Raw genomic sequence first — 47,676 nt, 5'->3', positions numbered from 1 at the left:
CCCGTCATCCTCCACCATTATGCCGGTGTAGCTCAATTGGTAGAGCAACTGACTTGTAATCAGTAGGTTGGGGGTTCAAGTCCTCTCGCCGGCACCATTTTTTACTAGCTGGAGGGGTAGCGAAGTGGCTAAACGCGGCGGACTGTAAATCCGCTCCCTGAGGGTTCGGCGGTTCGAATCCGTCCCCCTCCACCATTTAAATTAGGATGGGCTATAGCCAAGCGGTAAGGCACCGGACTTTGACTCCGCCATGCGCAGGTTCGAATCCTGCTAGCCCAGCCATTCGAGCCATTAGCTCAGTTGGTAGAGCATCTGACTTTTAATCAGAGGGTCGAAGGTTCGAGTCCTTCATGGCTCACCATTTTGCGGAAGTAGTTCAGTGGTAGAACATCACCTTGCCAAGGTGAGGGTCGCGGGTTCGAGTCCCGTCTTCCGCTCCAAAGGTGCATCTATTCATCGGCTACCTTTGGACAAAATAGGTGTTTTAAAGTGAATAATCTGCGGGTGTAGTTTAATGGTAAAACCTCAGCCTTCCAAGCTGATGTCGTGAGTTCGATTCTCATCACCCGCTCCATTATGGGGCCTTAGCTCAGCTGGGAGAGCGCCTGCCTTGCACGCAGGAGGTCAGCGGTTCGATCCCGCTAGGCTCCACCAAAGATAATAAATGTAACCTTAGATACTATGTCTAAGGATTTTTTGTTTTTTAAAGAAAATAAACTATTATTCTATATTTCCTTCTATTCCCAAATAAAAGTGGTAAAATAGGTAGTATATTTTAAGAAGAGTTTTTAACAAAGTGAAACCTTTTCTTAGGTGGTTCGTATATACACTAACCGCACTTATAAGCGGAGGGAATAGAAATGGATAGAATAGTACAACAACTTATTAAAGAAGTTAAAAAAGGGGATCAACAGGCTTTTGGGGAATTAGTAGAATTGTTTAAAGATAGAGTCTATCAACTATCCTATCGAATGGTAGGTAACGTGCATGAAGCACAAGATATTGCGCAAGAAGCTTTTTTACGTGCTTATACGAATATTGATAGTTATGATTCGTCACGGAAATTCTCCACATGGCTCTTTAGAATTACGACCAATCTTTCAATTGACCGTTTACGAAAGAAAAAACCAGATTATTTTTTAAGTGATCCTATTTCTGGAAGTGAAGGGTTGACGGTTCAATCTCAAATTGCTGCAGATCAAGATTTGCCTGAGGACCAAGTAGTAACGATAGAAATGCAAGAGTGGATACAGGATGAGATCAATCAACTTCCTCCGAAGTATCGTTCGGCGATCATACTCAAATACATCGAAGACCTTTCCCTAAAAGAAATTAGTGACATTTTGGATTTACCAGTTTCAACGGTAAAGACTCGTATACATAGAGGGAGAGAAGCATTAAGAAAGAGAATGCGAAATAAATAAAGGGGGATTTAGGATGGCTTGTGAGCGCCAATATGTACTCTTAATGCATAAGTATTTTGACGGTGAAGCTTCTGAAAAAGAACGAGCTGAACTATATGAACATATAAACAAGTGTGAAGATTGTAGTGAACATTATAATGAGTTAAAGCGTACTATTGCATTTGTCCAAAGTTCTTCACATATTTCTGCACCCAATGATTTTACAGCTAATGTATTAAAGCAATTGCCGGAAAATAAAAAGTCAACATCACGAACTTGGAAAAAGTGGATTAGACGTCATCCTTTTTTGGTGGCTGCTGCTCTATTTTTAGTATTTATGTCATCTAGTATTGTTTCCATCTGGAATCATCAAGATGGACAATTAATGGTTTCGGGTGCTGGAAATATTCAAATTGATAAAGAAACTGGGACAGTTATTGTGCCAGAAGGTGAAGTGGTTGAAGGCGACCTAACGATTCGTAATGGAAAACTTGAAGTAGCAGGTGAGGTAAATGGCAGTATATTGTTGATTAATAGTGAGCAATATTTAGCATCTGCTGGGTCTGTAAGCGGAGAAATAAAGGAAATTAACCAAGTGTTAGAATGGACTTGGTATCATATAAAAGAGTTTCTGTTAGAAGTAATAAATGTATTTGATGGAGAAAAAGAAAGCTAATGAATTTTATAGAAAACTTTATAGTTTTAATATAAAACTAAAAATATGAAAGGTATTTCTTTATGATATAATGAAAAAGATACTTATATAGTATAGTTTTGTTTTACTAATGTTTGGAGGATACAAGCATGTTTCCTGACGGTGAAATTCAATTTCTTAGACATCTAGGCAGTATCGTTGATATATTATTGGTCACCTATGTTATCTATAAGCTGATTATGGTTATTCGAGGCACACGAGCTGTACAGTTATTAAAGGGAATTACGGTCATCTTGGCTGTTTGGTTCTTAAGTAATATCCTTGGCTTACGTACGCTTCATTGGCTGATGACACAGACGGTGACTTACGGTTTACTAGCAATTATTATTATATTTCAGCCCGAATTGAGAAGAGCGCTGGAGCAGTTAGGTAGGGGACGGTTTTTCTCAAGAACGAATGCCCCACAAGAAGAGATAGCTTCAAAATCTATTGAAGCTATCTTAAAAGCTGCTAGTTATATGGCTAAGCGTCGTATTGGTGCTCTTATTTCAGTCGAAAGAGAAACGGGAATGAACGACTATGTGGAAACGGGAATTGGTATGAATGCTAAATTAACTTCTGAGCTATTAATAAATGTATTCATACCTAACACTCCTTTACACGATGGAGCAGTCATTATTAAAGAAAATGCAATTTTAGCTGCAGGATGTTATTTACCTTTATCTGAAAATCCATTTATATCAAAGGAGTTAGGTACACGACATCGTGCTGCGCTTGGAATTAGTGAAGTTACAGATAGTATAACGATTGTCGTATCAGAAGAAACGGGGAATGTATCTCTGACGAAAAATGGAGAACTCCACCGAGATTTAAATGAAGAACAGTTACGACATCTTTTAGAAAAAGAATTAATTATAGAAACGAAAACAACTTCGGCCTCTCGCTGGCAATGGGGAGGTAAGAAAAATGGATAAGTTTATTAATAGTCCATGGTTTGTAAAAATAATCTCATTCTTCATCGCCCTAATGCTTTTTATGATGGTGAATTATGACAATATATACAATCAACCAGCAGGGGTCTTGCCTCCTGTTAGTCCTGGTACATACACATTAGAAGAAGTTGACGTTACACCTATTTATGATACAGAACGATTTGCAGTGACTGAGATGACAGAAAGTGTTCAAGTTAATTTAAAAGGACCACAAAGTTCAATTACACTTTTTCAGTTTACTCGCCCTTCGTATGAGGTGTTTGTTGATTTAACCGACTTAGAGGCCGGTGTGCATAATGTAAGTGTTGAACATCGAGGTTTTCCAAATGATGTTACGGTTTCAATAGTTCCGAAGTTTGTTCGGGTTGTATTACAAGAAAAGAAAACCGTCTCCTTACCAGTTGAAGTCGAGTTAGTGAATAGAGACGAAGTTGAAGAAGGGTATTCCATTGGAACACCGATTGTAACACCAGTTAACGTTGAAGTTACTGCAGCTGAAGAGTTTATTGACCAGGTTGCTATCGCTAAAGTATATATTGATGTAAAAGGCGCGGATCAAACGTTTGAAAAAAGCGGTCCTGTAAAGTTATATGATCACTTTGGAAATGAACTGCATCTTGATGTTGACCCATCTGTTGTTGATGTCCGTATACCAGTTACAAGTCCATATAAAGAAGTTCCTATAAAGGTATCTAGGCAAGGAGAACTTCCTGAAGGTTTAAGCATAAATTCGTTGACTGTAGATCCAAAAGTCGTTACAATTTTTGGACCACAAGATGTTCTTAACAACATTTCCTTAATTGAAGGGATTAACTTAGACTTAAGTGAAATTACACAAAGCCAAACTGTTCAATTAACTGTGCCAAAGCCACGCGGGGTAGAGAAGGTAGATCCTGAGGTCGTTAATGTAACCATTGAGTTAAGCGTAGAAGAGACATTAATCTTAGAAGAAATACCAATCGAGATTACTGGATTAACCGAAGGATATACAGCTGAATTTGTTACACCTGAAAATCAATTTACAGATGTTATTCTAAAAGGCTCACGTATCCTTTTAGATAAAGTAAGCAGAGGAGATATACAGGTGTTTGTTGATATTAATCAGCTTTCTCCAGGAGAACATGAAGTCGACCTACAAGTAGTGGGACCCCAAAACTTGTTATTACTAACAGCAACTGAAAAAGCGTTAATTATAGTCGAGGAAAATGAACAAGATGATCAATAAGGGATTTATTGAAGGAGAGATTATTGATGGGTAAATATTTTGGAACTGATGGAGTGCGCGGTGTGGCCAATACGGAATTAACACCAGAGTTAGCATTCAAATTAGGCCGTGTGGGTGGATATATTTTAACTAAAAATACTCAGAAACCGAAAGTACTAATTGGCCGTGACACACGCATATCGGGCGAAATGCTTGAAGGTGCACTCGTTGCAGGGTTACTTTCCATCGGTGCGGAGGTTATGCGTCTAGGCGTTATCTCAACACCAGGAGTTGCATTCTTAACTAAAGCATTAAGTGCTCAAGCAGGAATTATGATATCAGCATCTCATAATCCGGTTGCTGATAATGGAATTAAATTTTTTGGACCGGACGGGTTTAAATTATTAGATACCCAAGAACAAGAAATTGAAACACTCTTAGATCAAGAAGATACGCTACCTCGACCAGTAGGGGCTGAATTAGGCCAGGTCAATGATTATTTTGAAGGAGGCCAAAAATATCTTCAGTTCTTAAAGCAAACTGTACAAGAGGACTTCGCTGGTTTAAGAGTTGCGTTGGATTGTGCCCACGGAGCAGCATCTTCGTTAGCACCGCATCTATTTGCAGATTTAGAGGCAGATATTTATACGATGGGGACATCTCCTAACGGTACTAATATTAATGACGGCGTTGGCTCTACGCATCCAGAAGCACTAGCATCTCTAGTAGTCGAGAAGGGAGCCCATCTAGGTTTAGCTTTTGATGGGGATGCAGACCGATTGATTGCTGTAGATGAAAAAGGAAATATCGTGGATGGCGACCAAATTATGTATATTTGTGCAAAGTATATGAAAGAACAAGGTTGGTTAAAACATAATACAGTTGTCTCAACAGTTATGAGTAACCTAGGGTTCTATAAAGGAATTGAGGAAATTGGTGTCGAGACGAAACAAACCGGTGTAGGCGACCGCTATGTTATGGAAGAAATGAGAAAAGGCGGATATAACCTTGGCGGCGAACAGTCTGGTCATATCATATTCCTCGACCATATTACAACTGGAGATGGTATGCTATCAGCTTTACAATTAGTGAATATTGTTAAAGTAACGGGTAAACCTTTATCTCAATTAGCAGGTGAGATGAAGAAATTCCCTCAAGTTCTTGTTAATATTCGCGTAACCGATAAAAACGCAGTTCAGGAAAACGAAAAAGTCGCACAAGTGATTGCAAAAGTCGAAGGAGAAATGGCTGGCAACGGACGTGTGCTTGTGCGACCGTCGGGTACCGAACCATTAGTTCGTGTAATGGTAGAAGCGAAAACGGAAGAACTTTGTGGACAATTCGTGAATGAAATTGCGGATGTCGTTCGAGCTGAAATGGGATTACCCGAATAAGAAAAAGCGGCACAAGACGTGCCGCTTTTGCATATTTTTAATACTACAGGACTTGAAACTGGGAAATGTTTGAGTGGAATTGCTATGTAAATATTTAACATCTTTACATTTCATTTAGGAAATAGATTGACCATTTTCAATGTCATATTGTATTATTATCTTTGACTTTGAAAAAGACAGGAGGTCAGACAACTAGTTTCATAATTTAAAGCGCCTGAACTATTCTGGGACGATGAATAGTTGACGAGGAAGGGGTTTATCGAAGATCGGCGGATGCCCCTCGGTTGAACATCACAACCGAAAGTTTTTGTAAAAAACGGAGAGGTGACTTTCTGTACAAAATCAAAAGCACTGGTGTTAATAATTGACTATCAGAAGAGTGGGGGCAAGAAAATGCCCTTGGATAAGTGAAATAAACATGGGTGTTTCTTGCCTCCCGATTGGAGGAAATTAACCATGTGTGGAATTGTTGGATATATTGGAACGCAGGATGCTAAAGAGATTTTATTAAAAGGGTTAGAAAAGCTAGAGTATCGTGGCTATGACTCTGCCGGAATTGCAATTGTAAACGATGAAGGTGTTCACCTTTTTAAAGAAAAGGGACGTATTGCAATACTTCGTGAGGCTGTTGATGAGAATGTGACTGGAACGGTTGGAATTGGTCATACTCGTTGGGCGACACACGGTGAACCAAGTAGGGTAAATGCTCATCCTCATCAAAGTACTTCACATCGCTTTACGATTGTTCATAATGGGGTTATTGAAAACTATTCTCAGCTTAAACGTGACTTTTTACAAGATGTAACGTTTGAAAGTGATACTGATACGGAAGTCATCGTTCAACTTGTAGAAAAATCTCTTAACGAAGGTCAGACTGTTGAAAAAGCATTTCGTCAAACATTATCGTTACTAAAAGGATCATACGCTGCGGCGTTAATCGACGAGAAGGATCCGGAAAAAATCTATGTCGGTAAAAATAAAAGTCCGCTTTTAGTAGGGATTGGTGAAGATGTAAATGTTGTTGCAAGTGATGCGATGGCTATGTTGCAAGTGACAGATACGTTTGTTGAATTAATGGATCAAGAAATTGTAATTGTTACTCGTGAGGAAATAGAGATTAAGAATTTAGCAGGTGTAACGATCTCAAGAGAACCATTTAAAGCTGAATTAGATGCAAGTGACATTGAAAAAGGAACATACCCTCATTTCATGTTAAAAGAAATCGATGAGCAGCCTGTTGTTATTCGTAACATTATCTCTAAATATAAAGATAGTGATGACAAAATTCAATTAGATGATAATATTCGAGAAGCGATGAAGGAAGCAGACCGCATTTACATTATTGCTGCCGGAACGAGTTATCATGCAGGATTAGTTGGAAAGCAGCTCATTGAACGACTTGCAAATATGCCGGTAGAAGTTCACATTGCAAGTGAATTCTTATATAACATGCCGTTGTTATCAGAAAACCCACTCTTTATTTTTATCTCACAAAGTGGTGAGACAGCCGATAGTCGAGGCGTATTAGTGAACGTCAGAAAACTTGGCTATCGTGCTTTAACGATTACGAATGTACCCGGCTCTACGTTATCGCGTGAAGCCAATTATACGCTTCATACGTATGCAGGGCCGGAAATTGCAGTAGCTTCAACAAAAGCATATACAGCACAAATGGCTGTTCTAGCAATTCTTGCTGTAGATACAGCTAAAGCTCAAGGCTTTGACATTGACTTCGATCCAATTTATGAATTGAGTCTTGTGGCAACATCTATTGAAGCTTTATGTGATCAAAAGGAAACGCTCGAAAAATTAGCTAGAGATTTCTTATCAACGACTCGAAATTGTTTCTTTATCGGTCGCGGTCTTGACTTTTATGTAGGCCTAGAGGGAGCACTTAAATTAAAAGAGATTTCTTATATTCAAGCTGAAGGCTTTGCTGGTGGTGAGTTAAAGCACGGAACGATTGCATTAATTGAAGAAGGAACACCTGTCATTGCTTTAGCTACTCAAGAACATGTTAATTTAAGTATTCGAGGAAACGTGAAAGAAGTTGCAGCACGTGGGGCAAATCCATGCATTATTAGTATGGAAGGTTTAGAGGATGTAGATGATGCATTTGTTATCCCGAGTGTACATGAGTATTTAACACCAATCGTGAGTGTAATCCCATTACAGCTTATTTCGTACTATGCTGCGTTACACCGTGGTTGTGATGTTGATAAGCCACGTAACCTAGCAAAATCTGTAACTGTTGAATAATAAAAATGGACTTGTAATCGACATACAAGTTGATCGATTTCAAAAAACGAGGCCAATTAGGTCTCGTTTTTGTTCGAACTAAATTATTTATACCCTGTCTAACACCAGTTCAAGCGCTGTTAACCGGGGGTTTTCAATTTTTTCATAAAACGTTACTAAAATTTGAGGAATAAATTACCATGTTTAGGATCTCAACTCTAGAAAATAATATAATTAAATCTTATTAAGGAGTTGATTTCTAGTGGCAAACAATAATTCTTCAAACCAACTAGTAGCACCAAATGCACAACAAGCAATTGATCAAATGAAAATGGAAATTGCACAAGAATTCGGTGTACAACTCGGAGCTGACACTACTGCTCGCTCAAACGGTTCTGTAGGTGGAGAAATCACGAAGCGTTTAGTACAAATGGCTGAGCAACAACTTGGCGGTTATCAAAGATAATATGTATGGTTTGGAGGAAGAGTAGATACTCTTCCTCCCTTTCATTTATTTGGTTTTCTTTAATAAGTATTTACAGGTCATATAGTGAAGACCTTCATGAAAAGATATAAATGTTAGAGCGTCTGAAACATTATCAAAAGTAGTACCAAATAAAACAAATGGTTTGGCAAAAGTAGTGTCCCCATGCTCACTATTTAACTTCTGTACCGCTTTTAATTGTTTCTGAGACATTTCCATGATTTCAGCAACAGATGGAGGTTCTTCTGTCCATTCAGATGGTCTTGTCTCCATATCAAACAACCTCTTATATAAGCTTGGTAAAACAGGTTCGTAATGCTCAGAATGTCTTAATACCGTTTCAGCGATAACGAGAACATGTCCGACATTCCAGCGGACTGAATTGTTAAACCCTTCAGGAACTGCGTCGAGTTGATGTTCCTTTGCCGCATTTAAAACTTGAATGTTGGCAGATCGAGCAAATGCAAATGCAGTAACAGCCATAGTAAACCCCCTAAATATTTTTAGATAATTCCGATAATAATTGTATACGAAAAAGCTACAAAAGGAAACTGTTTTGCATTTGAAGTAAAAAAGGCGACGTTTAGTCACCCTAATAAAATTAATTCGTTCTTACACGGTTTTGAGAAGAGATGGACTCTATAATCGAGTGAATTAAGTGCTTAGGTGCCATTTCGCCGCCAGAGAACAGTTGGATAGCGGATTGTCGAGAAAGCAGTTTTCTTGTTATTTTTTCTTCGCTCCAGCCCCTTTTGTACAAGGAGGTCGTTTCAGATATGAGTGTTTCTAGAAAATGCTTCTTTGCTTCAAGTGCTTCGTGTCCGTGTCCGACAATTCCTGCGTGTCCACAAAATACAGTATCAAATTGGTAATCTAATATATGACTAACCGATTTGTATAATTGAGGAATCGACTCACCCTTCATACCATACAAAAGGCGCTTGCCTAAGAATAAATCGCCAGAAAATAACCAGCCTTTCGTTTCATTAACTAAACAAATATGGTCGATGGAGTGGCCTGGTGTTTCAGCAATCATAAACAGATGATTTTCAGTAGTAATTGAGTTTTGAACAATATCTCCATGAACGTTTTTGATTTCTTTTCCCCAAATTAAGCGTCTATAGAATGGAATGTTAGGAGGAGCTTGAAGAATTTTAGCTGTAAGAGCACTCATTTTTATTGGTAAATCAAACAGTTTCGATAAGGTAGCTGCATTTCCAGCATGATCTTCATGATGATGGGTAAGTAAGACCTGTTTTGGTTTTACTATCTTCACAAAATCAATAACGATTTCTTTGGCGCACACAGGACCTGTGTCAATGAGCAGACCGTCTATATAATAAACATTGAATGTAAATGTTCTTCCGAATTTCTTAATTGTGCCATGTAGACATGTGACTTCGTCGTGTGTTGAGATTGTCTTTGATAGTTTCATTTTGACCACCTAGTCTATTATGTGAATAAAAATCCAGTTATTATCATACCACAGATCATTATAAATCATTTAAGAGCGTTTAAATCGTTTGTGTAAAAAGGATAGCCAATGATATATTTAGGGTGACGAAATTCATAAGGGGGAATACTAAATGCAAGAGTATTTAATTGTTTTGAATAAAGATGAGGATACAATTTCAATAGTTAATCTACAAACGAATGAAATTGAAAAGACGATTGAGACAGACTACAATCCACATGAAGTTGTAGTTACGCCCAACGGTAAAAAAACGTACGTTACATGCTCGTTAGGTAATAAAATAAATATCATAAACAATGAAACATTTGAAATTGAAAAAACGCTGGAACATCCAGACTTTAACTTCCCACACGGGTTAGGAGTAACGACTGACGGGAAAAAGATTTACATGGCTTCTACATATAGTGAAAAAGTATTTATCATCAATAGTGAAACTGATGAAATTGAAAAAGTATTTCCTACATATCAAAAACTATCGCATATGATTTCGTTCTCACCAGACGGGAAAACTGTATATGTTCCAAACATTGGTTCAGATAATATGACGGTAGTCGACACTGAAAAAGAGGAGATCGTTAATCATTTTCCGGTTGGAAAAGCACCAGAAGGAGTAGCAGTACACCCAAATGGTGAACATTTATATGTCGCTAATCAAGGAGATAATAATTTATATGTCATTAATACACAGACCCTTGAAGTAGAGCATAAACGTCGTGTTGGAAGTGTGCCTATTCGTATCGTCTTTTCACCTGATGGCAAATATGCATTAATTCCAAACCGAGAGTCTGGCGATTTATCCATTATTGAAACAGCCCATGAACTAAAAGGAAATGTTCGACCTTGGGAAGTGAAACGGATCCGTGTCGGTGTATGGCCTGGAGGAACAGTATTTAATGAACAAGGTACACTAGCATTCGTAGCTAATAATAAAACAAACGACATTTCGGTCATTAATATGGAGACCTTAAAAGAAGAACAAAAAATTGAAGTCGGTATTCATCCGGATGGAATTGCCTACTTAAAAAAATAATTTTAAATGCTAAGCCGATTCCTACTGTGTAATTATAAAACATGGTAGGATCTTTTTATGAACAAATTGGAGGTCATATTAAATGAAACAATCGATAAATTGGGGTGTATTAGGGGATGCTGGAATAGCGAAAAAAGCCGTAATCCCTGCGATAAAACGAGCAAACAATGCTGATATTCTAGCAATCAGCAGTCAAAAAGGAGCACCAAAACATACTGCAGAAGAATTCAATATTCCGAAAGCCTACTCGTCTTATGAAGAACTGTTAACAGACCCGGATATTGATGCAATATATATTCCGTTACCAAATGCTCTGCATAAAAAGTGGGTGATCGAAGCTGCTTTAAACGGCAAGCACATTCTTTGTGAGAAACCAGCAGCGTTAAACAGTAAAGAAGTAGAAGAAATGCTTGCAGTATGCAAACAGCAGGGAGTTAAGTTTATGGAAGCGTTCATGTATCAGTTTCACCCTCAACACAAAAGAGTGAAGGAAATTATAAAATCAGGGGAGATCGGTACAGTTAAGCAGATGAATGCAGCGTTCACCTATTTATTAGACTTAACAGCAAAGAATATTCGGTTAAACGCTCAACTTGGCGGCGGCAGCCTATACGATGTCGGCTGTTATTGTATTCATTCCATTCTTTCTATTTTAGAGGCGGAGCCCCTTTCTGTGGATTGTAAAGGAAATGTAGATGAAAAAAGTCAAGTTGACCTAACCGTACAAGGGGTGATGGCTTTTCCAAATCAGGTGCTTGCAACGTTTACCAGCAGTTTTGAGCAATTTTCAATCAATCAATACGAAGTCATCGGAACAAATGGGAGAATTATTGTTCCTCAAGCATTTCGTCCCGATAAGCAAGGCGGGGCAGGAAAGCTAACTGTTATAACTAAGGATGGAACCCGCGAAGAGAATTTAGTAGCCGATCAATATCGTGCTCAAATTGAACATCTTTCCAATGCAATCTTAAAAGAAGAGGACCTAAACGATAATAATCATCGTACTTTAAAAAATATGCATGTCATGGATGCTTGCTTTAGGTCTTTGTCTCAAAAGAAGAGTGTTGAAGTTCTTTAAATGGTAGAAAAATTAGTTTGTATGTCGAGTAAACTTTCATTATACTATTGGGATAAGAGCAAGACAGGAAGGAAGCAATCGTATGAGTAAACAAGAAACATTACCAAGAAAAACATTTGCTATTATCTCTCACCCCGATGCAGGGAAAACGACATTAACAGAAAAAGTGTTACTACTCGGTGGGGGAATAAGAAAAGCAGGAACCGTAAAAGGAAAAAAATCTGGTGTGTATGCAACATCTGACTGGATGGAGATTGAAAAGCAGCGTGGAATATCTGTTACTTCAAGTGTGATGCAGCTAGAGTACGACGGAGTTCAAATAAATATTTTAGACACCCCAGGTCACCAAGACTTTAGTGAGGATACGTATCGTACATTAACAGCTGTTGACACTGCAGTCATGGTTATTGACGGGACCAAAGGGATAGAGGCACAGACGCTTAAACTGTTTAAGGTTTGTAAAATGAGAGGAATTCCTATTCTAACCTTTATTAATAAGCTAGACCGTGAAGGAAAAGAACCGTTAGACTTATTAGCTGAAATTGAAGAAGTGTTAGAAATGGAAACGTATGCGATGAACTGGCCCATCGGTATGGGAAAAACCTTAAAAGGTATTTATAACCGGTCGGATCAATCGGTTGAAGTATTCATTGAAGGTCAAGAGCATCAAGTCGTGAGTCTTGAAGAAGCGGGTCTTCGTGATTATGAAACGGAAAAATTAGATGAAGATATTATGCTTCTCGATGAAGCAGGAAACTCTTTTTCAATGGAAAAAGTAAGAGACGGAAAGATGACTCCTGTTTTCTTTGGCAGTGCTTTGAGCAACTTTGGGGTTCAAGGATTCCTTGAGCAATTTGTTCAATTAGCTGCACCCCCGCAACCTAGGCAATCATCAAAAGGGGAAGTTCAACCGAATGCTCCTCAGTTTTCTGGATTTATTTTCAAAATTCAAGCGAACATGAATCCGAAGCACCGGGATAGAATCGCATTTTTACGTATTTGCTCTGGATCATTTGAGAGAGGGATGGATGTAACCCTTGCCCGAACGGGGAAACGAATAAAGCTCGCACAGTCTCATCAATTTTTTGCTTCAGAACGTGAAACGGTCGATACGGCTTATGCTGGAGACATTATCGGAATTTACGATTCTGGCAATTATCAAGTGGGAGATACATTATTAACGGGAAATGACGTTTTTCAATATGAAGAACTCCCACAGTTCCCGCCTGAGCGATTTGCTAAAGTAATAGCTAAAAATGCTTTAAAACATAAGCATTTTCATAAAGGCCTTCACCAGCTTGTTCAAGAAGGAACGATTCAGCTATACCGTACCCCTTATTTTGATGATTATATTTTAGGTGCAGTCGGTGAATTACAGTATCAAGTCTTTGAATACCGAATGAAGAATGAATATAACGTTGATATTGAATTAACATATCTTCCGCATTCCCTAGCAAGATGGGTCGTGGAAGGGGAAGTGACAGACCGAATGACAGACAGCCGTAAGCTTCTCGTTAAGGATCTTCACGAACGTACGGTGATCTTATTTGAGAATGACTTTACGTACAATTGGTTTAAGGATAAGTACCCTGAGGTGAAATTATCTTCGGGTTGGGATATGTTGTTTTAGGATTTGAAAAAGCTAGACGGTGCTGTTATCGCACGTCTAGCTTTTACTATTTTATATAATATTGGCTTCACTTTTAGTATCAATACGTGCTACCCATTCAAACGTAGCATCAAATAAATGTTGTTCATATAGATAACTAGAAAAGGTGTGATCAGCATCTTGAATAAAAGAATATTGAGTCGCTCCCGCTCTATTTTCTTTCAATGCTTCATAGTAATCAATAGCATTTTCAGCAGGAACATCTTGATCGTCTGCAGCATGAATGATGCAGGCTGGCCCTCGGTAATTGCGTAAAGCCTTTAAAGGATGGTGAAGCTTTAAATCTTCAAAAAAGAAATGGCTTAAGTTAAATCCTTTGTAATCAAAGACTCCATATTGGTGAGTATGAGTAACGGCCTCGTCACTCGTAATCCGAACGATATCTGTGTACGGTCTAGCAACAGGTGACCATAAGATAAGCCGCTTAATTCGGTCATCCCTGCTAGCAGTTAAGGAAGAAACAGCTCCTCCTAAGCTATGACCGACAACTGTTAATAGATCGGGGTCGACTTGATCAATAGATAATACATAATTAATGGCAGATTGAAGCTCTTTAACTTGTTTTGTTAAGGTTACGTGACTATAATCGCCTTCACTTTCACCGCACCCGCCAAAATCAAAGCGGAAAACAAGGAATCCACGTTCAGAAAAGTAGTTTGCAGCTTTTACAAACAGACGATGTTCACCGACCTTACTCCCCACAAAACCGTGGACAAAGATCACTGCAGGAACTTGCTTGTTTAGCATTTGTTTTGGATAGTGGATCATAGCGGACAAAAGTACATCTCCTGCTGGAAAATAAACGGGCTTAATCATAGACAACGCCTCCAATTACAATAAAACATATTTGTTTACTTGGAATTAAGTATAAAGCGACTTTAATTATTTTACAAGAAGTAATTTTCTTCTCCGCAGAATTGTGTTCGTGCTTTGTCTAGTTTGGGTTTACTGGTTACGGATTTATAATGGATTATGTTCAAGAAATTCATTAAAGAAAAAAACCGAGATTAGAGCTTTAATGCTCTAACTTCGGTTTTGTTTTGGTCGATTTGGTGATCCCATTTTTGTAGTGAAGCAATAGCTTCTTCATACATTTGTTTGTCTACATGTTTTGTCCCGTTTTGATCATAATGAATATAATAAGCTAATCCTTCTCCCGTTGTGTGTATGCTTACACCACGCACTTTATCTTTTTTCATACTATCGACTCCTAAGAATTTCTTTTATGTAAATTATTTAATAAAAAAATGATGAAGTAATAACCATACAATTGTATATAATACATGATTATCTAGAATAAATAAATATGGATTATTAAAATATAATCGGCAAAATATTGAAGTCAATATATAGACGAGACTTCACGTAAATTTGGTGTTTATTGAGCTGTTCGTTAGCATGGTTAAAGGTCTCAATAGGTATAAAAGTAAATTTACTTTCAGAAAAGTTAAATTTTGGTGAAAATTTAAACTTTACAAAAGTAAAAACTTTCTACTTTATCTTAAAATTCTTTTTGTTATATAATAGCCCATGAGAGAAAAATAGATATAGGGGTTGAGAAGATATGAAAAAGTTTTTAATGGTTATGGCAGCTGGTATGTTATTAGTTGGCTGTGGAACAGCAGACACTGAGCCTGCAGAAGAGACAGAACAAGCAGGAGGAGCAACTGAAACGGAAGAAGTAGTTGAGGTTGAAGAGACAGGTTACTTAACAGCTGACGAATTCAAAGAGAGAGCACATGAAGGAAAAACGTACAGCTCTTATGCAGCAGAGTTATTACTATGGGGTTCTGCACAAGAAATCCGTTATATTGATACAATTGATACTGAAAAAGAAGAATATGGTGCTTATAAAGTAGATATCATCCAAGTAGAAGAGGGCTTTGTAGCAGTTGCTTTTGATGGTGAAGAGTTAACTGGTACGTGGTTATTTGATACAGTAGATGAGCTTAAAGAAGAAATCGAACTGAAATCAGCTGAATAATAACGATACTAAAAAAGTGAGGGACATCTCCCTCACTTTTTGTAGTTATTTTATTTCTTTTTAGCATAATTATATCTAAGTATAAGAAAAATGCTGATGAGTACGATTAGAACAAATAATAGTAACCCAACCTTTAAAAAGTAGCGTTCAACAATGTACCACTTATTCCCGAGCTCCTGTCCTAGTGTGATAAAGAGGAAGACCCATGTAAAAGCACCCGTATAGGCAAAGAGAGAAAACTTCATAAAGTTGTATTTGGATATTCCAGATAGATAGCCGGTAATATGACGCAGTCCTGGAATGAAATAACCGATAAAAAGAAGGATAGGACCATACTTATAAAAGAGCTGTTGGGTATAGGCTACTTTTTTATGTGTAATGTGAAAACGTGGTCCATACTTTAATAAGAAAGGTAACCCGAGTTTTGCACCTAAAAAATAACTGATTGATATACCGATAGCTGAGCCCAGAAAGGCAGAGAGTAAAGCTAATGTATACGACATTTTACCAGCATATGTATAGTACCCAATCAATGTAAGTAATACTTCATCTGGTATAGGAAGACCTACAATTCCTCCTATAAGTATAATAATAATGGCAATATAGCCATACTTCATGATTAAAAACTCAAATAACTCCATAATGTCCCTCAATCGCTTCTTTCAGGTTTCGCCTACAATGATAATTCATTATAAACTTAATAATTCGTGTACGTAAATGAGAATTTGCCTCTCTATGATATGTGCACAGTGAAAGTCGAATGACCGTCTGGCTGTTTTAAGTTATAATAAAATAAAGAGAAAATAATGGCAGTCGTTTATTTTACTAGCTTAGACGAATTCAACTTAAACAAAACGTGTGTTTACTGACTTTCGAAAGGGGAATATGTATGTTTAAACGTATATTACTTCCTGCTGATGGGTCTGAGCATTCCATTAGGGCAGCAGAGAAAGCTATAGCCATCGCTAAAACGAGTAAAGATACATCTGTAACGGTTTTGTATGTAGTCGACGGGAGCACGTCAAAAGCAGACGTTTTAAAAAATTGGGATGCTTTAGGGATTGCTTCACAAAGAAAACAGAAGTTGAGTGCAATTGAGCAACAAGCAAAAAATGAAAATATTAATTATGAAGTGAAAATTGTAAGGGGCGAACCCGGGCCTGCGATTGTAAAGTACGCAAATGAGAAACATTTTGATTTGATCGTCATCGGTAGTAGAGGTTTAAATGTACTTCAAGAACTGGTATTGGGTAGTGTAAGTCATAAAGTCGCAAAGCGTGCCAATTGTCCAGTCATGATTGTTAAGTGATATATTTTACGTAGATGTAATGGTTTTTAATGTAATTGTAATGTTAGATACCTTGACAAATTATCGATATTTTTTTAAAATTCAGACATATACATTAGTAAGAACTGAAAACAACCCTAAGCTAGTGGTTGTTTTTTTATAACAAGTTTAATGAAAGCGTTTACAAAAAAGATGTTGGAATGGGGGATGAGTGTTGAAACGAGCTAGCTACTCTAAGGAATTTAAAATGAAGGTGGTGAAAGAAGCAATTGACACAGGAAATAAATCGTTGATTGCCAGAAGGTATGTGTTAAGTGTAGGTTTAGTCCATCGTTGGGTGGTTGAATACGAATCAGGAAAGTTCCAAAAGCGGCGTATAAGAGGTAGTGTTGCTTTTGAGAAAAGTTAATGAATGAGTCCACATTCATTTCTAATCCGTCTAATGATCTTCTATTAGTCATCCTACATTTCTATGAATAATAGGGTTAATCCTTTATAGTTTGTACTATTTGAGCGCTTAGTCAGTTCTTTAAGCGTTCATTCTTTTTGTCCACTTCCTATGCTATAATTTAAATAATCATAATTAGGGTGGTGGATGGAGTTTGAAATTATCCAATAAAGCACTATTTCTTTTAATCGCAGGAATTGCACTCCTTTATGGGTTTTTATATTGGATTATTGGGAGTAGGTTTGTCGAATAATTTAAGTTGTCAATTTCCAAACTTTCACATATCGTTATCTCTAAGGAGATAAACAAAAAAGTTGTGTAACGTGTAACGATGCTCACAAGGATTCTCCCTTCTGGGCTTTTTTTGCGTTGATTTTTGTAACTTACACAGTTGTTTATCGTCTTAAATAAGGGAGGTGTCCTTTTTGGAGAGCACATTCGATCGTTTATATGAAACGTATCATCAGCCATTATTTCAATTTATATTTTATATGGTTAGAAGTCGTGAAACGGCAGAAGAGTTAGTTCAAGAAGTATATATTAAAGTTCTTCAGTCTTATGTATCTTTTGAAGGAAAAAGCAGTGAAAAGACATGGCTATATTCTATTGCCAGGAATATTACGATTGATTGGATCCGAAAACAAAACCGCCAGAAAAGAAAGTGGTTAGGATTGCTTGGACCGATTGAAAAAGTAGAAGTTCGGGATCCAGCACCTTTACCTGAAGAAATTGTAACTCAATCCGATGAATTACGTCTAATTTATAAAGGGCTAGCCGAATGCTCATCAGATCAGCAACAGGTAATTATTCTAAGGTATGTCCAGTCACTAACAATTACTGAAACAGCCCAAGTGCTCGGATGGTCTGAAAGTAAAGTGAAAACTACAACGCACCGAGCCATTAAAGCTTTAAAGGAATACGTTGGCCAGACTAACATTGGGGCTGTAAAGGAGGGATAATGTGGACAACAAAGATAACTTTGACTTAGAAGAGTTTGAGAATAAAATGAAACAACTCCCTAAGGTAGAAGATCATCGTTCAAAAGATGAGATATTTCAACATATAAAGAAGCAGATGAATGCTGCTGAACTTCAGAAAAAAAGAAGATCATGGGTGATGCCTGCTCTTGCCGGTGCAACAGCTGCATTTCTTTTATTGGCACTCATCCCTATGATACTAAGTAATGGAAGTGAAGAAGCCTTACCATATGCAGAAGAAGCAGAAGCGGGTGAAATGTTCATGGTGGACATGGACGAAGCTTTAGAGGAAACAACAGAAACAACAATGGAACATACCAACTATATTTCAGCCATAGTTGAGGGTAACCTCCAAGATGATCAACGAGTAGTAACCATACCATTTCTAGATGAGCAAGCCATGTTTATCGTTCCTTTGAGTTTTATTGTGAGAGACGATGATACTGTCTTTAATCAAATCTCTATGATCTTAGAAGAGTATAACCCTTCAACTGTAGGGTTACTAGCCTCGCCTCTTAAAGGAGTGACTATGGAAGAAGAATCCAAGTCGACAGTTTCAGTTAATATCCCCCAGGTTTCTGCAGGATCTGTAAATGAAATCATGTTAATGGAGTCCATTAAATCTGTAATTGAACCGTTAGGCTATCAAAAATTTAATATTTTAATTGATGGACAAAGAGGAGTAGATATTGGAAATTACGGACCGATAGAAGAATGGCCAGTTACGAGTTCTCCTACGGGATACACAGCTTATGAGAATTCTACAGGCAGAACGTTTTTAGTGGTTGGAGGACTTGGAGAAGTAACAGGACTTAACTTTGAAGATATCGTTCATTTAATGGTTTCTATGACTCCGGGAATTGTTATTGACACGTTAGAATCGTCAGACCAAGCTGCAACTATTACATTTGGTCAAGGCACTAATCTGGCCATATATGAAGATGCATTAATGTTTGTGGAAGCCATATTACTAACTGCTAAGGACTTCAAGATGGAAGAAGTGGAATTTAAAAATGCAGGGGTAGAGGAGCTTGGCCCGTATCAGTTAAATGATAAAATATCAACAGAAATATCACCAAACGGAATAGCTTTTCGTTAAGGTGCTAAGAAAGGGCAGTTCCCTAGAGGACTGCCCTTTTTGTTAGCAAGTATAGCATATCAGGGATGCTTAGCTTCAGCACCTAAAGACTAGAAAGTCCCTCACCATCGTACGATAAGGTCAAATTGATTCACTCATGTTCATCGTGTAGCCTTTCTCTCCTCTAGCAAGGCTAGTCCGTACGGTGTTACTAAACGGCATTTGTGCCTTCTTATTTTGACAATACGGGAAATAAAAAAAGTCGAATATTGCTTTCCCGGGAAATGAGTTGTCGAATTAAAAGGAGGAATGGGGTGAGCCGTGCGTATCTAAAGTGAGTAACATAGTAGAGAAACCAGTTGCAGTAACGGCAATAACCGATAACAGTACTTCAGTAGGGGAAATAACAAAGATCCCACCTATAACAACAAGGAAATCAATAATAAAGATCATTATCCCAATGTTTACTTTAGAGTAATCAGCAATCATTTGGGCAAGAAGATCAAGTCCGCCTGTGCTTATGTCGACTCGAAACATGATACCAACGCCGGCCCCTAATATAAGTCCACCTAAGATCGCGCTCAGCAGTGGATTAAATTCATAGGGTAAAGTGAGGAAGTGAAACCAATCAATAAATAAGGACGATACGAGAAACCCTGGTATACTGTAATAAAAAAAGGCACGATAGTATTTCCAAGCTAACATATAAATAGGTATGCTTAGTAAAATAATGGACAGCCCAACGTCCAGTTGCCATACGTAATGAACGATTAATCCGACACCAATCATTCCACCATCAAGAATATGGTGAGGAATGAAGAATTGGTTAATCCCGTAACTTATCAAAAGACTACCAATTAGAACTGCTAACACTCTTTTAATCATGAGAAGCACCCTTCGCTTTCTGAGTTTAGAGCTCGGCCCTCTAATTATAAGGTATATGCATGTCTAGTTAGGATAGAACAGAAATTAAAAAAGCCTGGCTCTAATAAGGGCCAGGCTTGATATCTATTGTTATGAACCGAGGTGTACTATTAGGTTCCATTTTTTAAATTCTTTTATTCTTGACGCAGGTAATAAAAACTAGTAAATGACTGATTAGATTAAATAAGAGAGCAGTGCACTCGCAATTCCAAAATAAATGAGAAGTGAAAAGATATCATTTAATGTTGTAATTAATGGACCGGAGGCTACAGCTGGATCAACCCCAAGCCGATAGAGGGTAAGGGGAATAATTGTTCCAGCCATTGTTCCAACGATAAGGGTAATTAATAATGAAATGCCGACGACAATACCTAATACAAAACTGCCTTGCCAAATAAACGCAATAAGTAGAATAAGAATTCCACAAACAATTCCAATTGTAATACCGACTCGAAGTTCCCGGAGTATTAATTTAATAACGGTTTTCCGATCTACAGTCGTTGTCACAATACCTCTTACAACAACTGCAAGTGATTGAGTGCCTGTATTTCCAGTCATTCCGGCAATCATCGGCATAAAGAAAATGAGTGCAAGGACTTGTTCTAATGTTTCCTCAAAGCTATTAAGTATTTGCCCAGAAACAAGGCCAATAAATAAAAGTAAAATAAGCCAAGGCAGTCGCCTCGCTGAAGCTGTCATAGCCTTAGTGTTAAAGTCTATGTCTTTACCTGAAGCCGATAACTTTTCAATATCTTCATTTGCCTCTCGAATAACGATATCAATTGCATCGTCAACTGTGATAATACCTAATAACGTATCATTACTATCAACAACAGGTACGGCAATAAAATCATAGCGCTCGATGATTTGTGCTACGTCTTCTTGATCTGCATCTACAGGTACGGCGATAACACGGCTAAACATAATTTCTGATATTTTCTCATCAATATGAGCCATTAATAGATCACGATAAGAAACAACACCAACAAGCTTTTTCTCTTCATTTATAACATATAGATAATAAATATTTTCTGAGATCCCGGCATATACTTTGAGCTTGTCGACTGCTTCTCGTACCGTATAATTTTCCTTAATCCATATAAACTGATCGGTCATAAGGCCACCCGCAGAGTCTGGGGGGTAATTCATTAAATCCCGAACCGTTTCTGATTCTTCTTGTTTCATCGCATCAAGAAATTCTTGAATTTTATCACCAGAGAGGTCAGTTAATAAGTCAGCAACATCATCATTATCCATTAAATTCATGACTTTTGAAGAACGTTCTATGCCGAGTTTGTGCAACATTTCAATTTGTAGATCCCGTTCTAATTCAGCAATTAATGCTGCAATTTGATTAGGCGTTAAGAAGGTAAGAAATTTATGGTGATGTTTATCGGGTAAACCTCTGTACAGTTGTGCAAAGTCGTAAGGGTGAAGCTCATCTAGTAGTTGTTGAAGGGCATGACGTTTGGATTCTTTTAAATATTTTATGACCAAAACTAGCATTTGGTCTTCTGACATATTAGCAATCATCGTATCACCCACTATCGTTTGTTTTAGTTTATGCAAGGTTCTCCGTGTTGGACTGGATAAAACCCTATTAAAATGTACTCTAATATTGTTAGTTAGTAAATAATTATTGTATGGATTAAAAATATAGGTTTATGTAAGACTTTATAGAGAGAACCTTGAATTAGATGTTAAACAAATAGGAATAGTGTATAATGAAAAAAATGTTAATTGGGGGCGTAAGAGATGGGCATGAAATACGATGATAAAGTGAAGAATAGATTGAAGCGTATTGAAGGTCAAGTCCGAGGCATCCTTAAAATGATGGAAGAAGAAAAAGAATGTCAAGATATCGTTGGACAAATGGCTGCGGTACGTAATGCGCTTGACCGTGCAATTGGAGTAGTCGTAAGTACGAATTTAGAGGCATGTATTCGAGAACAAATTGAAAACGGGGAAAACACAGAGGAAACGATTAAAGAAGCGGTAAATTTATTAGTGAAAAGCAGATAAAAAATTGTAAGGCTAGACTGACTTCATAGTAAGTCAGTCTTTTTTTGTTTTATAACTATAAATATGAAAGAAGTATACGAAATTGTAATACTCGCATAATAAAGGGAGAACAAGTAAGAAATGGAGCGTTTAGTATGTTCTTCTTAAATAAACTGAAAAAACAGCCTAAATTTAATACGTATGATTACAATGATTTCCTTACAAGAAAAATCGGCCTAGAAGATATAAATTACATTACAACTGATATTAGTAGTGTGAAAGATATAGTTACAAAGGTTTTTGAGAATATGGACGATTTCTTTATTCGGGAAATTCATATTACGGAAGATCACGTAGTGAATTTCTATTTTTTTATTGGACTCATTGACACGGGTCTGTTTCAAGAAAGTATTGTTAGGCCCATCACGGATCGAAGCAAAAGTGACCAGAACATCAATGTTGACTCACTAGGGGATCTAATGAATATGGTTCAATACTTTGAGCCGAAGGATTGGCATGAATTGTTAGAACGTTGCATGCGTGGAGAAGTAATATGTCACTTTTCTGGAAATAAACCTGTGACGATCGCACTCGGTGATGTGGAAACACGAAGTCTTCAAAATCCATCGACGGAACAGCAGGTGTACGGACCAAAGATTGGTTTTATTGAAGATGTTCATAAAAATATGGCACTGATGAGAAAGTACTTTCCTGACCCTAGATTGAAAATACAAAAATATCAGGCGGGGTCAGTTACTCATACCCAATTGGCATTGGTGTACCTTGAAGAATATGCGGACCCAGCTGTCGTCCGGAAGCTTCAAGAGCGGCTTACGAAAATAAAGACTGACCAAATTTTGACTTCTAAAATGTTAAGTCAGTATTTAGTAGACTTTCCAAAGACGCCATTCCCGCTCGCGATGAAAACTGAGCGGCCGGATCGGGTTGCTTTTGCCTTAACTCAAGGGAAAGTGGCAATTCTTATAAATAATTCAACCTTTTCATTAATTTTGCCTATTTCATTAATAAACTTTTATGAAACAGGGGATGACAACGACGAGTCTTCAACATGGAGTCATAGCTTTATTATGTTCCTTCGTATCGCCTGTGTTATTGTTGCGGCGATGTTTCCGTCGGTGTATGTCGCTTTAGTTGCATTTCACCCGGAATTAATACCAACGACGTTAGCTATGACTTTGGCAGCATCACGAAATAACATTCCGCTTCCAGCAGGGTTAGAAGCACTTCTGATGATGTTCGCACTAGATGTACTTGTTGAATCTAGTATTCGGCTGCCGAGTTTTATTGGTCAAACAATTGGCATTGTCGGCGGTTTAGTTATTGGTCAAGCTGCAGTTGAGGCTGGGATTGTGAGCAGCACGATGGTCATCGTTATAGCGTTCACAGCGATTGCCTCCTTTACTGCACCGTCATGGGAGATTGCGTCAACGTGGAGAGTGGTTCGCTACGTACTGCTCATCACTACATTATTTTTAGGGTTATACGGTCTTACGCTCATCATTTGTTTATTATTTATCCATCTATGTGCTTTACATTCAGTTTCAAAGCCGTATTTAACTCCTTTTGCACCATTAAATGTAAAAGAAGCAGTGAATACGTTTTTTAGATTGAATCCCGAGGCAAGACAAGAAGAAGGTGAAGCGAATGAAAAATGATGAACAAATCTTTCGTTCCTTTGATATATTTGCGTTTACTGTTTGTTCAACATTTGGAGTTGGACTAGTCTTTCTTCCGTTTGTATCCGGGGAAGAAATTAGAAGTGCATGGTTAAAACTTATTGTAGGTGTTATTCCTTATTTCATCCTTGTTTATTTCATTCACCGATTTGTTCAAAAATATGAAAGTCAAAATCTGTTTTCAGAATCAAAAAAACAACTGCCTAAACTTATCTTTTACGCTATAGTAATTTATTTTATTTTCAGCACTCTATATAGTGGAATTGTTGTAATTAAAGGAATGGATACGATTGTCCAAACGTATTTACTTCCTGAAACCCCCAGGTGGATAATCGTAGGGAGCTTTTTACTCGTAGTAGGTGCAGCAGCTTATTATGGAGTGGCTGCGATTACACGATTTGTGGTGTTCTTTGTTTTGTTTGATGTAATTATCCTAGTTTTTTTGGTGGCGTTACTATTCGGTGAACATTTCAGGTGGATCTATATTCCGCCAGTGATAGCGGTTGACCCGGTTACATTTTCACTCAGTACATTATCGGATATGATACGCTACGCCGGTGTCTTTGTCTTAATTGCTTTTGTAAGTCATGTGAAAAGAAAAGAAAAAGTGTTGCACTCGATGAACTACGGTCTTATTTTTGTAATGGCTACTTATGTGATTTTAAGTATAGTAGCAGTTGGTACTTTTGGGTTTGAAGAAAGTTTTGCGTTGGTATCGCCTTTTATTGCTCTTGTTCAGACGTTTGGTGGAGAAGCGGGCGGGCTGGAGCGAATCGATTTATTTTTTGTAAGCTTTTGGATCATTGCATTTTATAAAATGGTGATCATCCACGTTTGGTTTATGGTCTACGTGGCAAGAATAGCCTGGCCCAAAGTAAAGCCTGAAAAGTGGGTGATTACTTATATACTAATTCTCTTTATGGGAATAATGGCAACAGCTGATTTTACAAATGAACCGTGGCGCCCTTACCATGTAAACACATTAATCTACTCTTTTATATTACCTATGGTACTCCTTTGTTATTTCTTATTTAGAAAAAAGAGAGGAGGGGCTAGCCATGAAGGTTAAACGCTTTCTAGTGATTATTTTAGTACTTATCATTTGTAATGGCTGTGTTCCGGATTCGAGGGAGTTAGATCAACGTTCCATGATTGTTGGGATGGCGATTGATAAAGGAATGGAAAAAAATTATGCTGTCACCATTCAATTACCGATTCTAACGGAAGGCATAGGCCAAGGAGTAGAGGCTGCACCAGGCGGGCAAGAATTTGAAGCATTTCATGAGGAGGCAGATACAATCTGGGATGCGATTGTTAAGATTGAGTCACTTACCCCGACAGTTCTCTTTTTTGGTCATTTAAAAGCCGTAGCCATTTCTGAAGCTATTGCAAGAGAGGACCTTGATAAAGTAATCAACTTTTTAGACCGTGAAACAACTGTAGCTAACCAGGTGTATCTGTTAGTCGTTGAAGAAGAATTAGCAATGGATTTTATTAAAAGAGAATCACCTCTCGTCCAACTACCTGCCCTTTATTTAAGTCGTTTTTTTGATGCTGATCAAAAAATAGCCAGAGCTCAAGGTGTGAAATTATTTGAATTTCTGCGCGATAGTAACATGATTTCTGGAGCTGCATCATTACCTTTAGCGAGATCGAAAGGAGATCAAATGGAAATCGACGGGATGGCGGTGTTTGAGGATTATAAAATGGCAGGGAAACTTCTCCAGCGTGAGGTTGGGATTAGTGAGTTATTACATGACAATGATATTAGTTCGATGAATTACACTACGGTGTTGGACCATAATGGAGTTAAGACAACAGTCTCATTGACTCGAATGAACTTAAGAGCAAATATTGATTATAAAAAATCAAAACCCGTCACCTTTTACATAGATGTCAAAGGTGATGCTGAGATTATTGATGTTGCGACGGTAAAGGAACTTACTGATTTAGAATTCATATCAAAGTTAGAAACAAAAATGGAAAAAGAAATAAAGGAAGAAATTGAGCGAACGACTGCAAAGATGCAAGAATTGAATGTGGAACCGTGGTTGTTAGGGCATCGGGTTTGGGCGACGGCCCCAACGTACTTTGAATCGTTAAATTGGAGAGAAACAGGCTGGCGTGACGCTCAATTTGACATTGATTTCACTTTTAATATTTCCAATACGGGTCAGCGTGGGAGGTATGACAAACAAAAGATTGGCCGATAAATCCGTCTTTTCATTGACGCTTAGGCTTTTCCTATGCTAAAATTTTAACAATGAATATCATTCTCATCGATTAAGTTGAGGAGCATCGGAGGTTAGCTATGAGCTTCATTCAGTTTGATAACGTTACCAAATATTATAACAGAGCGGCTACTCCTGCCGTTGACCAATTAAATCTTGAGATTTTAGAGGGTGAAATCATCACGCTCTTAGGACCAAGTGGTTGTGGAAAAACGACAACGTTAAGAATGCTAGCAGGATTTGAACAACCGACTAAGGGAAAAATTCAAATTGGTGATGAAGTCGTTTATGATGAACGACGCTCCTTACCCCCAGAAAAACGAGGGATAGGGATGGTGTTTCAAGACTATGCCTTATTTCCGCATCTTACAATTGAAAAGAATGTTACGTTTGGTTTAAATAAATGGAAAACAAGAGATAAGAAGAAACGCGCACAAGAAGTTCTCGAGTTAGTTGGCCTAGGTGAATTTGGGCATCGCTTGCCAAGTGAATTATCGGGAGGACAACAACAACGTGTTGCATTAGCTCGAGCACTAGCACCAAAGCCCAAAGTAATTTTAATGGATGAGCCATTTAGTAACTTAGATGCTGGTCTGAGAGAAAAAATGCGTTATGACGTAACGAATATTTTAAGAAAAGCAAAAGCAACGGCAATCATTGTAACCCATGACCAAAAAGATGCTTTTGCGGTGTCTGACCGAGTCGTTGTTATGAATGAAGGAATCATCCAGCAAATTGCTGCTCCCAGGGAAATGTATCGTTGTCCAAAAAACTGCTTTGTAGCTCAATTCGTTGGTAAAACAAATTTAATTTCTGGGACTTTATGTCCGGACTTAAAACACGTTGAAACGCATATTGGCCGTGTTTGTTTACCTCAGCAATCCGATAAGACTATCGATAATGTGATGGTATCTATTCGCCCGGAAGGCTGTCGTCTGGCTGAAGAAGGACGTTACGCTGGAATGGTAGAACGGGTTACATACAGCGGTGAATACCAAGAATTACATGTCCGTTTACAATCAGATCAAACATCTAATGAGCCGATGGTTATTTATGCACCAATCGAACAAGATATTGAGATCGGTAGTGTAGTGACATTTGATATAACTCCGGAATTAGTAGCTTTAGTAGATTAATTAAATAATATGCTGGACTGACTCATAAAGTGCCCGCTTCTTTCGCAAACTATAGGTAGTTTTTACACGCTCTATCTTGCGGATTAGAGGACTTTTCTTGTGAGCCAGTCTTTTTTTTTTTTTGCCATAAAATCGTAACTTTCTACAAAACTAAAATTTTTTTAAAAAAGTGTGTTGACAATGATTATCAATTGCAATATACTACGAATTGTAGTTGAGAGTGAGAATGAGTTTCATTCCAATTACAAATAAAAAAGTTACATATTTATGGGGGGAAACATACGCAATGAAAAAATCATTAAAACTTTTAATTGTTGCTATGATGGCACTAGCATTAGTGTTTGTAGCAGCTGCTTGCGGTAGTCAAGAAGAAACTCAAACAGAACCAGAAACAGGTGGGGAACAACCACAAGAAGAGCAACAAGAAGATGCACAAGAAGAAGCAGTTGCTGAATTAGAAGGTGAGATCGTAGTTTATTCAAGCCGTAATGAGAAGTTCGTTCAACCATTACTTGATAAATTTGCTGAAGAAACTGGTTTAACAGTAAGACCTTTACATGAAGCTGATGCACTTCAATTAAGAGAAGAAGCTGGAAATGTTCAAGCTGACATTTTCATTTCAAATGATGTCGGTGCTTTAGAATATTTACGTATGGAAGATTTATTAACTGGATTTGACGGTGAGGGTGTGGAAGCAATCGACGCACAATACCGTGCGGATGATAATTCTTGGATCGCACTTTCGGCAAGATCACGTGGTTTCATCTATAACAAAGATATGATTACAGAAGAAGAAATGCCAAAAACAATGGAAGATTTAATGGATGATAAATTTAATGGACAATATGCTATCACTCGTGGTGGAAATGGTGGTATGATTGGTAATGTATCAGCACTACGTAACGAGTGGGGCGATGAGAAAACAGCTGAATGGATTGAAGCAATTAAAGAAAATGCAGCTGGTATTTATAACGGCCACGGTGATATTCGTATGGCAGTAGGTGCTGGTGAGCATGCGTTTGGTTTAGTTAACAACTATTACTATCACCAACAATTAGAAGAACCAACAAATAACAACGTTGGCTTCATCTACCCTGACCAAGGTGAAGGTGAAATGGGAGTTATTGCAAACGCTGCTGGTGTAGGTCTTGTAAAAGGTGCTCCAAATGAAGCAAATGCAAAAGCGTTCATTGAGTGGTTACTATTACCTGAAAATCAGTTAGCTTTCGTTGGTGAGTCTTTAGAAATTCCAATTAACCCTGAATTAGAACCTCCATACGAGCACGCTGTAAAATTTACTGAGTTAAAAGTACAAAAAATGCCGTTAAAAGATCTTGGTCAGTACTTTGAAGATACAAAAGATTTAATTGAACAGTCAGGCTTAGACCTTGAATTAAGATAATTGCAATATATGATTTTGCGACTTAGGAGAGGGCATAATGAGTAATGAGAAGCAACGTAAAAATGAATTGAATAATGATCAAAATGCCAAGGTTGGAGAGAATTTTTCTCCAACCATTCTCCGTTTCTTTAGAAGAAAGTGGATGGATATTTGGCGAGGTAATCCACCAGGTACTGTATTGCTTTTGTTCGGCTTATTTACTGGGTTAATCATGTCAGTACCTATTATTTATGTAATCTGGCAGTCACTATTTGCAGGTGTAGACCGGTGGAAGCGTTTGCTGGATGGACGCATACCACAACTCTTATGGGATACGTTTTCACTCACGTTTGCCGTAACCGTTTGCGCGGTTGCAATTGGGGTCACACTAGCATGGGTTGTCGTGCGAACAGATATACCAGGTCGTAAAATGTGGCAATGGTTATTAGCACTTCCACTCGTTATACCACCATACGTTGGAGCCATGACCTATATTATTGTCTTTGGACCGACCGGATGGGTTCGTGACTATTGGCGCGATACACCATGGTTAGTAAACTTACTTGGTGATTATCCGATAAATATCTATTCATTTTGGGGTGTTTTCTTCGTCTTAACAATGTTTACTTACCCATATGTCTTTTTAATTGCGAGTGCTTCACTTCGAAAGATGAACCGTAATTTTGAAGAAGTGGCTCGATCGCAAGGGATGAACACACGACAAATCTTTTGGAAAGTTAACTTGCCGTTTTTACGACCGGCAATTGGGGCGGGCGCGATCCTCATATCGTTATACGTTTTATCGGACTTTGGTGCCATTGCAATGATGCGTTATGTTACATTTACAGCTGCGATTTATTTTCAAAGAGCAAGCTTTGACACTGCTTCAGCTTCGGTTTTAAGTTTAGTACTTATATTATTGACGGTTTTAATATTATGGATCGAGGCTAAAACAAGGAAAAAGAGCAAATATTATCAAACATCCAATACATTTAAAGAGCCGGATATCTTATCTTTAGGAAAGTGGAAAGTTCCGACATTATTTTTTGTAAGTACTGTGTTTTTTGTATCGGTATTATTGCCGATTACTGTACTCGTGTATTGGTCCATTATTGGAATAGGTATGGGTGCACTTGATGAGAGATTCTTTGGCTTTGCTTGGAACAGCTTGCGAGTTTCAGGGTTTGCGGCCTTGTTGTGTATGATTTTAGCGTTGCCAATTATCTATTTGAAGTCTCGCTATCCTTCGGTGATATCAAGTACGATTGATAAGTTAAGTTATGCAGGATATGCATTGCCTGGTGTAATTGTTGCTTTAGGGATGATCTTTATCTTTAATAATCACATCCCAGCTCTATACAATACTTTCTATATGGTAGCTCTTGCTTTTGTTGTACGTTTCTTACCACAAGCGATGCAAGCAGGCGAGGCATCTTTAAGTCTAGTATCGCCAAGGATCGATGAAGCAGCACGAAGTTTAGGACAACCACCTTGGAAAGTCATGTTTAAAGTTATTTTACCTTCGATACTGCCAGGCGTGTTAGCTGGAGGGGCACTTGTATTTGTTAGTTCAATAAAAGAACTGCCGGCAACACTTATGCTTCGCCCACCAGGGTTTGATACGTTAGCAGTAAGGGTTTATGTTGAAGCAAAAGAGGCGTTTTATTATTTGGCTGCGCCATCTGCTTTAATTATTATTCTTGTATCTATTATTCCGTTACGATACTTGTTGAAAAAATATTAAATAAATGTTTGATTAATAAAAGAAAGGCTGATTCTATAGTGTTTGTCTGTCTCTTTGTTGAGATAGTAAAGACAAGCATTCGGAGTCAGTCTTTTTGCATGTTAAGGAAAAATTGTCAGCGTTGGACGTAAGGGATGAAGTGCACAAACGTCTCTGATCTACCTTAAAGCACACCAATCATTGTTTTCTTTGTTAATTTTCCGCAAACACATTGACACCGATAATCATTATCAATTAAAATATAGTTAATGAAAATGAGAGTTATTATCAATTGAAAAATTAAAGGAGGAATTAACTGTGTCAGCTCTTCTTATTGTCGGTGCCGATCATTTAGGTAAAATTCCAAGTAAATTAGCTACCGTAGGGTTTAATGAAGTCATTCATGTAAGCGGGAGGAAAGTTCAGCAAGTGAAACGGGAAATTCCAGCTCACGTCGATTTAGTACTCGTTCTAACTGATTACATAAATCACAATTTATCTTCTGTTCTAAAAAAGAAAGCGAATGAACAAGGTGTACCTATTTGTTATGCGAAGCGGTCCTGGTGTTCAATCTACCAAGCAATTGGAAGCTGTCAGTATGAAGGCTGTCCAAATAAAACCAACTGTCAAATATAAAACTGAAACGAAGGTGCAACAAATGTTTAGAAGTCATATCGGTTTTCAAAAGCCACATCTCTTCATTCAAGAGAATTTAAGCAGTGAATTACAATCTATTGTTAACAACGTAATAGAGGGTTATTTCAACATTAATGAACAGGATAGAAATGCTTATCATATTCTATTGTTAATCGCAGAGCACTGGAAAAAAGTCGATGTCAACCAATTCTCAAGATCAACAGATTATTACACGGTCTTGGCCAAAACAACAGACTTATTATTAAAAGGGTTATCCTATAATGAAGGTGGAAGTTCTCATTTTATAGAGGATCAACTCGTTATTTTGAACCAATTACCGAATGATAATGGTATGCGAGCTACTGCATTCCTTATGGAAACAAATCAACAAGAGGTAGAGGTTATCTGTAACCAGATCAAAAAATACTTAGTGAAAAAAGGGACAACAGGTTTACGCTACATCAGCATTTACTCTTTGGTAGATGGAAACGTATATAAGTTATATGACCGGAAATAAAAATGAGTGCTAAGGTGCCCATTTTTATTTTTTTTGCATTTAACATCTAGACAGATGGCCATAAATATGAAAAAATAAATGTTGTGTGAAGTCAACTTTATTGAGAGAGGTAAAGACAGGCGATATTTTTTTACGCTAAAATTTGCCTAAAGGAAACAGTTTTTTATACATGAAAGAACTTGTACTAACGTACGTATATATTTCGAAGGGGGAATGATTGTGAAAAAACGATTACTTTTATTAGTGTCAGCGATGGTACTATCTTTATTTTTAGTAGCATGCGGTGAAGGAGAAGTGGAACAAGAAGGTACGAAAGAAGGATTAAGTATTACTACAAGCTTTTCAATCTTAGGTGACGTAGTTGAAAACGTAATAGGGGACCGTGGAACGGTAGAATACATCGTACCAATTGGGGAAGAGCCGCATGAGTATGAGCCAATACCAAGTGATTTTCAAAAAGTGAGTGACTCTGATGTTTTTTATGTAAACGGAATGGGTTTGGAAGAGTGGCTTGAGAAACTCGTTCAAAACGCTGGAGATGTTCCAGTTGTAACTCTTTCTGAAGGTGTTACTGCTATTCCACTTACTAATGAAGATGGAGAAGATCCTCACATCTGGCTTGATGTGCAAAATGTCATTTTAATGGTTAATAATTTAGTTGAAGATTTAGTGGAACGCGACCCAGATGGTGCAGAAACATATCGAGCAAATGCAGAAGCATATGTTCAAGAGCTAGAAGAGTTAGATACTTGGATTAAGGCTGAAATTGAAGCGATTTCTGAAGATGCTCGTATGATTGCTGTAAGTGAAGATGCGTTTAGATACTTTGGGCAGGCGTACGGTATTGATACTGCGGGGATCTGGGAGATTAACTCTCATGAGGAAGGAACGCCAAGTCAAATTTCTGGATTAGTAGATAAAATTCAAGAAAGAAACGTACCGGCCGTATTCGTTGAAACAACAGTAGATCAACGTTATATGGAAACAGTTGCAAATAATGCAGGTGTTGAAATTGCTGGAGAAGTGTATACCGATGCTGTCGGTCAAGACGGATCTGGTGCAGAAACATATATTAAAATGATGGAACATAATGTGAATGTTTTTGTGGAAGGATTAAATCAATAATTTACGATATAAATGTGAAAGAGCACCTAAGTGTGCTCTTTTTATATTGCCTTAATTATTAAAGGTAAAGAAAATGAAAAGGCTGACTCATTCATTATGAGCCTCTTAAATGCCGGTTTTAAAAGAAACGCATTAAAATCCCAATGGCAACTAATACAGCAAACCCAATCCAAAGTGCTTTTTGAAAGGTTGCAACGTTTAAACGGCGTTTACGCCAACGATTTGGATTGAAAGAAACTTCATCTGGATCATGAACATGGCGATACGCGTAAAAAGGTCGTGCATTCGCCAAGAAAATAGGTGCAAGCGCTGCGCCGCCTATTAAACCGAATAAATGCGCAAGAATATTAATATTAGTGTTTACGAAGGTCATAACGAGACCAATAATTAAAATCGTCATTACGATTTGTGAATTGGCTTGATCAATTAAATCTTTTCTGTTTAAAACCATGTAGAGATATACACCGAATAAACCAAAGATGGCGCCGGAAGCCCCTAAATGTGGCGGATATGAAAGGCCGCCTAAATAGAAAGTAGCGATGTTTGCAATAATCCCCGCTAATAGATAGATTGAAATAAATTTAACTTTACCAAGCATCTTTTCTAGTGCTGGTCCGAATAAAACGAGTGAGAATGAATTAAATAGCACGTGACCTACACCTAAATGCATAAAAATAGGTGTAATGAGACGCCAGTATTCACCTTGTGCAACGGCTGGATTAAATCCGATTCCAATATTACGAACGAGATAGCCAAAAGGCAGAAAGTTCATCCAAACAAAAAGAATAAGGTGAATAGCTACAATAACTGTAATGACAGGATAATTACGTCGGAAAGAGTAAAAGCTTTCATTTCGTATAAACATAGAAAACCACCTTTTTACTTCATTTCTCTTCCATACTACCATGAAATGAACAGGTTATGATAAGTTTATGATTGCAAGTTGAGAATATCACTACTTCAAATTAGTATGTTAAATATAGATAAGTTTAGTCCTTAACAAGAGTAGGGAATACTGATGGTACAAAACGAAGGAGAACAAATCAATGATAAAAGGAACAGGAATTGATATTGTAGAAATTGGAAGAATTCAAAAGGCAATGGAGCGAACAGAAAAATTTGTCCTGCGAATTTTAACACCAAATGAAAGAAAAAAATTCAACAACCTCTCAAAACACCGGCAAATTGAATTTGTGGCAGGGCGTTTTGCAGCTAAGGAAGCATTCGTTAAAGCGCTAGGTACTGGAATTTCCAAAGAAGTTGGCTGGCAGGATGTTGAGGTCGTTAATGATGTACATACTGGGAAACCGAAGATAACTTGGAAGGGCGATGAAACCGTACATTTATCGATCTCTCACTCAAAAGAATTTGCAGTTGCTCAAGTAATTATTGAAAGCTTGTCAAGCTAGTCTGCATATTGTGTGAGTTTGTCTCATATAGTGATAGTGCGGTTAGGAGAAAGCCAGTTTACAACAAGAGTAATTGACTCATAGTTTTTGAGTGTTAGGACGTGCGCTATTAATTATGAATGTCTAACACGGGGTTTGTGATAAGCGATAGAAAAGAAAAGAACTCAGACTTCTTTTACATTGTCATCATTGATAAACTTCTTAGCTAGAAGTTTCTGAGGGATATCTTCTGTCGGCTATTGCTTTGACTCAGATCCGTGACATTACAAATTAAATGATAGGCACGCATTTCTTCCTTTGCTCGTGAGACAATTACTTGAAAACGTATAACTGATGTCTTTCTTTTGTCGTGAAATATGAGACGAAGGGGTGAACTGTAGTGAGAAGGAAAGGACTAGTTGCATTGTTCGTCAGCGTCATTCTCACTCTTGTATTAGCGGGTTGCGGTGAAAAAACGCAGGAGGACATTATTGAAGGGTTAGATCAAAAGCTTAGCGAAATGACCGGCTATAAGACAGATGCTACCATGGTATTACAAACAGGAAAAGAACCACAACAGTATGATGTTGAAGTATGGCATCAGGTAGAAAATCATTATCGTGTAGCTTTAAAGAATGATGAGAAGAACCAAAGTCAAATCATTCTTCGTAACGATGACGGGGTGTTCGTTTTAACACCAGCTTTAAATAAGAGCTTCCGTTTTCAAAGTGACTGGCCAAAAAACAACAGCCAAGTCTACTTATACGAATCTTTAATTGCTGATATTTTAAATGACCCAGATCGTACGTTCCAAGCAACTGAAGATCACTATGTGTTTCAAACGAAAACAAATTATCAAAACAAGAACTTAAACAGTCAAGAAATTATGCTGAACAAGAAAGACCTTACACCTGCATCTGTAAAGATCATGAATACCGACCTACAGCCGCTTGTGCAAGTGACGTTCAGTTCATTTTCAATGAATCCTAGCTTCAATGAAGATGATTTTGATATGGAACGTAATATGACAGCTGCACAAATGGGTCAGGAAATTCCAACGCTAGCTGAGGAAGCAACACCATTGACTGTACTTTATCCGATGTATGAACCACAAGGCACTGCATTAACAAATTCAGAAACGGTTCGAACAGAAGACGGTGAAAAAGTCGTTCTAACGTATTCTGGAGAAAATAACTTTACTTTAATCCAAGAGAAGAGCCGTGTTGTTCCAGCAAGTACACCGATGAATGTAAGTTCTGGTGATCCAGTAGACTTAGGATTTACAGTTGGTGTCATGTCCAATGGTTCACTTATGTGGACGTATCAAGGAGTTGACTTCTATTTGGCATCAAACGACCTAGAGGCTGAAGAAATGATGTCTATCGCTCGTTCGGTTTACGGGACATTGGAAAAATAACTGAATAAATAGGTTGGAGGCTGATCTAAGTAACTTTGCCAACATTTGTACCTGATATAATAAAAAACCAATTATACTGTACAGACGAGGCTTAGACACGAATAGTCAGCCTCTTTCTTTTTTTATACGACTTTAGAATTGTTGACAGTTAGTACAAAGAAAACGATAATCACAATAAAGAGAATAGCTGCATTTTGGAAGGTGGAGAGCGCTTTGCAACGTTGGAATGACTCTTTTTATCGTGATACATGGGTTGAAGTCAACCTTGATTGTATAAAGGAAAATGTTCGGAATATTAAAGCGAGTTTTCAACATAAAATGGATATTATGGCAGTTGTAAAGGCAGATGGGTATGGTCATGGTGCAGTTCCTGTAGCGGAAGCAGCACTGGAAGCCGGTGCTTCTTACTTAGCGGTAGCAATCCTAGATGAAGCGATTCAATTACGACATGCCGATATTAAAGCACCTATATTAGTCCTAGGTGCTATTCGTCCTGAGGATTTAGAAGTAGCGGCCAAGCATGATATTACTATTACGGTCTTCTCAGCTGAATGGTTAGAAAGAGCCATAACAGTCTATCGTGGTGATAAGCGTATAAAAATTCATGTGAAATTCGATACAGGCATGGGGAGAATTGGTATAAGAGAAGAAAAAGAGGGAAAAGCTGTAATTGAGCTTGTCGAAGAAGATCAACGCTTTGAAATAGAAGGTATATACACTCATTTTGCTACTGCTGATGAACTGTGTGATGTTTATTTTAATAAGCAGCACGAACGATTTACACAACTGATAAGCTTGATGGAAGAGTGGAAAGTGGATATTTCGATTATTCATTGTGGCAACAGTGCAACAGGTTTAATGCACCCTGAGAAGGCATTTAATATGTTTCGTCTAGGAATTTCGATGTACGGCCTTACTCCTTCAATGGAAATAAAAGATAAACTACCTGTTCAACTCAAAGAAGCATTTTCTCTACATTCCAAGCTGATACAAGTTAAACATGTTCCACCCGAAGAAGGAATCAGTTATGGCGTAACGTATAAAACAAAAGAGTGGGAATGGATTGGAACGATCCCAATCGGTTATGCAGATGGTTGGTTCCGCTATCATTCTACACAGAATGGTTCCGTATTAGTAGGCGGACAATATGTTCCATTTGTTGGTAGGATATGTATGGATCAATGTATGGTAAAATTACCTTATGAAATCTCGGTAGGTTCAAAGGTAACATTAATCGGTGCGCAAGGAGATCAAATGATTTCAGTAGACGATATTGCTAAGCGATTATCAACGATTAATTATGAAATCCCTTGTATGATTGGTCCAAGAATCCCAAGAGTTTATATCAAGAACGGCGAAGTATATGCTGTAAAAAACAAATTAGTACCGCAATAAAAAAATATTAACTTAAAAAATAATGAAGAACGACTTTGCAATTCAGCTTAGAGAGTGCTATTATTATAACGGAATGTAAATAGGTCGTACCGTACGTTGGGGGTGTATGTTTGTGTCTGAACAAGCCACAAAGCGAATTATGATTAGTTTGCCGCAGAACCTTTTAAACGAAGTAGATGGGGTAGTTAAACAGGAAAATGTAAATCGGAGTGAATTTATCTCCCAAGCTACAAAGATGTATCTTCGAGAACGAAAAAGACGTCAAATTCGTGAGTCGATGCAGCAGGGTTATATGGAAATGGCAAAGATCAATTTAAACATTGCATCAGAAGCCTTTCTTGCTGAGGAGGAAGCAGAGCACACCCTAGATCGCTTAGTTAGTGGGGTGTAGCTGTTGATTGTAAAACGTGGCGATGTTTACTTTGCTGACCTATCTCCTGTTGTTGGTTCAGAGCAAGGTGGAGTTAGGCCTGTTCTCATCATTCAAAACGATATCGGGAATCGGTTTAGTCCAACTGTCATCGTCGCGGCGATAACAGCCCAAATTCAAAAAGCAAAGTTACCGACTCATGTAGAAATTAACGCTAAGCGTTATGGATTTGATCGAGATTCGGTGATCTTGTTAGAACAAATTAGGACGATTGATAAACAACGACTAACTGACAAAATCACACATTTGGACGACGACATGATGAGTCGCGTGGATGATGCGCTTCAAATTAGTTTAGGTCTTATTAATTTTTAATTTTTAAGTTTACAGTAAATGCTGAAAAAGTTACTTCTCCTAATAAGATGAGGTAGCTTTTTTATTTTTTTCTGACACTGAATGAGTTGTGTATATATATGATATTAATGGAGCGTGTGAAGTGTGAATTCGCACGCTGTTTTTGTGGTCTACGGTTGGTGAGTGTTTGGGATTTTTACTACCTGTCTAATGAATGATCTACGGTGCTCGTTGTATAGGTTGTTTTGCTTATCTAGTTTCATCCATTTTTTACTATATGCGGAATTTGGTTGTATTGAAATTTATAAGGGAATCAAATTAGGGAACTCACAGGCCCTTATTCCAGTTAAAAGTCGCTCTTTATTAATTTTAGAGGACTCAGAAGCCCTTATTTCCCTATTTTAAGGTGATTTTCCTTGATTTGATGCAAATAAGATCCTCTCAGTCCGCGAAATGCTCTAACAAGGCCGTTTTGTTCAAATAGAGGCCTCTCAGTCCGCGAAAAGTGGAATAAGGCCATTCTTTGTGAAAATATTAATTTAGGTTTGTCTCGGTTAAGCGGTCCAGTCCCTACGTCGCTAACCGTGCACCACCGCTTTTCTACTGTCTAGCTGCAGGTACCATAGGCTCCTAGTCGCTGCTTCGGTCCAACCGCGTGTCCGAAAAGCAGGACACGCCGGTTGGACCTCCAGGCTTGTCGCCGATAAGCAGGTACCTTTCGCATTTCTACAAAGTACATCTTTTGCAACTTTTTTGTGAACGTGAAATAATAGAATGATATGGAGGTGTAGTCATTGCAACCAGATATTATTGAAATTATTTTGCAAAATAAAGCAGATTTAAAAGCGCGTTGGCTTAAAGAAATTGATGCGGTACGTAAAGAAACATACATGAAAAATGTAACTGAACATGTGTTTGAAAGTACGAACCAAGAATTTGTTGAATTAATTCTAGATACATTGCATTGGGGTCAAGTAGAGGCGACTGAGCGAATTGGACAGTATTCGGAGCGTTTAGTTCGTGCGGGAATGCAGTTGGAATATATTACTCAGGGCTTACAAGCGTTTCGTCGTGTTATTTTAGAGATGTTAACGGAAAGAGAAAACGATAGTAAGAGAATCGTTTCATTATTCTATGAAATTGAAACTTGGATTGATGGCATCATTAATAAAGTGATCCATAACTATTCCGGTTCGTGGCAAAATACGTTTGAATTACAAAAATTATCTTTACTAGAACTTTCTGCGCCGCTCATACCGATATTTGAAAATATTTCAATCATGCCTCTTATTGGGACGATTGATACTGCCAGGGCGAAACTCATAATGGAAAATCTATTAAATGGCGTCATTAAGCACCGAGCGGAAGTGGTTTTAATTGATATAACAGGGGTACCGGTCGTTGATACCATGGTGGCACACCACATCATTCAAGCAGCTGAAGCCGTTCGTTTAGTTGGATCAAGATGTATACTAGTTGGGATTAGACCAGAAATTGCCCAAACGATTGTAAATTTGGGGATTGATCTAAGTCAATTTCCGACAAAGAGTACACTTCGAAAAGGGGTCGAAACTGCGTTTGAATTGACAAATAAACGCTTGGTAGATTTATAGATTGTAAAGGAGTAGGTGGCCTAAGAATGAGTATGCGAATACCAATTTTAAAGCTGAAAGACTATTTACTCGTCAGTGTTCAAATCGAATTAGACGATCAGACGGCACTGCAGTTTCAAGAAGATTTACTTAATAAAATTCATAAAGAAGGTTCAATGGGTGTTGTGATTGACCTGACAAGCGTAGAGATGATTGACTCATTTATTGCAAAAGTACTTGGTGATGTCGTTGATATGTCTAATTTAATGGGAACGAAAGTAGTGCTAACCGGAATACAGCCTGCTGTAGCCATCACACTAGTTGATATGGGAATTGAGTTAGGTGGTGTCCAAACGGCGCTCGATTTAGAGCAAGGGTTGGAAAAGTTGCAGCAAGTATTGGAGGGGTAACGATGACCCAAACTTGTGTAGAGGTCAAAAGTGAGTGGGAGATTGTTGCAGCTAGACAAGCCGGTAGGAACTTAGCAAAGGAAATTGGTTTTGGCACGGTAGATCAAGCGAGAATTGCAACGGCGATATCTGAACTTGCTCGAAATATTTATTTATATGCACAACAAGGAACAATTTGCATTGAACGAGTTATTGGGACAAGCGAAAATTCTTTTCAAGAAGGAATTAAAATTATTGCATCCGACCAGGGACCAGGAATAGATGATATCCGACAAGTGATGGAAGATGGTTTTACCACTTCTGGAGGCTTAGGCGCAGGTCTTCCGGGTGTTAAAAGATTAATGGATGATTTTCAGATTGAAACGAATGTAGGGGAAGGAACTGTTATAACGGTAACGAAATGGCTTAGATAAGGAGGGGAAGCGATGATTGAAGCTGAAAGTCTCGATCTAACTTTGGAATCCGAATATAAAGGTTTACTTCGTACATTTTTAGAAAATAAGAGTGAACAAGACTTGTATGATGCTCAGCGGTATAGTAAACGTTTATTAGAAAACCAAATTTCCCCAGAAGACATGGTGAGTTTACACTGTGCCGTATTAGAAGAGATGTTTGAAGATCTATCGAGTGATATTAAGGAGTCTTTTTCGTTTTTACTTGAGATCATGGTAGGTTATGGTTTAGCCTATAGGGAACATCAGAGTTTAAGGGACAAGCAATTAGAATTAGAAATGCAAATTGATGTTGCTGCTAATATGCAACAAACTCTCTTGCCTAAAGAAATACCGCAAATGCCAGAAGTTGATATCGGAGTAATTAGTGTTCCGGCCGGGAAGATGAGTGGAGATTATTATTATTGCGTCAAAAATGAAAGCGGCCAGTTAGCAGTCGCAATCGCCGATATTATCGGAAAAGGTATACCTGCAGCGATGTGCATGTCGATGATTAAATATGCTATCGATAGTATGCCGGCTTACACTCTTGAACCTAGTACTTTACTTAATAACCTAAATCGTGTGGTCGAACAAAATATAGATCCTAGTATGTTTATTACAATGATGTACGGATCGTATGACACGAATGATCACAGCTTTGTTTACTCAGGTGCAGGCCATGAACCAGGGTTTTACTACAGTGCGACACAAGATCGATTTACAGATTTATACGCAAAAGGTCTTGTACTCGGCGTTTCCAATAACACTAATTTCCGTGAGTATAAGTTAGAAGTGAGTGTTGGAGATGTCATTGTTTTACTATCTGATGGCGTTACCGAATGTAGGATTGGGGAGCACTTCATTGAACGCGAAGAAATTACAGCGCTTCTTCGACGTTACATTCACCTAACCCCACAAGAGATTGTCGAGAAAATTTACGATGATTTAGCTCAGTTGCAAGATTTCTCACTGAATGATGATTTTACGATGATTGTCATTCGAAGAAAGGTTTAAAAAAATGATAGAGTGGTAAATAAAAGGAGAAGGATTTTCTCAGGAGGGGTATTATGAACTTAGAAATACGTCAAGAAACCAAGGAAAACTTACATTTATTACACTTGTCAGGAGAAGTTGATGCTTTTACAGCGCCGAAATTAAGAGAGGTATTGATACCGTTAACTGAGGAAAGTGGTATAAGAGTTATTGTTGACTTATCTGATGTAGAATATATTGATAGTACTGGCTTGGGAATATTTATTGGTGCCCTAAAATCTACGCACAATTATGACAGCCACATCCAACTTCAAGGACTATCTAGCCGTTTGCACAGATTATTTAAAATTACTGGTTTAGATGAAGTGATTGATATTGAAGATCAAGAAAAGGAGGGAAAGCAATGACCCGTCAAAGTGATCGCATCGAGATGAAAGTTCCTGCAAAACCAGAGTATGTAGGAGTCATCCGTTTGACTGTTTCTGGAATTGCAAATCGAATCGGCTACACCTACGATGATATTGAAGATATAAAAATTGCTGTTGCAGAAGCATGTACGAACGTTGTAGAGCACGCTTATGAAGATGATGGTTGTATATCAGTGACCTTTCATGTATTTAGTGACCGATTAGAAGTAGTTGTAGCAGATAGTGGGGAAAGTTTCGATATAGAAGGTATTAGAGATCAGCTAGGACCGATTGATGCAAGTCAGCCTATCAATGAGTTAAAAGAAGGAGGGCTGGGCCTCTTTCTCATCAACACTTTAATGGATAAGGTAGAGATGAGTGAAAAAGACGGTGTTATTTTAATGATGACGAAGTATTTAGGAAGAGATGGGGTGGAACGATATGTCGACGAAACCTCAGCCACGACCCAATAGTCAAGATGGTGTAATGTTATGGATTACACAGTATCAAAAAAATGAATCGGATGAGGCGCAGACGAAATTAGTAGACCATTATAAGCCGCTAGTACAAACGTTATCTCGCAAGTTTTCAAAAGGACCTGAACACGCAGAAGATCTTTACCAAGTCGGTATGTTAGGGTTACTCGGTGCTATTCGAAGATTTGACCCAACTGTAGGAAAGAGCTTTGAATCTTTTGCTGTGCCTACTGTCATCGGTGAAATTAAACGGTATATTCGGGATAAAACGTGGAGTGTTCATGTTCCCAGGAGAATTAAAGAATTAGGACCTAAAATAAAAAAGGCTGTTGATCAATTGACGAATGAATTACAACGTTCTCCAAAGGTTGAGGAAATTGCAGAACTCATTGGTGTTACTGTTGAAGAAGTTTTAGAAGCAATGGAAATGGGCAGAAGTTATCAAGCTCTATCTGTTGACCGACCGATTGAAGCTGATCAAGAAGGTGGGGAGGCGACGCTGTTAGACCTTGTTGGCCGTCCGGAAGAAGGATACGAGCAAACCGACCACCAAATTCTCTTAGAAAAAGCGTTTCTTGTTTTAAGTGAGCGGGAGAGGCAGATCTTGCAGCTTACCTATTATGAAAACCTAAGTCAAAAAGAGACGGGAGAGCAATTAGGAATTTCTCAAATGCATGTATCAAGACTACAACGAAGAGCGCTACAAAAGCTGCGTGAAACAATTGATGTTAAACCGACCGAGTGTTTAAAATGATTGAATTTCAAAAAAAACAACATGTGAGCATTTCAGTTTATCAGAAACCGAAGAATGGAAATATGCTTTGTGGGGATTCCTATGTCGTTGTAGAAAAAGAAAACTATGTTGTGTGTGCTGTTTCTGACGGGTTAGGGAGTGGCGAACAAGCTTATGCTTCATCTGTTACGGTAATGGAAGTCATTCAACAAAACCATCATGAAAATGTAAAGAAAATAGTGGAGCTATGTAATCAAAGTCTTGTCTCAAAGCGAGGGGTTGTATTGACCGTTGTCAAATTTGACCGGAATGATAGAAAGGTTCACTATAGCAACATTGGGAATATTGGTTTTTTGTTTTATTCTTCAAAAGGACAAATGATCAGACCGATTCCTTATCGAGGTTTTTTATCGGGACGGAAAATTAACGTTAAAGCCGAGAGTTTTCCCTATGACCCTGGCAGTATTTTTGTCATTTTTTCAGATGGGGTTAAGCTAAGTGGATTAAAACACGAAAACTTAACAGATTTGCGTTCAAAGGAAGAGGCGGATCGATTTATTGAAAGACATGTGAGTGCAGTTGATGATGACTTGACGCTTCTCGTTGGACAATTACATTAAATCCTTAAGGGGTCTGGCTACGTTTTATCGTATCGGACTCCTTTTTGGTACTTATAGAACGTTGTTTTAAAACATGTTTTTGTAATAAAAGGATTGGGGAGTGATATGTCGAAGGTTATTATGGTGAGTCGACTTTTAAGCATAATTCAATATAATAGAAGAAATGCTAACATGGCAAGATGTGTATAGAGGAGAGATGAACTTGAGTAATCCAGAACAACGTCAACAAATGATGATGAAGATCGGTAAAGAATTAAATCTACCAACTAAAACGGTTCAGCAAGTAATCGAACTAATAGAGGAAGGAAATACAGTCCCTTTTATTGCACGTTACCGAAAAGAGCTAACAGGTGGAATTGACGAGGTTCAAATCCGGTCAATAACGGAAACGTGGCAGTATGCTGTGAACTTAAGTGAAAGAAAAGGCGAGGTTATTCGTCTTATTGATGAACAGGGAAAACTAACAGATGAATTAAAAGCAGCAATTGAAAAAGCAGGAAAGCTTCAAGAAGTGGAAGATTTGTATCGACCGTATAAACAAAAGCGCCGGACAAAAGCAACGGTCGCAAAAGAGAAAGGCCTTGAACCATTGGCAGGATGGCTGTTCTCTTTACCAAAGGCAGCGGATGTGGAAGAAGAAGCAAAGAAATTTATCTCTGAAGAACATGAAGTACTCTCGATTGAAGACGCGCTCCAAGGGGCTAAAGATATTATTGCAGAATGGATTTCTGATGATGCTGATGTTCGTAAGCATATTAGAGAACTTGCTTTTAGGGAAGGGATTATTTCTACAAAAGCAAAAGATGCGGATAAAGACGAAAAAGGAATTTATGAGATGTACTATGAGTATGAGGAGCCACTAAAGCGAGTCGTTCCACACCGTATTCTGGCTATGAATCGTGGTGAAAAAGAAGACATTTTACGTGTTGGAGTTACATTCCCTGTGCAGAAAATTGAAACGTATATGCATAGAAATTACATAAAAAATAGTAGTTCAAATGCTGTGACCTATGTATCTGAAGCAATTGAAGATGGGTATAAGCGACTAATCGAGCCTTCAATTGAGCGTGAGATCCGTAATGAACTAACGACGAAAGCAGAAGAACAGGCGATACATATTTTTTCAGAGAACTTAAAGAACCTTTTACTTCAAGCACCTATTAAAGATCACACGGTACTGGGTGTCGACCCTGCTTATCGAACGGGTTGTAAGTTAGGTGTCGTAGATGATACTGGGAAAGTTCTAGACATTACAGTGATTTACCCAACACCGCCTCATAATAAAGTAGAAGAAGCGAAAAAAGTAGTGAACCGTTTAATCAAGCAGCATAATATTGATGTCATTGCGATTGGGAACGGTACAGCATCGAGAGAAACTGAACAGTTTATTGCTGATATCATCAAAGAAAACAACTTGCCGATTTCTTATCTCATTGTTAATGAAGCGGGAGCCAGTGTGTATTCGGCTTCAGATCTTGGACGTGAAGAGTTCCCAGATTTACAAGTCGAAGAACGCAGTGCAGTTTCCATTGCTCGAAGGTTGCAAGATCCATTAGCTGAGCTAGTTAAAATTGACCCGAAATCTGTAGGTGTTGGTCAATACCAGCATGACGTTTCTCAGAAAAGGTTGGCGGAGTCCTTAGGATTTGTTGTAGAGACGGCAGTAAACCGTGTAGGTGTCAATGTAAATACAGCATCACCTTCATTACTTCAATATGTAGCAGGTTTATCGAAAGTGGTTGCTAATAATGTGGTCAAAAAGCGTAATGAAGAAGGGAAATTTACGTCACGCCAACAATTAAAGAAAGTCCCTAGACTAGGTGATAAAACGTACGAACAGTGTGTTGGTTTCTTGAGAATACCAGAAGGAGACAACCCATTAGATAATACAGCTATTCACCCGGAGTCATATACGGAAACAAAAAGATTGCTTGAAGCGGTAGGATCTAGCATGGGGGAACTTGGTACAGATACCTTAAAAGAAAAACTTCAGCAAATTTCATTATCTGAGATGGCACAAAACTTAGGGATTGGTGAACCGACCTTAAAGGATATTATTGATGCGCTTATTCGTCCGGGACGCGACCCGCGTGATGATTTAGCCAAGCCATTATTGAAAAAAGGTGTATTAGCACTAGAAGACTTACAAAAGGGAATGGAGTTACAAGGGACTGTAAGAAATGTAGTTGATTTCGGTGCATTTATAGACGTTGGTGTAAAACAAGATGGTCTCGTCCACATTTCTAAATTAAGCAATCGTTTTGTGAAGCATCCTCTAGAAGTTGTAGCGGTTGGGGAAGTTGTTACCGTTTGGGTTGATGATGTTGACCTTAAAAAGCAAAGGGTCGCTTTAACGATGCTTGAACCTGAAAAACAAATAAATGAATGAATAAAAGGCTGACTAAGTCAGCCTTTTATTAATTACTTTTTTCAATTACTGTATTTCTTTTAAATTGTGTCCTTTGATAATAGAACCAACACTGGTTGAGTAATTTAATTTGGTATCGATTCTTTTGAAAGAAAGCAGTTTTTAGTTGCTTTCTTAACCAGTAGGGCATAAGCTAGCAGCTCCTTAATCATTTATGTTACTATGATTAATATATGTATGACAGTTTGTCAAAGTTGATAGAAATTTGAAAGTAATTTATTAAAAGGAGAAAAAAGTCGTGAAGCAAGAAGAGTTGCAATCCATGGTTGAGGAAATTTCATTAACGTATTTTAAACGACCATTTACCCACCAAGCTCGATTTAACCATCGCCTTAGAACAACAGGTGGGCGGTACTTGCTGCATACCCATGACATTGAATTCAATCCAAAACAGTATGAAGCCTTTGGTAAAGAAGAGCTCATCTCCATTATTAAACACGAATTATGTCATTATCACCTGCACATACAAAGGAAAGGTTATCAACATAAAGATAAGGATTTTAAAGATTTATTAAAACAAGTAGGTGGAGCTAGATATTGTAAAGCACTCTCTAATGAAAGATCTTACTCCAAGAAACGGTATATTATTCAATGTACAAGCTGTTCCTTAAAGTACACTAGAAAAAGAAAGTTTGACCTTTCGCGATATGCTTGTGGTAAGTGCGGCGGGAAATTAAAGATGCTAAAAATGGATGTTGACCATTAAAATGTTCTGTGATATATTATAGAAGTCGCTGCAAGACAGTTTGTCCAAGTAATTGCGACATTTCCTCAAAAGAACTTGACGTCATGATTGAAATGATGTAAGATAGTTCAAGTCCAATAATTATTCCACAGTAGCTCAGTTGGTAGAGCAATCGGCTGTTAACCGATCGGTCGCAGGTTCGAGTCCTGCCTGTGGAGCCAGTGGAGAAGTACTCAAGTGGCTGAAGAGGTGCCCCTGCTAAGGGTATAGGTCGGGTAACCGGCGCGAGGGTTCAAATCCCTCCTTCTCCGCCAGTAATATTGGCCCGTTGGTCAAGCGGTTAAGACACCGCCCTTTCACGGCGGTAACACGGGTTCGAATCCCGTACGGGTCACCAATATAGAAATTTTAAAGAAAAAGAAGTGGGAGCTTAGATCAAAAGTGTTTCAGGAAGTCCTTTCTCACACTCTAACATCTAACCTTTGCATCTTACAACCAGCATGGAGGATTAGCTCAGCTGGGAGAGCACCTGCCTTACAAGCAGGGGGTCGGCGGTTCGAGCCCGTCATCCTCCACCATATATTAGTTTATTGTAACGCTTTTGTGTTATTCAGCATTTAATAACTTTGTAGCGGTTTGTGGTCCCGTGGTGTAGCGGTTAACATGCCTGCCTGTCACGCAGGAGATCGCGGGTTCGATTCCCGTCGGGACCGCCATTTTTTATTTATAAAAGAAATTAAGCGGGTGTGGCGGAATTGGCAGACGCGCTAGACTTAGGATCTAGTGTCTTTGACGTGGGGGTTCGAGTCCCTTCACCCGCACCAATGTGCGAATATAAAGCGGTCGTGGCGGAATGGCAGACGCGCTAGCTTGAGGGGCTAGTGGGGGCAACCCCGTGGAGGTTCGAGTCCTCTCGGCCGCACCAATATAATATATGAATATATAATAGAAGCGCCCTTAGCTCAGCTGGATAGAGTGTTTGACTACGAATCAAAAGGTCGGGAGTTCGAATCTCTCAGGGCGCGCCATAATGTACGGGAAGTGGCTCAGCTTGGTAGAGCACCTGGTTTGGGACCAGGGGGTCGCAGGTTCAAATCCTGTCTTCCCGACCATCATTATATGCGGGTGTAGTTTAATGGTAAAACCTCAGCCTTCCAAGCTGATGTCGTGGGTTCGATTCCCATCACCCGCTCCAATTGGGGCCTAT

At 38.3% G+C, this 47,676-nt stretch carries 49 protein-coding genes and 17 tRNA genes; 57 read left to right on the top strand and 9 right to left on the bottom strand.

The genetic code is table 11. From position 1 onward, the window contains the following. The first annotated feature begins 21 nt into the window (after positions 1–21). The 14 genes from AC2VNP_RS07195 to AC2VNP_RS07130 all read left to right on the top strand — a co-directional run bounded on the left by AC2VNP_RS07195 (position 22) and on the right by AC2VNP_RS07130 (position 8,352). Positions 22–97: transfer RNA gene (locus AC2VNP_RS07195), tRNA-Thr, on the top strand. A 13-nt stretch (positions 98–110) separates the two neighbouring features. Further along, positions 111–195: transfer RNA gene (locus tag AC2VNP_RS07190), tRNA-Tyr, on the top strand. Positions 196–207: 12 nt separating this feature from the next. After that, positions 208–282: transfer RNA gene (locus tag AC2VNP_RS07185), tRNA-Gln, on the top strand. 3 nt (positions 283–285) lie between these two features. Beyond that, positions 286–361 (top strand) — tRNA-Lys (locus AC2VNP_RS07180). Positions 362–365: 4 nt separating this feature from the next. Beyond that, positions 366–440, top strand: a tRNA-Gly gene (locus tag AC2VNP_RS07175). Between the two features lie 60 nt (positions 441–500). Then, a tRNA-Gly gene (locus AC2VNP_RS07170) sits at positions 501–574 on the top strand. A gap of 4 nt (positions 575–578) precedes the next feature. Continuing rightward, positions 579–654, top strand: a tRNA-Ala gene (locus AC2VNP_RS07165). 206 nt (positions 655–860) lie between these two features. Beyond that, positions 861–1,424 (top strand): RNA polymerase sigma factor SigW, encoded by a 564-nt coding sequence (gene sigW / locus AC2VNP_RS07160; RefSeq protein ID WP_486916668.1) that lies wholly within the window; start codon positions 861–863, stop codon positions 1,422–1,424. Between the two features lie 13 nt (positions 1,425–1,437). Further along, positions 1,438–2,079, top strand: coding sequence for a zf-HC2 domain-containing protein (locus tag AC2VNP_RS07155; protein WP_486916667.1), 642 nt, complete (start codon positions 1,438–1,440; stop codon positions 2,077–2,079). A gap of 128 nt (positions 2,080–2,207) precedes the next feature. Then, on the top strand, positions 2,208–3,032 hold the full coding sequence (gene cdaA / locus AC2VNP_RS07150; protein ID WP_486916666.1) for a diadenylate cyclase CdaA: 825 nt from the start codon (positions 2,208–2,210) through the stop codon (positions 3,030–3,032). After that, positions 3,025–4,275 (top strand): CdaR family protein, encoded by a 1,251-nt coding sequence (locus AC2VNP_RS07145; protein ID WP_486916665.1) that lies wholly within the window; start codon positions 3,025–3,027, stop codon positions 4,273–4,275. Before cdaA ends, AC2VNP_RS07145 begins: the two co-directional genes overlap by 8 nt. A 26-nt stretch (positions 4,276–4,301) precedes the next feature. Further along, positions 4,302–5,648, top strand: a complete 1,347-nt coding sequence (gene glmM, locus AC2VNP_RS07140; protein WP_486916664.1) for a phosphoglucosamine mutase — start codon at positions 4,302–4,304, stop codon at positions 5,646–5,648. A gap of 456 nt (positions 5,649–6,104) precedes the next feature. After that, entirely contained in the window at positions 6,105–7,907 is a 1,803-nt protein-coding gene (gene glmS / locus AC2VNP_RS07135; protein ID WP_486916663.1) for a glutamine--fructose-6-phosphate transaminase (isomerizing), read from the top strand. A 241-nt stretch (positions 7,908–8,148) separates the two neighbouring features. Next, on the top strand, positions 8,149–8,352 hold the full coding sequence (locus AC2VNP_RS07130) for an alpha/beta-type small acid-soluble spore protein (protein WP_275120699.1): 204 nt from the start codon (positions 8,149–8,151) through the stop codon (positions 8,350–8,352). Between the two features lie 45 nt (positions 8,353–8,397). Here AC2VNP_RS07130 and AC2VNP_RS07125 read toward each other — a convergent pair whose 3' ends face one another. Both AC2VNP_RS07125 and AC2VNP_RS07120 read right to left on the bottom strand, forming a co-directional pair. Beyond that, positions 8,398–8,853: a DinB family protein gene (locus tag AC2VNP_RS07125; protein ID WP_486916662.1), complete on the bottom strand. Its 456-nt coding sequence runs from the start codon at positions 8,851–8,853 to the stop codon at positions 8,398–8,400. A 118-nt stretch (positions 8,854–8,971) separates the two neighbouring features. Further along, positions 8,972–9,805: an MBL fold metallo-hydrolase gene (locus AC2VNP_RS07120; RefSeq protein WP_486916661.1), complete on the bottom strand. Its 834-nt coding sequence runs from the start codon at positions 9,803–9,805 to the stop codon at positions 8,972–8,974. Positions 9,806–9,956: 151 nt separating this feature from the next. Between AC2VNP_RS07120 and AC2VNP_RS07115 the strand changes: the two genes are divergently transcribed. The 3 genes from AC2VNP_RS07115 (at position 9,957) to AC2VNP_RS07105 (ending at position 13,582) form a co-directional block, all read left to right on the top strand. Then, entirely contained in the window at positions 9,957–10,874 is a 918-nt protein-coding gene (locus tag AC2VNP_RS07115; protein WP_486916660.1) for a YncE family protein, read from the top strand. Positions 10,875–10,956: 82 nt separating this feature from the next. Then, positions 10,957–11,952, top strand: coding sequence for a Gfo/Idh/MocA family protein (locus AC2VNP_RS07110; RefSeq protein WP_486916659.1), 996 nt, complete (start codon positions 10,957–10,959; stop codon positions 11,950–11,952). Between the two features lie 82 nt (positions 11,953–12,034). After that, a complete protein-coding gene (locus AC2VNP_RS07105) occupies positions 12,035–13,582 on the top strand; it encodes a peptide chain release factor 3 (protein WP_486916658.1) in 1,548 nt (515 codons plus the stop codon). A 51-nt stretch (positions 13,583–13,633) separates the two neighbouring features. Here AC2VNP_RS07105 and AC2VNP_RS07100 read toward each other — a convergent pair whose 3' ends face one another. Beyond that, entirely contained in the window at positions 13,634–14,437 is an 804-nt protein-coding gene (locus tag AC2VNP_RS07100; RefSeq protein ID WP_486916657.1) for an alpha/beta hydrolase family protein, read from the bottom strand. A 191-nt stretch (positions 14,438–14,628) separates the two neighbouring features. Beyond that, positions 14,629–14,820 carry a hypothetical protein gene (locus tag AC2VNP_RS07095; RefSeq protein ID WP_275120692.1) on the bottom strand — a complete coding sequence of 64 codons (192 nt, stop codon included), beginning with the start codon at positions 14,818–14,820 and terminating at the stop codon, positions 14,629–14,631. 365 nt (positions 14,821–15,185) lie between these two features. Between AC2VNP_RS07095 and AC2VNP_RS07090 the strand changes: the two genes are divergently transcribed. Next, on the top strand, positions 15,186–15,605 hold the full coding sequence (locus AC2VNP_RS07090; protein ID WP_486916656.1) for a hypothetical protein: 420 nt from the start codon (positions 15,186–15,188) through the stop codon (positions 15,603–15,605). Positions 15,606–15,655: 50 nt separating this feature from the next. Here the strand turns inward: AC2VNP_RS07090 and AC2VNP_RS07085 are convergent, their stop codons facing one another. Next, positions 15,656–16,246, bottom strand: coding sequence for a DedA family protein (locus tag AC2VNP_RS07085; protein ID WP_486916655.1), 591 nt, complete (start codon positions 16,244–16,246; stop codon positions 15,656–15,658). A gap of 248 nt (positions 16,247–16,494) precedes the next feature. Here AC2VNP_RS07085 and AC2VNP_RS07080 point away from each other — a divergent pair, with 248 nt between their 5' ends. The 4 genes from AC2VNP_RS07080 (at position 16,495) to AC2VNP_RS07065 (ending at position 19,417) form a co-directional block, all read left to right on the top strand. Continuing rightward, positions 16,495–16,914 (top strand): universal stress protein, encoded by a 420-nt coding sequence (locus AC2VNP_RS07080; protein ID WP_486916654.1) that lies wholly within the window; start codon positions 16,495–16,497, stop codon positions 16,912–16,914. Between the two features lie 193 nt (positions 16,915–17,107). Next, a complete protein-coding gene (locus AC2VNP_RS07075) occupies positions 17,108–17,302 on the top strand; it encodes a transposase (RefSeq protein ID WP_486916653.1) in 195 nt (64 codons plus the stop codon). A gap of 464 nt (positions 17,303–17,766) precedes the next feature. Beyond that, the gene (locus AC2VNP_RS07070) at positions 17,767–18,300 is read left to right on the top strand and encodes an RNA polymerase sigma factor SigX (protein WP_486916652.1); all 534 of its coding nucleotides are present in this window, start codon (positions 17,767–17,769) and stop codon (positions 18,298–18,300) included. A gap of 1 nt (position 18,301) precedes the next feature. Next, positions 18,302–19,417: a hypothetical protein gene (locus tag AC2VNP_RS07065; RefSeq protein ID WP_486916651.1), complete on the top strand. Its 1,116-nt coding sequence runs from the start codon at positions 18,302–18,304 to the stop codon at positions 19,415–19,417. A gap of 276 nt (positions 19,418–19,693) precedes the next feature. On the opposite strand, the gene AC2VNP_RS07060 is transcribed toward AC2VNP_RS07065, so the two are convergent. Both AC2VNP_RS07060 and mgtE read right to left on the bottom strand, forming a co-directional pair. Beyond that, positions 19,694–20,281: a YitT family protein gene (locus tag AC2VNP_RS07060; RefSeq protein WP_486916650.1), complete on the bottom strand. Its 588-nt coding sequence runs from the start codon at positions 20,279–20,281 to the stop codon at positions 19,694–19,696. 213 nt (positions 20,282–20,494) lie between these two features. Continuing rightward, positions 20,495–21,853, bottom strand: a complete 1,359-nt coding sequence (gene mgtE, locus AC2VNP_RS07055) for a magnesium transporter (RefSeq protein WP_486916671.1) — start codon at positions 21,851–21,853, stop codon at positions 20,495–20,497. Positions 21,854–22,081: 228 nt separating this feature from the next. On the opposite strand from mgtE, the gene AC2VNP_RS07050 reads away from it, so the two are divergent. The 10 genes from AC2VNP_RS07050 to AC2VNP_RS07005 all read left to right on the top strand — a co-directional run bounded on the left by AC2VNP_RS07050 (position 22,082) and on the right by AC2VNP_RS07005 (position 32,767). Further along, positions 22,082–22,342 (top strand): metal-sensitive transcriptional regulator, encoded by a 261-nt coding sequence (locus AC2VNP_RS07050; RefSeq protein ID WP_209125174.1) that lies wholly within the window; start codon positions 22,082–22,084, stop codon positions 22,340–22,342. 134 nt (positions 22,343–22,476) lie between these two features. Then, positions 22,477–23,997 carry a spore germination protein gene (locus tag AC2VNP_RS07045; RefSeq protein WP_486916649.1) on the top strand — a complete coding sequence of 507 codons (1,521 nt, stop codon included), beginning with the start codon at positions 22,477–22,479 and terminating at the stop codon, positions 23,995–23,997. Further along, positions 23,987–25,087, top strand: coding sequence for an endospore germination permease (locus AC2VNP_RS07040; RefSeq protein ID WP_486916648.1), 1,101 nt, complete (start codon positions 23,987–23,989; stop codon positions 25,085–25,087). Before AC2VNP_RS07045 ends, AC2VNP_RS07040 begins: the two co-directional genes overlap by 11 nt. Next, positions 25,077–26,231 carry a Ger(x)C family spore germination protein gene (locus AC2VNP_RS07035; protein ID WP_486916647.1) on the top strand — a complete coding sequence of 385 codons (1,155 nt, stop codon included), beginning with the start codon at positions 25,077–25,079 and terminating at the stop codon, positions 26,229–26,231. The genes AC2VNP_RS07040 and AC2VNP_RS07035 overlap by 11 nt, the downstream gene beginning before the upstream one ends. A gap of 98 nt (positions 26,232–26,329) precedes the next feature. Continuing rightward, positions 26,330–27,385 (top strand): ABC transporter ATP-binding protein, encoded by a 1,056-nt coding sequence (locus AC2VNP_RS07030; protein ID WP_486916646.1) that lies wholly within the window; start codon positions 26,330–26,332, stop codon positions 27,383–27,385. A gap of 286 nt (positions 27,386–27,671) precedes the next feature. Then, on the top strand, positions 27,672–28,787 hold the full coding sequence (locus AC2VNP_RS07025; RefSeq protein WP_486916645.1) for an extracellular solute-binding protein: 1,116 nt from the start codon (positions 27,672–27,674) through the stop codon (positions 28,785–28,787). 37 nt (positions 28,788–28,824) lie between these two features. Then, on the top strand, positions 28,825–30,510 hold the full coding sequence (locus AC2VNP_RS07020; RefSeq protein WP_486916644.1) for an ABC transporter permease: 1,686 nt from the start codon (positions 28,825–28,827) through the stop codon (positions 30,508–30,510). Positions 30,511–30,807: 297 nt separating this feature from the next. Continuing rightward, positions 30,808–31,125 (top strand): DUF2325 domain-containing protein, encoded by a 318-nt coding sequence (locus AC2VNP_RS07015; protein ID WP_486916643.1) that lies wholly within the window; start codon positions 30,808–30,810, stop codon positions 31,123–31,125. Beyond that, positions 31,088–31,642 carry a hypothetical protein gene (locus AC2VNP_RS07010; protein ID WP_486916642.1) on the top strand — a complete coding sequence of 185 codons (555 nt, stop codon included), beginning with the start codon at positions 31,088–31,090 and terminating at the stop codon, positions 31,640–31,642. The genes AC2VNP_RS07015 and AC2VNP_RS07010 overlap by 38 nt, the downstream gene beginning before the upstream one ends. A 213-nt stretch (positions 31,643–31,855) precedes the next feature. Beyond that, positions 31,856–32,767: a metal ABC transporter substrate-binding protein gene (locus AC2VNP_RS07005; RefSeq protein ID WP_486916641.1), complete on the top strand. Its 912-nt coding sequence runs from the start codon at positions 31,856–31,858 to the stop codon at positions 32,765–32,767. A 118-nt stretch (positions 32,768–32,885) separates the two neighbouring features. Here AC2VNP_RS07005 and AC2VNP_RS07000 read toward each other — a convergent pair whose 3' ends face one another. Further along, positions 32,886–33,632 carry a rhomboid family intramembrane serine protease gene (locus AC2VNP_RS07000; protein WP_486916640.1) on the bottom strand — a complete coding sequence of 249 codons (747 nt, stop codon included), beginning with the start codon at positions 33,630–33,632 and terminating at the stop codon, positions 32,886–32,888. A 181-nt stretch (positions 33,633–33,813) separates the two neighbouring features. Here AC2VNP_RS07000 and acpS point away from each other — a divergent pair, with 181 nt between their 5' ends. The 14 genes from acpS (at position 33,814) to AC2VNP_RS06930 (ending at position 45,745) form a co-directional block, all read left to right on the top strand. After that, the gene (gene acpS / locus AC2VNP_RS06995) at positions 33,814–34,176 is read left to right on the top strand and encodes a holo-ACP synthase (protein WP_486916639.1); all 363 of its coding nucleotides are present in this window, start codon (positions 33,814–33,816) and stop codon (positions 34,174–34,176) included. Positions 34,177–34,555: 379 nt separating this feature from the next. Continuing rightward, entirely contained in the window at positions 34,556–35,572 is a 1,017-nt protein-coding gene (locus tag AC2VNP_RS06990) for a LolA family protein (RefSeq protein WP_486916638.1), read from the top strand. A gap of 213 nt (positions 35,573–35,785) precedes the next feature. Next, positions 35,786–36,967, top strand: a complete 1,182-nt coding sequence (gene alr, locus AC2VNP_RS06985) for an alanine racemase (RefSeq protein ID WP_486916637.1) — start codon at positions 35,786–35,788, stop codon at positions 36,965–36,967. A gap of 106 nt (positions 36,968–37,073) precedes the next feature. Further along, complete coding sequence (locus AC2VNP_RS06980; protein ID WP_075387513.1) at positions 37,074–37,358, top strand: CopG family ribbon-helix-helix protein; 285 nt, start codon at positions 37,074–37,076, stop codon at positions 37,356–37,358. 3 nt (positions 37,359–37,361) lie between these two features. Next, on the top strand, positions 37,362–37,712 hold the full coding sequence (locus AC2VNP_RS06975; RefSeq protein ID WP_075387512.1) for a type II toxin-antitoxin system PemK/MazF family toxin: 351 nt from the start codon (positions 37,362–37,364) through the stop codon (positions 37,710–37,712). A gap of 773 nt (positions 37,713–38,485) precedes the next feature. Beyond that, entirely contained in the window at positions 38,486–39,304 is an 819-nt protein-coding gene (locus AC2VNP_RS06970; RefSeq protein WP_486916636.1) for an STAS domain-containing protein, read from the top strand. Between the two features lie 32 nt (positions 39,305–39,336). Further along, the gene (locus tag AC2VNP_RS06965; RefSeq protein ID WP_486916670.1) at positions 39,337–39,693 is read left to right on the top strand and encodes an STAS domain-containing protein; all 357 of its coding nucleotides are present in this window, start codon (positions 39,337–39,339) and stop codon (positions 39,691–39,693) included. A 2-nt stretch (positions 39,694–39,695) separates the two neighbouring features. Continuing rightward, positions 39,696–40,106, top strand: a complete 411-nt coding sequence (locus tag AC2VNP_RS06960; RefSeq protein WP_486916635.1) for an anti-sigma regulatory factor — start codon at positions 39,696–39,698, stop codon at positions 40,104–40,106. 12 nt (positions 40,107–40,118) lie between these two features. After that, the gene (locus AC2VNP_RS06955; RefSeq protein WP_486916634.1) at positions 40,119–41,141 is read left to right on the top strand and encodes a SpoIIE family protein phosphatase; all 1,023 of its coding nucleotides are present in this window, start codon (positions 40,119–40,121) and stop codon (positions 41,139–41,141) included. Positions 41,142–41,194: 53 nt separating this feature from the next. Next, the gene (locus tag AC2VNP_RS06950; RefSeq protein ID WP_486916633.1) at positions 41,195–41,527 is read left to right on the top strand and encodes an anti-sigma factor antagonist; all 333 of its coding nucleotides are present in this window, start codon (positions 41,195–41,197) and stop codon (positions 41,525–41,527) included. After that, complete coding sequence (gene rsbW, locus AC2VNP_RS06945) at positions 41,524–42,000, top strand: anti-sigma B factor RsbW (RefSeq protein ID WP_486916632.1); 477 nt, start codon at positions 41,524–41,526, stop codon at positions 41,998–42,000. The genes AC2VNP_RS06950 and rsbW overlap by 4 nt, the downstream gene beginning before the upstream one ends. Beyond that, entirely contained in the window at positions 41,969–42,757 is a 789-nt protein-coding gene (gene sigB, locus AC2VNP_RS06940; protein ID WP_486916631.1) for an RNA polymerase sigma factor SigB, read from the top strand. Before rsbW ends, sigB begins: the two co-directional genes overlap by 32 nt. Next, on the top strand, positions 42,754–43,356 hold the full coding sequence (locus AC2VNP_RS06935; protein ID WP_486916630.1) for a PP2C family serine/threonine-protein phosphatase: 603 nt from the start codon (positions 42,754–42,756) through the stop codon (positions 43,354–43,356). The genes sigB and AC2VNP_RS06935 overlap by 4 nt, the downstream gene beginning before the upstream one ends. Before the next feature lie 232 nt (positions 43,357–43,588). Then, a complete protein-coding gene (locus tag AC2VNP_RS06930; RefSeq protein WP_486916669.1) occupies positions 43,589–45,745 on the top strand; it encodes a Tex family protein in 2,157 nt (718 codons plus the stop codon). 28 nt (positions 45,746–45,773) lie between these two features. On the opposite strand, the gene cmpA is transcribed toward AC2VNP_RS06930, so the two are convergent. Further along, positions 45,774–45,914: a cortex morphogenetic protein CmpA gene (cmpA, locus tag AC2VNP_RS06925; RefSeq protein WP_486916629.1), complete on the bottom strand. Its 141-nt coding sequence runs from the start codon at positions 45,912–45,914 to the stop codon at positions 45,774–45,776. Positions 45,915–46,022: 108 nt separating this feature from the next. Between cmpA and AC2VNP_RS06920 the strand changes: the two genes are divergently transcribed. The 11 genes from AC2VNP_RS06920 to AC2VNP_RS06870 all read left to right on the top strand — a co-directional run bounded on the left by AC2VNP_RS06920 (position 46,023) and on the right by AC2VNP_RS06870 (position 47,664). Beyond that, positions 46,023–46,490, top strand: a complete 468-nt coding sequence (locus AC2VNP_RS06920) for a SprT family protein (RefSeq protein ID WP_486916628.1) — start codon at positions 46,023–46,025, stop codon at positions 46,488–46,490. A gap of 124 nt (positions 46,491–46,614) precedes the next feature. Continuing rightward, positions 46,615–46,690: transfer RNA gene (locus AC2VNP_RS06915), tRNA-Asn, on the top strand. A gap of 2 nt (positions 46,691–46,692) precedes the next feature. Continuing rightward, positions 46,693–46,783: transfer RNA gene (locus AC2VNP_RS06910), tRNA-Ser, on the top strand. Between the two features lie 8 nt (positions 46,784–46,791). Next, positions 46,792–46,866, top strand: a tRNA-Glu gene (locus AC2VNP_RS06905). Between the two features lie 105 nt (positions 46,867–46,971). Next, positions 46,972–47,047: transfer RNA gene (locus tag AC2VNP_RS06900), tRNA-Val, on the top strand. 62 nt (positions 47,048–47,109) lie between these two features. Continuing rightward, positions 47,110–47,185 (top strand) — tRNA-Asp (locus AC2VNP_RS06895). Between the two features lie 24 nt (positions 47,186–47,209). Beyond that, positions 47,210–47,293 (top strand) — tRNA-Leu (locus tag AC2VNP_RS06890). 15 nt (positions 47,294–47,308) lie between these two features. Further along, positions 47,309–47,394, top strand: a tRNA-Leu gene (locus tag AC2VNP_RS06885). A 26-nt stretch (positions 47,395–47,420) separates the two neighbouring features. After that, positions 47,421–47,497, top strand: a tRNA-Arg gene (locus AC2VNP_RS06880). A 7-nt stretch (positions 47,498–47,504) separates the two neighbouring features. Then, positions 47,505–47,581, top strand: a tRNA-Pro gene (locus tag AC2VNP_RS06875). A 9-nt stretch (positions 47,582–47,590) separates the two neighbouring features. Then, positions 47,591–47,664 (top strand) — tRNA-Gly (locus AC2VNP_RS06870). Positions 47,665–47,676: the final 12 nt, after the last annotated feature.

It is taken from the genome of Alkalihalobacterium sp. TH-98 (assembly GCF_057473385.1).
Note: the sequence above shows the minus strand (reverse complement) of the source record. Positions and strands in the feature narration are given on the sequence as shown.

What these genes read in the sequence shown, in the direction of transcription:
- sigW (WP_486916668.1), top strand. Translation starts at nt 861, where the DNA reads ATGGATAGAATAGTACAACAACTTATTAAAGAAGTTAAAAAAGGGGAT.
- AC2VNP_RS07155 (WP_486916667.1), top strand. Translation starts at nt 1,438, where the DNA reads ATGGCTTGTGAGCGCCAATATGTACTCTTAATGCATAAGTATTTTGAC.
- cdaA (WP_486916666.1), top strand. Translation starts at nt 2,208, where the DNA reads ATGTTTCCTGACGGTGAAATTCAATTTCTTAGACATCTAGGCAGTATC.
- AC2VNP_RS07145 (WP_486916665.1), top strand. Translation starts at nt 3,025, where the DNA reads ATGGATAAGTTTATTAATAGTCCATGGTTTGTAAAAATAATCTCATTC.
- glmM (WP_486916664.1), top strand. Translation starts at nt 4,302, where the DNA reads ATGGGTAAATATTTTGGAACTGATGGAGTGCGCGGTGTGGCCAATACG.
- glmS (WP_486916663.1), top strand. Translation starts at nt 6,105, where the DNA reads ATGTGTGGAATTGTTGGATATATTGGAACGCAGGATGCTAAAGAGATT.
- AC2VNP_RS07125 (WP_486916662.1), bottom strand. Translation starts at nt 8,853, where the DNA reads ATGGCTGTTACTGCATTTGCATTTGCTCGATCTGCCAACATTCAAGTT.
- AC2VNP_RS07120 (WP_486916661.1), bottom strand. Translation starts at nt 9,805, where the DNA reads ATGAAACTATCAAAGACAATCTCAACACACGACGAAGTCACATGTCTA.
- AC2VNP_RS07115 (WP_486916660.1), top strand. Translation starts at nt 9,957, where the DNA reads ATGCAAGAGTATTTAATTGTTTTGAATAAAGATGAGGATACAATTTCA.
- AC2VNP_RS07110 (WP_486916659.1), top strand. Translation starts at nt 10,957, where the DNA reads ATGAAACAATCGATAAATTGGGGTGTATTAGGGGATGCTGGAATAGCG.
- AC2VNP_RS07105 (WP_486916658.1), top strand. Translation starts at nt 12,035, where the DNA reads ATGAGTAAACAAGAAACATTACCAAGAAAAACATTTGCTATTATCTCT.
- AC2VNP_RS07100 (WP_486916657.1), bottom strand. Translation starts at nt 14,437, where the DNA reads ATGATTAAGCCCGTTTATTTTCCAGCAGGAGATGTACTTTTGTCCGCT.
- AC2VNP_RS07095 (WP_275120692.1), bottom strand. Translation starts at nt 14,820, where the DNA reads ATGAAAAAAGATAAAGTGCGTGGTGTAAGCATACACACAACGGGAGAA.
- AC2VNP_RS07090 (WP_486916656.1), top strand. Translation starts at nt 15,186, where the DNA reads ATGAAAAAGTTTTTAATGGTTATGGCAGCTGGTATGTTATTAGTTGGC.
- AC2VNP_RS07085 (WP_486916655.1), bottom strand. Translation starts at nt 16,246, where the DNA reads ATGGAGTTATTTGAGTTTTTAATCATGAAGTATGGCTATATTGCCATT.
- AC2VNP_RS07080 (WP_486916654.1), top strand. Translation starts at nt 16,495, where the DNA reads ATGTTTAAACGTATATTACTTCCTGCTGATGGGTCTGAGCATTCCATT.
- AC2VNP_RS07060 (WP_486916650.1), bottom strand. Translation starts at nt 20,281, where the DNA reads ATGATTAAAAGAGTGTTAGCAGTTCTAATTGGTAGTCTTTTGATAAGT.
- mgtE (WP_486916671.1), bottom strand. Translation starts at nt 21,853, where the DNA reads ATGATTGCTAATATGTCAGAAGACCAAATGCTAGTTTTGGTCATAAAA.
- AC2VNP_RS07050 (WP_209125174.1), top strand. Translation starts at nt 22,082, where the DNA reads ATGAAATACGATGATAAAGTGAAGAATAGATTGAAGCGTATTGAAGGT.
- AC2VNP_RS07045 (WP_486916649.1), top strand. Translation starts at nt 22,477, where the DNA reads ATGTTCTTCTTAAATAAACTGAAAAAACAGCCTAAATTTAATACGTAT.
- AC2VNP_RS07040 (WP_486916648.1), top strand. Translation starts at nt 23,987, where the DNA reads ATGAAAAATGATGAACAAATCTTTCGTTCCTTTGATATATTTGCGTTT.
- AC2VNP_RS07035 (WP_486916647.1), top strand. Translation starts at nt 25,077, where the DNA reads ATGAAGGTTAAACGCTTTCTAGTGATTATTTTAGTACTTATCATTTGT.
- AC2VNP_RS07030 (WP_486916646.1), top strand. Translation starts at nt 26,330, where the DNA reads ATGAGCTTCATTCAGTTTGATAACGTTACCAAATATTATAACAGAGCG.
- AC2VNP_RS07025 (WP_486916645.1), top strand. Translation starts at nt 27,672, where the DNA reads ATGAAAAAATCATTAAAACTTTTAATTGTTGCTATGATGGCACTAGCA.
- AC2VNP_RS07020 (WP_486916644.1), top strand. Translation starts at nt 28,825, where the DNA reads ATGAGTAATGAGAAGCAACGTAAAAATGAATTGAATAATGATCAAAAT.
- AC2VNP_RS07010 (WP_486916642.1), top strand. Translation starts at nt 31,088, where the DNA reads ATGAAGGCTGTCCAAATAAAACCAACTGTCAAATATAAAACTGAAACG.
- AC2VNP_RS07005 (WP_486916641.1), top strand. Translation starts at nt 31,856, where the DNA reads ATGATTGTGAAAAAACGATTACTTTTATTAGTGTCAGCGATGGTACTA.
- AC2VNP_RS07000 (WP_486916640.1), bottom strand. Translation starts at nt 33,632, where the DNA reads ATGTTTATACGAAATGAAAGCTTTTACTCTTTCCGACGTAATTATCCT.
- acpS (WP_486916639.1), top strand. Translation starts at nt 33,814, where the DNA reads ATGATAAAAGGAACAGGAATTGATATTGTAGAAATTGGAAGAATTCAA.
- AC2VNP_RS06980 (WP_075387513.1), top strand. Translation starts at nt 37,074, where the DNA reads ATGTTTGTGTCTGAACAAGCCACAAAGCGAATTATGATTAGTTTGCCG.
- AC2VNP_RS06965 (WP_486916670.1), top strand. Translation starts at nt 39,337, where the DNA reads ATGCGAATACCAATTTTAAAGCTGAAAGACTATTTACTCGTCAGTGTT.
- AC2VNP_RS06960 (WP_486916635.1), top strand. Translation starts at nt 39,696, where the DNA reads ATGACCCAAACTTGTGTAGAGGTCAAAAGTGAGTGGGAGATTGTTGCA.
- AC2VNP_RS06955 (WP_486916634.1), top strand. Translation starts at nt 40,119, where the DNA reads ATGATTGAAGCTGAAAGTCTCGATCTAACTTTGGAATCCGAATATAAA.
- AC2VNP_RS06950 (WP_486916633.1), top strand. Translation starts at nt 41,195, where the DNA reads ATGAACTTAGAAATACGTCAAGAAACCAAGGAAAACTTACATTTATTA.
- rsbW (WP_486916632.1), top strand. Translation starts at nt 41,524, where the DNA reads ATGACCCGTCAAAGTGATCGCATCGAGATGAAAGTTCCTGCAAAACCA.
- sigB (WP_486916631.1), top strand. Translation starts at nt 41,969, where the DNA reads ATGTCGACGAAACCTCAGCCACGACCCAATAGTCAAGATGGTGTAATG.
- AC2VNP_RS06935 (WP_486916630.1), top strand. Translation starts at nt 42,754, where the DNA reads ATGATTGAATTTCAAAAAAAACAACATGTGAGCATTTCAGTTTATCAG.
- AC2VNP_RS06930 (WP_486916669.1), top strand. Translation starts at nt 43,589, where the DNA reads ATGATGAAGATCGGTAAAGAATTAAATCTACCAACTAAAACGGTTCAG.
- cmpA (WP_486916629.1), bottom strand. Translation starts at nt 45,914, where the DNA reads ATGCCCTACTGGTTAAGAAAGCAACTAAAAACTGCTTTCTTTCAAAAG.